Source organism: Trinickia mobilis (genome assembly GCF_017315705.1).
GTDB classification, from domain to species: domain Bacteria; phylum Pseudomonadota; class Gammaproteobacteria; order Burkholderiales; family Burkholderiaceae; genus Trinickia_A; species Trinickia_A mobilis.
Genome location: NZ_JAFLRF010000006.1, coordinates 1 through 50,606, shown reverse-complemented (window position 1 = coordinate 50,606; position 50,606 = coordinate 1). Strand labels below are relative to the sequence as shown.

51 protein-coding genes and 4 pseudogenes are annotated in these 50,606 nt (G+C 61.6%); 26 read left to right on the top strand and 29 right to left on the bottom strand.

The features are described from left to right. The 3 genes and pseudogenes from J3489_RS37530 to J3489_RS10355 form a co-directional block, all read left to right on the top strand. Positions 1-158 (top strand): annotated as a pseudogene (locus tag J3489_RS37530) (metallophosphoesterase); the annotation flags it as partial. An 86-nt stretch (positions 159-244) separates the two neighbouring features. Next, positions 245-541 carry a cupredoxin domain-containing protein gene (locus J3489_RS10360; RefSeq protein ID WP_374193445.1) on the top strand — a complete coding sequence of 99 codons (297 nt, stop codon included), beginning with the start codon at positions 245-247 and terminating at the stop codon, positions 539-541. A 732-nt stretch (positions 542-1,273) separates the two neighbouring features. Then, entirely contained in the window at positions 1,274-1,522 is a 249-nt protein-coding gene (locus J3489_RS10355; protein ID WP_206997637.1) for a hypothetical protein, read from the top strand. A gap of 1,541 nt (positions 1,523-3,063) precedes the next feature. On the opposite strand, the gene J3489_RS10350 is transcribed toward J3489_RS10355, so the two are convergent. Beyond that, on the bottom strand, positions 3,064-3,408 hold the full coding sequence (locus J3489_RS10350) for a DUF4148 domain-containing protein (protein ID WP_206997636.1): 345 nt from the start codon (positions 3,406-3,408) through the stop codon (positions 3,064-3,066). Between the two features lie 275 nt (positions 3,409-3,683). Further along, the gene (locus J3489_RS10345; RefSeq protein ID WP_206997635.1) at positions 3,684-3,950 is read right to left on the bottom strand and encodes a hypothetical protein; all 267 of its coding nucleotides are present in this window, start codon (positions 3,948-3,950) and stop codon (positions 3,684-3,686) included. Between the two features lie 1,651 nt (positions 3,951-5,601). On the opposite strand from J3489_RS10345, the gene J3489_RS38325 reads away from it, so the two are divergent. Beyond that, a complete protein-coding gene (locus J3489_RS38325) occupies positions 5,602-5,988 on the top strand; it encodes a DUF4148 domain-containing protein (protein ID WP_309491356.1) in 387 nt (128 codons plus the stop codon). A gap of 355 nt (positions 5,989-6,343) precedes the next feature. Then, on the top strand, positions 6,344-6,664 hold the full coding sequence (locus J3489_RS10335) for a hypothetical protein (protein WP_206997634.1): 321 nt from the start codon (positions 6,344-6,346) through the stop codon (positions 6,662-6,664). A 119-nt stretch (positions 6,665-6,783) separates the two neighbouring features. Here J3489_RS10335 and J3489_RS10330 read toward each other — a convergent pair whose 3' ends face one another. The 4 genes from J3489_RS10330 to J3489_RS10315 form a co-directional block, all read right to left on the bottom strand. Beyond that, on the bottom strand, positions 6,784-6,984 hold the full coding sequence (locus tag J3489_RS10330; protein WP_206997633.1) for a hypothetical protein: 201 nt from the start codon (positions 6,982-6,984) through the stop codon (positions 6,784-6,786). 46 nt (positions 6,985-7,030) lie between these two features. Further along, complete coding sequence (locus J3489_RS10325; RefSeq protein ID WP_206997632.1) at positions 7,031-8,047, bottom strand: zinc-dependent alcohol dehydrogenase family protein; 1,017 nt, start codon at positions 8,045-8,047, stop codon at positions 7,031-7,033. Between the two features lie 979 nt (positions 8,048-9,026). Further along, a complete protein-coding gene (locus J3489_RS10320) occupies positions 9,027-9,173 on the bottom strand; it encodes a hypothetical protein (RefSeq protein WP_206997631.1) in 147 nt (48 codons plus the stop codon). A 625-nt stretch (positions 9,174-9,798) separates the two neighbouring features. Then, positions 9,799-10,971 carry a TIGR03118 family protein gene (locus J3489_RS10315; RefSeq protein ID WP_206997630.1) on the bottom strand — a complete coding sequence of 391 codons (1,173 nt, stop codon included), beginning with the start codon at positions 10,969-10,971 and terminating at the stop codon, positions 9,799-9,801. 366 nt (positions 10,972-11,337) lie between these two features. Between J3489_RS10315 and J3489_RS10310 the strand changes: the two are divergent. Both J3489_RS10310 and J3489_RS10305 read left to right on the top strand, forming a co-directional pair. Then, a pseudogene (locus J3489_RS10310) lies at positions 11,338-11,526 on the top strand (IS30 family transposase); the annotation flags it as partial. Between the two features lie 382 nt (positions 11,527-11,908). Next, positions 11,909-12,091: a TIR domain-containing protein gene (locus J3489_RS10305; RefSeq protein ID WP_309491355.1), complete on the top strand. Its 183-nt coding sequence runs from the start codon at positions 11,909-11,911 to the stop codon at positions 12,089-12,091. A 255-nt stretch (positions 12,092-12,346) separates the two neighbouring features. On the opposite strand, the gene J3489_RS10300 is transcribed toward J3489_RS10305, so the two are convergent. Further along, positions 12,347-13,141: an SDR family NAD(P)-dependent oxidoreductase gene (locus J3489_RS10300; protein WP_206997629.1), complete on the bottom strand. Its 795-nt coding sequence runs from the start codon at positions 13,139-13,141 to the stop codon at positions 12,347-12,349. A gap of 259 nt (positions 13,142-13,400) precedes the next feature. Between J3489_RS10300 and J3489_RS10295 the strand changes: the two genes are divergently transcribed. Then, positions 13,401-13,577, top strand: coding sequence for a hypothetical protein (locus J3489_RS10295; protein ID WP_206997628.1), 177 nt, complete (start codon positions 13,401-13,403; stop codon positions 13,575-13,577). Between the two features lie 292 nt (positions 13,578-13,869). Here the strand turns inward: J3489_RS10295 and J3489_RS10290 are convergent, their stop codons facing one another. The 3 genes from J3489_RS10290 to J3489_RS10280 form a co-directional block, all read right to left on the bottom strand. Further along, a complete protein-coding gene (locus J3489_RS10290; protein ID WP_206997627.1) occupies positions 13,870-14,550 on the bottom strand; it encodes a glutathione S-transferase family protein in 681 nt (226 codons plus the stop codon). 74 nt (positions 14,551-14,624) lie between these two features. Next, on the bottom strand, positions 14,625-15,311 hold the full coding sequence (locus J3489_RS10285) for a glutathione binding-like protein (RefSeq protein WP_206998023.1): 687 nt from the start codon (positions 15,309-15,311) through the stop codon (positions 14,625-14,627). Between the two features lie 342 nt (positions 15,312-15,653). After that, complete coding sequence (locus tag J3489_RS10280) at positions 15,654-16,961, bottom strand: alkene reductase (RefSeq protein ID WP_242539924.1); 1,308 nt, start codon at positions 16,959-16,961, stop codon at positions 15,654-15,656. On the opposite strand from J3489_RS10280, the gene J3489_RS10275 reads away from it, so the two are divergent. From J3489_RS10275 to J3489_RS10250, 6 genes are all read left to right on the top strand, one after another. Beyond that, the gene (locus J3489_RS10275; protein ID WP_206997625.1) at positions 16,849-17,736 is read left to right on the top strand and encodes a LysR family transcriptional regulator; all 888 of its coding nucleotides are present in this window, start codon (positions 16,849-16,851) and stop codon (positions 17,734-17,736) included. The two genes, J3489_RS10280 and J3489_RS10275, sit on opposite strands and share 113 nt — an antisense overlap. Positions 17,737-18,333: 597 nt before the next feature. Beyond that, entirely contained in the window at positions 18,334-19,803 is a 1,470-nt protein-coding gene (locus J3489_RS10270) for an aldehyde dehydrogenase family protein (RefSeq protein ID WP_206997624.1), read from the top strand. A 159-nt stretch (positions 19,804-19,962) separates the two neighbouring features. Then, the gene (locus tag J3489_RS10265; RefSeq protein WP_206997623.1) at positions 19,963-20,718 is read left to right on the top strand and encodes an SDR family NAD(P)-dependent oxidoreductase; all 756 of its coding nucleotides are present in this window, start codon (positions 19,963-19,965) and stop codon (positions 20,716-20,718) included. A gap of 163 nt (positions 20,719-20,881) precedes the next feature. Further along, entirely contained in the window at positions 20,882-21,439 is a 558-nt protein-coding gene (locus J3489_RS10260) for a cytochrome b (protein ID WP_206998021.1), read from the top strand. Between the two features lie 38 nt (positions 21,440-21,477). Beyond that, a complete protein-coding gene (locus tag J3489_RS10255; protein ID WP_206997622.1) occupies positions 21,478-22,047 on the top strand; it encodes a YceI family protein in 570 nt (189 codons plus the stop codon). A 38-nt stretch (positions 22,048-22,085) separates the two neighbouring features. Continuing rightward, a complete protein-coding gene (locus J3489_RS10250; RefSeq protein ID WP_206998019.1) occupies positions 22,086-22,667 on the top strand; it encodes a YceI family protein in 582 nt (193 codons plus the stop codon). 203 nt (positions 22,668-22,870) lie between these two features. On the opposite strand, the gene J3489_RS10245 is transcribed toward J3489_RS10250, so the two are convergent. From J3489_RS10245 to J3489_RS10235, 3 genes are all read right to left on the bottom strand, one after another. Further along, on the bottom strand, positions 22,871-23,317 hold the full coding sequence (locus tag J3489_RS10245) for a hypothetical protein (protein WP_206997621.1): 447 nt from the start codon (positions 23,315-23,317) through the stop codon (positions 22,871-22,873). Positions 23,318-23,472: 155 nt separating this feature from the next. Next, positions 23,473-23,679: a hypothetical protein gene (locus J3489_RS10240; protein ID WP_206997620.1), complete on the bottom strand. Its 207-nt coding sequence runs from the start codon at positions 23,677-23,679 to the stop codon at positions 23,473-23,475. 38 nt (positions 23,680-23,717) lie between these two features. Beyond that, complete coding sequence (locus J3489_RS10235; protein WP_242539922.1) at positions 23,718-23,999, bottom strand: hypothetical protein; 282 nt, start codon at positions 23,997-23,999, stop codon at positions 23,718-23,720. Between the two features lie 396 nt (positions 24,000-24,395). Here J3489_RS10235 and J3489_RS38785 point away from each other — a divergent pair, with 396 nt between their 5' ends. Further along, on the top strand, positions 24,396-25,049 hold the full coding sequence (locus tag J3489_RS38785; RefSeq protein WP_206997619.1) for a TetR/AcrR family transcriptional regulator: 654 nt from the start codon (positions 24,396-24,398) through the stop codon (positions 25,047-25,049). 54 nt (positions 25,050-25,103) lie between these two features. Here the strand turns inward: J3489_RS38785 and J3489_RS38780 are convergent. Next, positions 25,104-25,304, bottom strand: a pseudogene (locus J3489_RS38780) (aspartate 1-decarboxylase); the annotation flags it as partial. A 982-nt stretch (positions 25,305-26,286) separates the two neighbouring features. On the opposite strand from J3489_RS38780, the gene J3489_RS10220 reads away from it, so the two are divergent. The 4 genes from J3489_RS10220 to J3489_RS10205 all read left to right on the top strand — a co-directional run bounded on the left by J3489_RS10220 (position 26,287) and on the right by J3489_RS10205 (position 30,378). After that, positions 26,287-27,147 carry a MurR/RpiR family transcriptional regulator gene (locus J3489_RS10220; protein WP_206997618.1) on the top strand — a complete coding sequence of 287 codons (861 nt, stop codon included), beginning with the start codon at positions 26,287-26,289 and terminating at the stop codon, positions 27,145-27,147. Between the two features lie 154 nt (positions 27,148-27,301). Beyond that, a complete protein-coding gene (locus tag J3489_RS10215; protein ID WP_206997617.1) occupies positions 27,302-28,639 on the top strand; it encodes an aspartate aminotransferase family protein in 1,338 nt (445 codons plus the stop codon). Positions 28,640-28,702: 63 nt separating this feature from the next. Beyond that, positions 28,703-29,272 carry a carboxymuconolactone decarboxylase family protein gene (locus J3489_RS10210; protein WP_206997616.1) on the top strand — a complete coding sequence of 190 codons (570 nt, stop codon included), beginning with the start codon at positions 28,703-28,705 and terminating at the stop codon, positions 29,270-29,272. A 257-nt stretch (positions 29,273-29,529) separates the two neighbouring features. Beyond that, entirely contained in the window at positions 29,530-30,378 is an 849-nt protein-coding gene (locus J3489_RS10205) for an isocitrate lyase/PEP mutase family protein (RefSeq protein WP_206997615.1), read from the top strand. On the opposite strand, the gene J3489_RS10200 is transcribed toward J3489_RS10205, so the two are convergent. The 5 genes from J3489_RS10200 to J3489_RS10180 form a co-directional block, all read right to left on the bottom strand. Further along, positions 30,375-30,659, bottom strand: a complete 285-nt coding sequence (locus tag J3489_RS10200) for a hypothetical protein (RefSeq protein WP_206997614.1) — start codon at positions 30,657-30,659, stop codon at positions 30,375-30,377. The genes J3489_RS10205 and J3489_RS10200 overlap by 4 nt on opposite strands. A gap of 42 nt (positions 30,660-30,701) precedes the next feature. After that, complete coding sequence (locus tag J3489_RS10195; protein ID WP_206997613.1) at positions 30,702-30,896, bottom strand: hypothetical protein; 195 nt, start codon at positions 30,894-30,896, stop codon at positions 30,702-30,704. 77 nt (positions 30,897-30,973) lie between these two features. Next, entirely contained in the window at positions 30,974-31,456 is a 483-nt protein-coding gene (locus J3489_RS10190) for a carboxypeptidase-like regulatory domain-containing protein (RefSeq protein ID WP_242539921.1), read from the bottom strand. Positions 31,457-31,717: 261 nt separating this feature from the next. Beyond that, positions 31,718-32,728 carry a DUF2891 domain-containing protein gene (locus tag J3489_RS10185; RefSeq protein WP_206997612.1) on the bottom strand — a complete coding sequence of 337 codons (1,011 nt, stop codon included), beginning with the start codon at positions 32,726-32,728 and terminating at the stop codon, positions 31,718-31,720. Between the two features lie 69 nt (positions 32,729-32,797). Further along, positions 32,798-33,526, bottom strand: coding sequence for a TetR/AcrR family transcriptional regulator (locus tag J3489_RS10180; RefSeq protein ID WP_206998012.1), 729 nt, complete (start codon positions 33,524-33,526; stop codon positions 32,798-32,800). 364 nt (positions 33,527-33,890) lie between these two features. Here J3489_RS10180 and J3489_RS10175 point away from each other — a divergent pair, with 364 nt between their 5' ends. The 4 genes from J3489_RS10175 to J3489_RS10160 all read left to right on the top strand — a co-directional run bounded on the left by J3489_RS10175 (position 33,891) and on the right by J3489_RS10160 (position 39,738). Further along, a complete protein-coding gene (locus J3489_RS10175; protein WP_206997611.1) occupies positions 33,891-35,072 on the top strand; it encodes an isovaleryl-CoA dehydrogenase in 1,182 nt (393 codons plus the stop codon). Between the two features lie 31 nt (positions 35,073-35,103). Continuing rightward, positions 35,104-36,711, top strand: coding sequence for a carboxyl transferase domain-containing protein (locus tag J3489_RS10170; protein WP_206997610.1), 1,608 nt, complete (start codon positions 35,104-35,106; stop codon positions 36,709-36,711). Between the two features lie 175 nt (positions 36,712-36,886). Further along, a complete protein-coding gene (locus tag J3489_RS10165; protein WP_206997609.1) occupies positions 36,887-37,672 on the top strand; it encodes an enoyl-CoA hydratase/isomerase family protein in 786 nt (261 codons plus the stop codon). A 59-nt stretch (positions 37,673-37,731) separates the two neighbouring features. Continuing rightward, on the top strand, positions 37,732-39,738 hold the full coding sequence (locus tag J3489_RS10160) for an acetyl/propionyl/methylcrotonyl-CoA carboxylase subunit alpha (RefSeq protein ID WP_206997608.1): 2,007 nt from the start codon (positions 37,732-37,734) through the stop codon (positions 39,736-39,738). A 55-nt stretch (positions 39,739-39,793) separates the two neighbouring features. On the opposite strand, the gene J3489_RS10155 is transcribed toward J3489_RS10160, so the two are convergent. From J3489_RS10155 to J3489_RS10130, 6 genes are all read right to left on the bottom strand, one after another. After that, positions 39,794-40,594 carry a phosphate/phosphite/phosphonate ABC transporter substrate-binding protein gene (locus J3489_RS10155; protein ID WP_206997607.1) on the bottom strand — a complete coding sequence of 267 codons (801 nt, stop codon included), beginning with the start codon at positions 40,592-40,594 and terminating at the stop codon, positions 39,794-39,796. A gap of 115 nt (positions 40,595-40,709) precedes the next feature. Further along, positions 40,710-42,308: an alkyl hydroperoxide reductase subunit F gene (gene ahpF, locus J3489_RS10150; RefSeq protein ID WP_206997606.1), complete on the bottom strand. Its 1,599-nt coding sequence runs from the start codon at positions 42,306-42,308 to the stop codon at positions 40,710-40,712. 88 nt (positions 42,309-42,396) lie between these two features. Next, positions 42,397-42,960, bottom strand: coding sequence for an alkyl hydroperoxide reductase subunit C (ahpC, locus tag J3489_RS10145; RefSeq protein WP_206997605.1), 564 nt, complete (start codon positions 42,958-42,960; stop codon positions 42,397-42,399). A 145-nt stretch (positions 42,961-43,105) separates the two neighbouring features. Then, the gene (locus J3489_RS10140; protein ID WP_206997604.1) at positions 43,106-43,861 is read right to left on the bottom strand and encodes a CDP-diacylglycerol diphosphatase; all 756 of its coding nucleotides are present in this window, start codon (positions 43,859-43,861) and stop codon (positions 43,106-43,108) included. Between the two features lie 19 nt (positions 43,862-43,880). After that, on the bottom strand, positions 43,881-44,780 hold the full coding sequence (locus J3489_RS10135) for a ferritin-like domain-containing protein (protein ID WP_206997603.1): 900 nt from the start codon (positions 44,778-44,780) through the stop codon (positions 43,881-43,883). A gap of 144 nt (positions 44,781-44,924) precedes the next feature. Next, positions 44,925-45,833: a hypothetical protein gene (locus J3489_RS10130; RefSeq protein ID WP_206997602.1), complete on the bottom strand. Its 909-nt coding sequence runs from the start codon at positions 45,831-45,833 to the stop codon at positions 44,925-44,927. Positions 45,834-45,917: 84 nt separating this feature from the next. Between J3489_RS10130 and J3489_RS10125 the strand changes: the two genes are divergently transcribed. Together J3489_RS10125 and J3489_RS10120 are read left to right on the top strand one after the other, a co-directional pair. After that, positions 45,918-46,160: a sugar phosphate isomerase family gene (locus J3489_RS10125; RefSeq protein ID WP_206997601.1), complete on the top strand. Its 243-nt coding sequence runs from the start codon at positions 45,918-45,920 to the stop codon at positions 46,158-46,160. Between the two features lie 31 nt (positions 46,161-46,191). Next, a complete protein-coding gene (locus tag J3489_RS10120; protein ID WP_206997600.1) occupies positions 46,192-46,869 on the top strand; it encodes an alpha/beta hydrolase in 678 nt (225 codons plus the stop codon). Here J3489_RS10120 and J3489_RS10115 read toward each other — a convergent pair. From J3489_RS10115 to J3489_RS10100, 4 genes are all read right to left on the bottom strand, one after another. Next, positions 46,866-47,006: a hypothetical protein gene (locus J3489_RS10115; protein WP_206997599.1), complete on the bottom strand. Its 141-nt coding sequence runs from the start codon at positions 47,004-47,006 to the stop codon at positions 46,866-46,868. The genes J3489_RS10120 and J3489_RS10115 overlap by 4 nt on opposite strands. Further along, positions 47,003-47,965 carry a CPBP family intramembrane glutamic endopeptidase gene (locus J3489_RS10110; RefSeq protein WP_206997598.1) on the bottom strand — a complete coding sequence of 321 codons (963 nt, stop codon included), beginning with the start codon at positions 47,963-47,965 and terminating at the stop codon, positions 47,003-47,005. Before J3489_RS10110 ends, J3489_RS10115 begins: the two co-directional genes overlap by 4 nt. A gap of 56 nt (positions 47,966-48,021) precedes the next feature. Next, positions 48,022-49,530 carry a carbohydrate porin gene (locus tag J3489_RS10105; RefSeq protein WP_206997597.1) on the bottom strand — a complete coding sequence of 503 codons (1,509 nt, stop codon included), beginning with the start codon at positions 49,528-49,530 and terminating at the stop codon, positions 48,022-48,024. A gap of 92 nt (positions 49,531-49,622) precedes the next feature. After that, positions 49,623-49,847, bottom strand: a complete 225-nt coding sequence (locus J3489_RS10100; protein ID WP_206997596.1) for a hypothetical protein — start codon at positions 49,845-49,847, stop codon at positions 49,623-49,625. A 595-nt stretch (positions 49,848-50,442) separates the two neighbouring features. On the opposite strand from J3489_RS10100, the pseudogene J3489_RS10095 reads away from it, so the two are divergent. After that, positions 50,443-50,606 (top strand): annotated as a pseudogene (locus J3489_RS10095) (ABC transporter permease); the annotation flags it as partial.

Genomic DNA, 50,606 nt, shown 5'->3' with positions numbered 1-50,606 from the left:
GCTCGACGGCCTATCCGCAACCGACCGCAGGCAACGGGCCCGGACCTGGGCCACTGACGGTGGCGAGCGATCAGCTCCCCAGGATGCTTGGCGTGACCAGCATCAAGATCTCGCGCCACCCCCACGCGGCGATGCTTTCCGACACGACCCTCGCCTGACTTCGAATATCGCTCACTGAACAAGGATCCAACCCATGCTATCCAGTCTCTTTCGTCGCGCGTTTGTCCTCTCCGTTGGCAGCGGGATGCTCATCGCGGCATTGGTCACCGGGTTGCCTGCTGCGCAAGCGCAGGAGCCCAATGAAATCGTTATCAAGAATTTCATGTTTTCGCCGATGTCCCTCACGGTTAAGGTTGGCACGACCGTGACCTGGAAAAATATGGACGGCGAACCGCATACGGTCGTCAACGATGCCGGCATATTCCACTCCGCCGCGCTCGATCAGAACGATACATATCAGTTCAAGTTCGACAAGCCGGGGATATACAAAGTGCTCTGCGGCATACATCCGTATATGAAGGCCACCATCACTGTCCAGTAGGTGCGCTCTGCGGGAGCATGTGCCGCCAGAAGTTGAGGCGCCGTCCGGAAGAAGGCTCGATGACGCGGTGTTCACGACATCGACCGCGAGATCCTGACGGCGCTCACCCACCATTCCAGGTGTGCTTAGCTTGACGGATGGACATTGGATGGTCTTGGGAAGGTGACGGAAATCAGCCGAGAGCGGCTGTTGACGCTGGCCGGCACCGCCCTGACTACAGCGCCGCCGACATCGTCAGCTCGTCGCGGATCGAATGACGGCGGTGGGAGTGGACCGGGTCGCGACGCGTTTTACGACAGGAGCGGTTTCGAAGAACACGTGCTCAGCGTTGACGACTCGTTTCTGGTTTAGGGAGCTGCGGGGTGCCAAACCGGCCTAAGAGTGGGAAGCAATCCAAATCGCGATTTGTGCTTGCCGCAGATTGCTGCGGGTCCCCAAAATAGCGCCGCTCAGCGCCATCCTGGTTAAACCGAGGTCAGGCATGAATGATCGTGTCCGTGAGTGCGCGGTTTGACCGCGGCTCAGCGGTAGTCGCCGGAGCGCGGCTTCCTTTCCTTTGCGTCGACGTCGGCCATTTCGGTGCGCGGCAATTCGAGCTTACATGCGTGCCTTCGGAATAAAACGGACGCTGGCGTGGTTAGCTCAGTGTACGCAGCACGATCCACAGGTCGCAGGGTTCTGCTACCAATCGCCGATCGGCGTGAGCTGCGGAAGAAATGGAAGGAGGCGGACATGAACATCGCCGAGAAGTCCCTGCGGTTCCTGGTAGAAAAATGGCTTACGCCAACTCCGACGACGCGGCTCCGCGTAGTTCAATTCGGCCGCACCGGTTGCGAGAGGAGACGCTATGTGCGCATCGAGGCCTTGGCCCCGAGCGGTTCGCGTGCGATTTTCTTCTTTCGCCACGATGACGGCTGCTGGTGCGTCTTTCCGCCCGCGATTGCACGCCCGGCATTCGCGGGTCACCGGCTTGCAGCATAGGAGAGCGTCATACGGATCGAAGGAGCTTCAAACTAAAACAGAAACCGCCGTATTCGTGAGCCACCAGGAAATCTTTGACTGTGCCGCCATTCACCCGTCGCAGCAGGGCAGAGCCGGACTTTTACAATGTGGGGGCGACGCATACTGCGGTCACGCTGGCGGGTACCCGCTGGGCAGACTGATCCGGCCGTGCGATGACAGCACGACAATCGAAGGGGTACCTGTTCGCCTGTTCGTGTTCTCGCAAAGGCATCAAACGAAATCCCCGGAGCCGGTGGCCAGCATGCCCGCGTCGTCCCGTGTCGTGCAGGTGAGGGCGGTGGGTAGGCCGTCGCCACGGCGGGGTTATTCACATCCATTTTTTCAGTTCGAAGCTGGAATAAATTGCGAGCGATTTCGGTAAAGGCCAAGAGAGCATGCCAGCGATCAAGCAGGCGGTCCGCCTGCAAATTCGCGGTGCATAAACGATATGCGCCGACCCGGCGCGCGCGGGGCGTCAGGGATGCCGAGGATTTGGTCCGGGACGCCTATCCGCGCGGGCGGTAACGGATTGATTCACTTTAGATGACTCGGCGTCTGGGCAAACATTGGGAATGACCATGTGTCAACCGGAAGGCATCCAATCCCGTGCGGCAGGACGTCGTGTTGTATTGCCTGAACGACCCAAAGCCGACCTTCTCTGGTGGCTTCAATAACGTAATTAGACGGGTTCCGTGAAGTCGATCAACAGAGGTCTGACGGGGATAACGTTGGATTCGCCGCAACATTCAAATCATTCGAAACTCAAGTTGTTTGTCGCTGCCGATGCGCCCCCTGCCCCAGACCCGAGGTCGATGATGAGATCGCTGCTAAGTCACCATGAAATCGCCATTCTGTTTCTACTGCTTGATGCACCCAGCCAGGTCGCGCCTGGTGATCCAGATGCGATCGCTCTTCAAGAAGCGAGCCTCGTCGAAATCGTGCCCACGGCTTTCGACGAGGGCAGATTTCGGCTAACCCCAGCCGGTGCGGAACTACTCCATCGTCTAGGCATGACAGCGGGTTGAAGTACAAATTGGTTCGCGCCGCGATCGACGATCGCGCACGTGGAGGTCGGTACAGCAAATCAGCCTGCTGCGTTTGTCTGCGACGCAGGTTGCCCACAAGGGGCCGATGTCGTGTCCTCCGATTCCTGGATACCTGTAGGCCCACTCGAATCGAACCTTGATCACCCCATTTGGAGTCAATATGACGGCGGATACTCGCAATCTTCCCTTGCGCGTGGTCTTTTGCTGCGGCGTGGGATGCGTGTCCGTTTTCCGACAAGCGCGTCTTGTCGGTGTCGCCGCCGGCATTGCTTGACTTCGTAGCGTCCTCTAGAGTGGGCAGCGTCGCTGCGAATGGCGGCTGCCGTCAGCGGGCCAGCCGACGTTCAGATACGCTGTTCTGAGCGCTTTGCTATCGAAGTGCCCGCCGAAATCCCAGCGCGATAAATCAAGCCACATGCGCGGTCGATCCAGGCCACCCCCTCCTGGAGCGGCTGGTAGCCCTTTCAATGAATATTAGTTTTGCATCGGCGAGAACAGGGCACTGCTCGATTCAATCCGTGTCGTGGGCACCTTCACATTCTCTCCGAGACAATCGGCACGGTATTTCAACCTGAGCCGCGCTTGCGCCAACAGGACGTCCGATGGATAGTAGCTATCATCGTAGGCCGATGGATCGTAGCCGACCGATTCCAGTTCTCTGAGTTCTTGCATCAGTTGAGCATGCGTGACCGGTTTGCTCAATCGCTTGAAAGGATAGTCGTTGCATTCGGCCGGCGTCAGCTTGCTGGCTGCCGACGCCGCACCGCTTGCCAGCAGCACACAAAGCGCCACCGCAGTTTTGCTCCAGAAAAGTTTCATGTCGTCCGCTCCTTGTGCGGTGTTGTGACGAAGCAATGTTGGGCTGCGCAACGTGTCGAACTGCAATGAAACAGATGAACGTTTTGCTAGCCCGCGGCGCGCCGCTTCGATAAAACAAGTTTCAGCATTTCATTGTCGCCATCTGTCGATCGAGATAAATTAGTAATCCTTTACGAATCTAACACCGAGAGTGAGGCATAGACATCGAACCTCGATCTTGAGGGCAGCGCTCGCGCTCGCCGGCCGGGCCGACAACGATTGGGAAACGTTAGGGCTTAATGTGCACCAAAGTAGATCGGTTTCGTGCCGTCATTGGGGTCGGGGCGAATCGACGAACGAATCGCATGTCCCATCGAGTGAATCGAATGATCCAGTGCTAGAAGCGGATGATGCGAACCCGACGCCGACGTGTCATCGGCCACACCGCCGTAGCCTGACACAGCGGCGTTGTTCTTGGCGGCGCTGGCGTCCGACTGAGCAAACGATACGGTCGGGACGCTGAGTACCGCGGCAACTGCAATGGCTTGAATGAGCGATTTCATGGTGAACCTCCAGTCTTGGCTTCGCTTCGAACCGTTATGTGAGTGGTCCGAAACGCGGTAGTCGTCACGAGGCCTGCTCACGCGAAGGTATACCTGGGACGGGCGCCGCTTATTCCGCCGGCTTCAATGGGCTTGTACAAAAACTTGGGGCACTGACGAATGCGTCGCGCAACGAGTTGCTGCCGCAGGACTATGGCATCGGGTCGTTCCATCACTGACGACGTATTCACCGAAGATGCATGGCGCCGCGTCGAGGATCGCCCTCAGCGACGCGGCGCTCCCCTATCAGTTCGATCCGAAGTGGCAGCGGCGGATATCCGATGCGTCAGCACGAACGACGGAAGCATGTGACCCGAACTTCGTGTGCAGCACGTGGCACATCGTTGGAACCGGAGGGTTGCTACCCGTATGTCCCAGTCACCACGCCGGAACAGAACTGCAGCCTTTGCGAGGCCCGTCGCATCCCGGCACGCCCCGGCCCCGGTCTTCCGGCCTCGTGGTTGTTCATCAGCAGAATTCCGGCGGCTTCAGTCGTTCTTCAGAAATTACTGAAATTCATCGTCGCCTTGCGTGTGCGGGCTTGAGTCGGTCGGCGGTTTGGTGTCTGACGAAGCGTTGCTGTTCCCGATCCCATTGCGATACTATCGCCCGAGCCGCCCGTACGGCATAAGCATTTCACCCGGCTCCGCGCTGCCCAAGCTTTTCCGTCGACGAGCCCGCTCGATGACGTCGGCGTCAGTCTGTGTTGCTGCCCTTCTGGGGTGACCCTCAGCAATCCACGGCTCCAGCAGATCAGTTGCCTCCAGCAGCGGCTCTCAAACCATGGGGCGCGGCGCGCGCCTGTGCAGTGGCCAAAGCATGCTCGCGCCAGCCAAAGCAGGGATGGCCATGGTTCCTCACCCGACTTGCGATGGTCTGCGAGATCCCGTTGCAGCTGGCTTGGAACGTCCTGTGCTCGCCTCTTTTCGTTGTCCATCTGCGTATCCTCCGCACTCCCGCGTCTGATCGGAATACCGGAGAATGGGCCGGTTTATTCCCACGATGTGCCGCGTGCAGCGCATGAAGTTCGGGTCACATGCTTCCGTTGCTCGTGCTGACGCATTGGATAGCCGCCGCTGCCACTTCGGATCGAACCGATTGGGGAGCGCCGCGTCGTTGGGGGCGATGCTCGGCGCGGCGCCGTGCAGCTGCGGTGAATATGTCGTCAGTGATGGAACGACCCGATGCCGCCATGGTCCTGCGGCAGCAACTCGCTGCGCAACGCGTTCGTCAGTGCCTCACGTTTTTGTACAAGCCCATAGAAGCCGCGGGAATAAGCGGCGCCCGTCCCAGGTATACATTCGCGTGAGCAAGCCTCGTGACGACTACAGCGTTTCGGTCCACTCACATTGAAGCGCGCGGAGAAAAGGAGACTGCCGTAACCAACGTTCTGCCCCACTGGATTCTGGTCGATTGCAACGCATACGACGAGTATGTGTTTGTGGCGTGGCTCAATAAATCCCTATACCGGAGAACGGTGGCATCGCGACGAGTCTGCCTTCTATAGGCCAAGCCACTACGATGCGTGTGGCCAGATAGAAATAAAACGAGTCGTCCGCGCGATTCTTATTGCAACACAATTTCATTATAATCATCTACTTAGGAATCTAAAGTGATCAAGCGAATCGTGATTTTCTCCCTGATGTTCTGCGCCGGAGCGGTCATTGCCGCCAACACGCCAGCTCAAGAAAAGACCCGAGAGCAAGTGCGTCAGGAATTGATCGAAGCCGAAAGCAACGGTCTGAATTCTGTCACCGACGCATCATCCCCCGACGCCGCCCCGATCTCTGAAGAGCAAGCCCCCGGGCTCAAGCAGCAAAAAGACGACGGCGGTACGGGTGCCGAAATGACAGACAGGAGCGACGCCGGTCACATCGAGCGCAAGACGTCTCCATCCGCCCCACCGGCCTGCGTCGGACCGGTTAGCTTCTGCAATATTCATTTCGGCGGCTACAATCCGTCGGCTGTCAAGGATTCGAATTGCCCTGCCTACATTTAGGATGCGGGGGCGAGGTTAGCCGCCCAAAGCGCTGCCCAAAGCGCTGCCCAAAGCGACCAGCAAAGTGCTGGCAAAGGAATGCCGCATTGCGTCGCCTCGCATGCTCCGCACCTGGCGCAAGCTGCCTGTATGACGCGGGAATAAACATCGACCAGGAACGGTTTTCCTCGGTAAGCCTGCCGACAGACGAGCCCAAACGAGCGGCTGTCTCAGTGCCGGCCTGACCCGAGAATTATGTAGTAATCCTAGATGAATCGGTGCTTTGCCCGTGCCGTCGATTCGAAGTACGCCTCTGTAAGAAGCACAGGGGGCGTGACGAACGCCCCTCGTGCAACGGCCGTGCCGGGAGATCGCGATGAAAAACTCTCTGTTGCTTGCCAGTCTGATTTCAGGATCGGTTTTGTTCTCCATCGGCTCGAGCGCTCATACTCGACCGCCTTCCGCACAAGACAACGTCTATTCACCGAAGAATAGCCTTGCGCTAATGCCGGATGCTCCACTCGGAAGCGAATATCCCACGCATGGAGCCAGGCAAGCGGGCGAACTCCCGCTGAACCCCGCCGATCCGCGTGCACAACTGGCAAACGGCTTGCCCAACAACGCGCAATCCGGTGGCTATGGCTCGCCGCTTGCCGGGGTGCGTCGAGCACCGGTTGTGCCGCCCGGTAATCAATGACCGTCCTCCCGAACAGGCTGTTGAAAAGCGCCTCGTCATGAAGACCAAAGCAATGGTCAGGAGTGTTTCGCGTGCGATTTCCAGTCGAAATTCTCCTCGATACGCTGCGGATGACTTGGCTAATGCGGTATCCCGCACATCAGCTTGCGTTCAATTCCCTCTACCTCAGCTTTCGGATCGCTGCCCCGGTGCGCTGACGGTTCGGCGGCTTCGACCGGTGCGGACGCAGCGACTGCGCCTTGAATGAGATGGCGGCGGCTCAGCTTCGCATCAGACAGCTGCTCGTCGGCTTGGTGCGGTTTAACGCCTGACTTCTTCATTGGACCACTCCTCATGACGGCACGATGGGCTCGAATTGAATCGCGCTCAGTCGCCGACCTTGATCACGACCTTGCCGAAGTGGTTGGCCGATTCCAGGTACGCGTAGGCCTCGCGCGCCTGATCGAAGCTGAAGACCCGATCGATCGTCGGCCGAATCTTTGCGGCCGTGACGAACCGACTCAGATCCTCGAACATCGCGCGGCTGCCGACTAAAATGCCCATCAGGCGCGCGGCTCGCATCAGGACCGGCTGAATCTCGATCTCAGTTGCCCAGCCGCCGACGCCGCCAACGATGGAAACCGTGCCGCCGGGGCGTATGGAGGCGACCGAACGACCCAGAGTTCCGTCGCCGCCGACTTCGACGACGACATCGACACCCCGTCCGCCGGTGATCCGCCGCACCTCCTCCTGCCATTCGGGATTGCGGCGATAGTTGATTGTGTGATCCGCTCCGAGGGAGCGCGCGCGCTCGAGCTTTTCATCACGGGAGGAGGTGATAATGGTGCGTAGTCCCGCGGCTTTGCCCAGTTGTAGTGCCCATATCGAGACTCCCCCGGTTCCAAGAAGGAGCACGGTGTTCCCGGGTTTAGCGGCACCCCCGACGAAGAGAGCGTTCCACGCCGTGACGCCCGCACACGGGAGTGTCGCCGCCTCGGTGAACTCCAGCCAGGAGGGAACCGAAATCAGCACGTCCTCCGGGACGACGATTTCCTCCGCCAACATGCCGTCGATGGTGGCGCCCGGCACCCTATGAACACTTTCGGGCGTCGGCTCGCCATCAATCCAATCGGGGTAGTAGGGGATGGCCACGTGGTCGCCGACTTTGAAGCGAGTCACTTGCGGGCCGATCGCGATCACCTCGCCCGCACCATCAGCAACGGCGATGGGAGGTGGATCGCTCGGGATCGGGTATTGGCCCCAGGCAATCAATAGGTCGCGATAGCTGAGGGATACGGCGCGCACGCGCACTCGGACTTCGCGCGCTGTGGGGTTTGAAACAGTGTGCTCGATGAGCTCGAGCGCATCCTGCTTTCTGCCGGAATAAATGCGATACGCTTTCATCCAAGATTCTCCTGTTTTTGGAGCCGTTTTGCATGGGGGCGACCAGCTGGGAAATTTCCCTGAAGGCATGGAATCTCATGGTGGGCAACGACACCGATCCGGGAGCTGTACCAGTCCGCCCATGGTAGCCGGAGGTAGATTCGCCTGTGCGTCCACATGCAGGATTAGGCACAACTCTCGGGGGATTGATGCAACTGATGCGTCCCGCTACAGATCGCTTTCGATTAATTACGCAACAGCTTCTAGGTGAGCAGGCTCATGAAGAGTATTGTGATCCGGTGTGGCAAAACTCTCGCGGGATTGATGTAACCGATGCGTTGGTATCCGTGGCATCGTTCGCATGGGGTCGTGGCAACGGGCGGGTAGAGCGTAATGAATCCGTCCCCCCCTTGCTCGTGACGACAACGCGAAGCGCGACCGCGTTTGACACATCTATTTCGCACGCGAGCTTTGCCCAGTAAGACTCTCCGGTGGTCATTGGGCCGTTCGGACGGCCCGTTGACTCTTGCGCGTCGCTTGGGATGTACAAGCAGGTCCGGCAGCTCGGTTGAGAGGAATAAAGCGAACGCTCCATACGTTTTTCTGTCCGAAGGATAGGGAGCACAAAAGCAGTGAAACACTGGGGCGCCAGGCTGAAGCGGCTACGCCGCGCACGGTGCGCGCTCCTGGCAGATGAATCATGTGCAACGTAGTTCGACTTGGACCGGCGCTACTCGCCGGTCTGGTCTGCGTCGCCCCCGTGGCGGCCGAGACTTACGAAGGGCAGCCGATCGATACTTCCACGTGCCGTGACGTGTCAGGTCAAGCAGAAATCGATGGCGTCATGCAGCCGTTCACCGCGCGGGCCTGCCAGCAGCCTGACGGCACCTGGGTGTTCGTGCCCGTCGATGACCAGTCATGGGCCGTGCCGGGCTACGCGAACTCTTATGAGCCGTACTCTTACGAGCCTTGGTACTGGGGGCCGGTCGGGTTCGGCGGGTCATTCGTTTTCTTTGACGAATTCCACCGCCACCACCACCATCACCATCACTTCGACCACGACTTCGATCACGATCGCTTCGACCACGATCGCTTCGGCCAACATCTGAATCACATCGTAGGCACGCCTTCGGGGTTCCGTGATCATCCGGGGCGCGGCGTAGACATGCCGTCCAGCGTCCCCCCCGCTCAACGGTCGCACAGCGTAGCCATGCCGCCAAGCGTCTCCGCTCAACCGGGGCACATGGTAGCGATGCCGCCAAGCGTCCCCGCTCAAGCGCGGCAGGTGGTAGGAATGCCGCCAAGCGTCCCCGCTCAAGCGCCGCACGTGGTAGTGATGCCGTCCGGCGTGCCCGCGCAAGCGGGGCACATGTCGACCGGCGGATATGGTGGCGGCGAAGGCGGACATGTTTCGAGTGGCGGCGGTGGTCGTATGGGAGGCGGCGCAGGCGGACATGCCTCGAGTGGCGGAGGTGGTCGTATGGGGAGCGGCGCAGGTGGACACTTCGTGGGAGGAGGCTTTGGCGGCGGTATGCACGGGCATTGATCGAGCTGGAGACCACCACATAATCCCTCGAACATCGGATCCTCCCCCGGACGAGGCCGCGGTCTCCGGTGAGTACGACGATCAAAGTGGGGGAGGTCTACGCTCATCTTGTCGGCGATGTTCGTGAGGGGCACCTCCAGCCCCATCGCGCTGCACGCTTGCCACTTCCTGACGGTGACGAGGTCACCGCCAGGAAGCTGCGCAGGGAGCCACGCGCGATTTTCGGCTATTGGCTGTGCTCTTTTGCCTTCGAGACGCTCGTCGGTGCTATGGTACCGAACAGTCCATTGGTCTCCTGGTTAGGACCCGCCGAGAAGTACAGCGTGTCCGAGCTCGAGTGGCTGCCGCCACCTCGCGTCAGGGTCCACAAGCCGTCGATAGCCAGTGGATTGCCGTACGGGTCCTCCAGCTGATCAACGAACGTGCCGTCATCGTTGAAGACATTGATTCGGCCATTGCCGAAGTTGCCAATCAAGATCTTGCCGCTGAAGCGGCCGAACGCAAACGATGCCCGCGTCATTCCCCAAGGCGAGTTGAGCGCCCCTCGGCTGGCGAAGCGGCGCAGCAGGTGGCCGTCTGTATCGAATACATCGACGAATCCATGACCGTTGCCAGCAACGTCGTCGTGCTTCTGAGCGTTCTGCAGCGCATAGGTGACGAAAAGGTCGCCATCGATGTTCGCGATACCAAACGGCGCGTATCCGGCTGGAATTTGTGGATCGATGAAGCCGCCGTCTGTCGTCGCGGGCGTGAACAAGCCGTTCGCACCGTTCGGGCCGAATACATCAAGCCGACCCGCGCGAAAGTTCGTTGCAAACAGGAATACTCCGTTCGCGTTCACACCGAAGACAAGACCCTTGTAGACGGCGCCGCTGGCGGCGGAGGGATTGGACGAGTTATCGACCGCGATCACGGCGTTGGTTGCCGGATTCAACCCACCGGCCCAAGCGGAAATCGTACCGTCCTCGGTCGCGAAGATGAATACGGCCGGGATCTTGGTACCTGGCACGAGAAACGTCGGCGAGGAATTCCACACCATTCCGGTCGGCGCCGCAGGCGTGGGATTCGTGTTGGGAAAGACGGGGTGACACGCGCTGGCCGGTATGACATTGCCTGGCAGCGGGATGGAAACCTGCAGCGGCACCTTTGTCCCCTCGCCGTCATACAGCGTGGCGCAGCCGGTAGCATTGTCGTTGATCCAGAATGGACTTGCTGCCGGACTAAAGGCAATACCCCACGCGTTCTGTAGTACCGTGTCGACCTTCGGAGCAGCGCCCGCCAAGTTGGACACGAGTGGTGTGACGACGTAAGCATCATCGTCAGCGGCATGCCCGATTGTGAATCCGGCGGCGAGAATGAGCACGGCCGCCGCTTTGAGACCCCAAGAGACCTGAGACATGACTGCCCTCCCTACGCTGCCTGGTGAGAAATTGCTCCGCGAGTTAGCGCCAATGAGGTTAAACGACGGCTGTAGCTCAAATATTCCCGCTGTAATTCAAAAATTCCCATTGCCAGCCGGTCGAATGGCGCAGTTGGACCGCGGCCCTACGACTTGATTCATAGATCAGGACGTGCTTTAAGCAAGTTTCTTTGAGTGAGTCACGATAAATTCACGGCACTGTCATAGAACTCGAGCGGTGAATTTCCCGGCGCCGCCCGGCCGTTCAGTTCGGTCGCACAAAGTAAGGCTATCCCCAGCAACCGTGTACCAATTCGGCGCTGAGTTTGGATACCTTGGCGCCCAACAGACAGCCAGAAAACGTTAATGTGGGAACGCTGGCGGAACGGCGAATCGCTTCAGAAGATCGCCCAGCTGTTTGACCGGAATCACTCGTCGGTACAGCGGATTCTGGCGGAAACAGGCGGAAGACAACCGGCACGACGACTCCGCTCCGGACTTGCGTTGACGCTTGCCGAGCGAGAGGAAATATCGCGCTCAGTGGTTGCTGGTAATCAACATATAAAACCTGATCTAGGGTGATGAATTAAGTCGTTGATTTACATTGAATTGTTATCTTTGGCAACTTTGGGCGGAACAATAAAATTCGACTGGCGCCCATTGGGCTCGCCGCCAGTAATGACAAACGAAATCTGATCCGATGTAGGTCGCAGCCGCGATCAACATAGCGGCGGAATGAGCGCCACCCCATTGGTAAAACCGGGGTTGTGCCGAGCCGCCCAAACTAGAAGAGTGAATGTCTGTCGGATGTTGCCGGTAAATCGCAGGCAGCTACGAAGGGCATTATGTTCCATTTTTTCGACCAGCATGAACTGGCACCATAGCGCGCCCGCGAGGTGAGTGTCAGCCTGGAGAACGAGATTGCGGTACCTGCGTCGTGGTATTGGTCGGAACGAACACGGCGAATAGAAAGTGGATCAACTACGAGATCGTCAAGGCCTGGGACGACGGCCTGGGGGTCGTGGGAATCCATATTCATGGCCTGAAGGATTCGGCGCAGACGATCTCCACCAAGGGCAGTAATCCGTTCGACTACATCGGCTACGGCAACACCGGCTAGGCCGCTTGGCCTGTCGCCCGCAGAGACCCGAGAACGACTGCCATACCGAGCGTCGATTCCCGGGGCACATTCAGCGAATGGCGGCTTGCACAGTGCGGAGCCGCCAGCCACTACGTGCGCCACAGACATACAGGTCTCGTTGATTGCCACTGAGCGGCGCGTGCGTGACTCAAAGACTGTCAGACTTGCCACAGCACATTCGCGCTTGCGCAGTCTCAGTAGCTCGCATATTCGTTCGACAGGCTGACGATATCCTCAGGCGATCGTTTCGACGACGCCGCCATCCACGCGCAATGCCGCGCCCGTCGTCGCCGATGCTTGCTGCGAGCAGACATAGACGATCATGTTCGCCACTTCATCCACGCTCGCGGCGCGTTGAATGATGGACGAGCCGCGATGCGTGCGCACGAACGCGGCAGCCACTTCTTCGACGGTCTTCCCTGTCGCGGCGACTTCACCCTTGAGCATGTCAGCGACGCCGTCGGATAGCGTCGGCCCGGGCAGCACCGAATTGACCGTCACGCCGGTTCCGGCGAGCCGCTTGGCGAGGCCACGGGCCACCGCCAGTTGCGCGGTTTTCGTCATGCCGTAGTGAACCATATCGGACGGAATATTCAAGCTCGACTCCGACGAAACGAACACGATGCGTCCCCAGCCCTGCTGCGCCATCGCGGGGGCGTAAGCGCGTGCGAGGCGCACGCCCGACATCACGTTTGTTTCGAAGAAACGCATCCATTCCGAGTCCGGGATCTCGAAGAAGTCCTGCAACTGAAACACGCCGAGGTTGTTCACGAGGATATCCACCTTCGGGAACGCCTCTACCAGCGCGCCGCTGCCAGCGGCCGTCGAAAGATCACCGACGAAACCCTGCACGTCGGCGCCGGGCGCGATCGACCGGACGGCAGCTTCTGCCACACGCACGTGTTCGGCGTGGCGACTGCTGACAATGACCGCCGCTCCGGAGGCGGCGAGGCCTTTGGCCGTGGCGAGACCGATGCCCGCGGCCGAGCCGGTTACGAGCGCAAGTTTTCCTGTGAGATCGATATGCATTGTTGCTCCTGGCAGTGGAGGCCCGTGCCCGTGCCGCGTCAGCAGAGGCGATGTACGGACGCAGCAGGTGGGGATCGGGGGAGGAGAAAGTGTACTGCGGAAGTTGGTGCCTCGCTCCATCAAACCAAATTTATCAACCGTACCAGACGGCGAAGTACATAAAGCGTCTGCACGAGCTTTCCCGTGGCACATGTGCCATGGACCATCGAGGTATCCGGGGAACCCGGCTTTTTTATCCAACCAGTAATGGAGTGATGTCGTGAAGAAATTGACCGTTGCAGGTTTGGCTACGATGTTCTTGTCGGTCGGTAGGATTGCGCTCGCACAGGATCAGGGCACGATGTCCAACGACGACATGGCCAAGCACGCCATGGACAAGGATGCGATGTTGGACGACACGATGCGCTGTCCCTATTCGGCGAAGGGACAGGGGTGACTGGCGGTCGCGAGAACCCGGGCTATCGCTTCGACGGACGCACGCCTCCAACGTATCGGCCGGCAACGGTCATGCGCCAGAATTCGGCGGCTGGGGTTCTCTGTCCGCTATGTGAGCCGATTTTCGGGAAGGCATCAATCTCGAGCGAGTGGATGACTTCCTCCGCTTAGATGTCCCTCTATCCCGCGCGCTGGGGGTGAACCACTCGCGCAGCTGGCCTTGGAAGGACGGTTGCGCGGTCGGATGGGGAGTGCTTTCCCGCTCGACGGGCGGGCACGCGGATAAAAGTGACTTACTTATGCAGGTCGCCCACGCCCACGGTCGCCTTGATGAAGCCTTCGAACTGCTTCTCCGGCGGGAACGGCTCGGGAATGGCGACGCCCTTCTGGACCGCCGGCCGCGCCAGCACCCGCTCCAGCCAAGCCTTGAGATTAGGGTTCTCCGCGAGGGGAAGGTCGGCCGTGAACGGGACGTTCGCGGCGAACCGAATCCAGGGCAGGAAGGCGATATCGGCGATGCTGAATTCGTCGCCGGCGAAATAGGGCTGGCCTTCGAGACGCTTGTTCAACACGCCATAGATGCGGCTGACTTCCTTGAAGTAGCGGTTCGTCACCTCCGGCGCCTTGTTCTGCCATGGACCACGGAACACGACCAACTGCCCGATCATCGGCCCGAGCGATGACATCTGGTTGAACAGCATTTCGATGGCCTTGATGCGCGCCTTGGGGTTCTTCGGCAGGAGCTTGCCTGTCTTCTCCGCCAGATAGAACAGGATGGCGCCGGACTCGGTCACCACCACGTCGTCGTCGACCAGCACCGGGATCTTCTGGTTCGGGTTCAGCGCCGTGAATTCCGGCGTCATCTGTTCACCGCCGAGGAAGACGCGGCGAACCTTGTATAGCAGTCCCAGCTCCTCAAGGGCGATGGAAACCTTCAGGCCGTTGGGCGTGGCGTCGGTGTAAACTTCGATCAAGGTCTTACTCCTGTGGGGTGGTGGAAAGTTACGACGTGCGCATCCAAGCCGGCTGCGCGCACGCCAACCGGTGGTCAGCTCGCCGCCCTGGCGATTTCACGTTCAGCCCGCCGCACCGGCTGCGGCGCCTGCGGATTCATTTCTTTCGCGATCGCGTAGGCACGCTCGGTCGCCGGGCGCGATGCGACCGCCTCCAGCCAGCGCTCCAGCGCCGGGTAGGTGTCGAGGCTGAGGCCGAAGAGGTTGTACGGAGCCGCCCAGGCATATGTCGCGATGTCGGCGATCGAATAGGCATCACCGGCGAGCCATTCCCGGCCTTCGAGCCGCTTGTTGAGCACGCCGAATAGACGCTCGGTCTCCTTCGTGTAGCGCTCGATGCCGAAGGGATGCTTCTCGGCGTTGCGAAGGAAGAAGATGAGCTGGCCGGGCATCGGCCCGAGCCCTGCCACCTGCCAGAACAGCCACTGATTCACCTCGACGCGGCCGCGGAGGTCCTTCGGTAAGAGCTGCCCAGTCTTCTCGGCCGGATATTGAAGGATCGCGCCGGACTCGAAGATGCTGATCGGCTTGCCGCAATCGACTGGGTTGTGATCCACGATCGCCGGCATCTTGTTGTTCGGAGCGATCTCAAGGAACGCCGGCTCGAACTGCTCATTCTTGACCAGGTTGACCGGCACTAGCTTGTAGGCTAAGCCGGTTTCCTCAAGGAACATCGTGATCTTGTGCCCATTCGGCGTGGTCCAGTAGTGCAGGTCAATCATCATTTTCTCCGTCAGATTCAGAAATTGACGGCGTCCAGGTCACTCCGACTGCCCATCGCTGATCACGCCCGATTGCCAGCATCGAGGCACAGGACATACTGGATGTTGTCCACGCGATCCAAGCGCGCGGCGATCCGTCTATCAGACTACTTCGAACGTACCGGTAGAGAAGTCTGCGGAGATAGTTATTTTCCCTTCGTTGAGAATCCACGGTCTGATTTGGCTTGCAATCGTGGGAACGATTGACCGCTAGTAATCTTGCTCCCCATTTTGGGTTCCTAATTTGTTGCCCCACAAGTGCCGCCGTTACGCCAGCTTCGCTGACCGTTCGCCTAGATAGCGTCAGTCTGCCGGAGCGTAGTCGACGTATCCTTGCGCGCCGCCTTGATAGAACGTTTCGACCATTGGCGACGTCAGCGGTAGATCACGCTCCATTCGCCGCACGAAGTCGGGATTGCCGATGAAGGGCTTGCCAAACGAAATCAGATCCGCTGCGCCCCTCTCGATCTCGGCGGCACCCGAGGCCTTGTCGAATCCCAGGTTGGCGATGAGCGTTCCCTCGTAGCGCTCGCGATAGTAGCCAACCGTGTCTTGCAACGTTGCAATAGGGGAGTCGCTCAAGTCGCCTGCGGCACGAACGACATGTAGATAGGCCAGTGACAGACGATTGAGCCCGTTGATAAGGTGGTCATACGTTTCGACGGTTGCCTCAGTCGAGCGAAAGCCACCCTGACTCAAAGTGGGACTGATCTTTAGCCCCACCCGTCCCGGCCCCCAAGCGGAAATCAGGGCTTCAAGGATCTCGATGACGATACGGCAGCGCTTCTCGGCGTTGCCGCCGTAACCATCTTCGCGTCTGTTCAGTTCGCTGTTCAGAAACTGCGGAAGAAGGTAAGTGGTCGCGCAGTGCAGTTCGACGCCATCGAAGCCAGCATCACGAGCATGGATCCCCGCTGCGCGGTAATCGGCGATCGTTCGTCGAATGTCGTCCAACGTCATCGCGCGGGGCGTTACGGTGTCCTTGAACCCCTCCGGTGTGAATGCGCGCAGACCTGGATTGATCGCTGATGGAGCGAGCGGCGGTTGTCCGTTGAAGAAAGCAGGGTGCGAGACGGCACCCGAATGAGCGAGCTGGGCGAAGATAGCACCGCCCTGCTGGTGAACAGCGTCAGTGACCTTGCGCCAGCCATCGACCTGCGCGGGCGTGAATATCCCTGGCACATTGATGAAACCCATCGCATCGCGACTGACCCACGTGCCCTCAGTCAGGATCAGGCCGGCACTCGCGCGTTGCCGGTAGTACTCGACTTGAAGTTCGTTTGGAACCTGTCCCGGGTTTGTCGTGCGTCCTCGCGTCATGGAGGCCATGACGATGCGATTCTTGAGATCAATCTGACCAAATTTGAAGGGAGTGAAGAGAGTCACGGCGTGCAGTCCTATCTCGCTGACTGTTAGAAATTTGACCAGATGCCATTCTTCACTTATACGAATTTTGGCGGTAGTATGAAAACGTGTATTTGTTAAATACGGTTTTTGTATGAATGACAGATTCACCGCCATGCGGATTTTCGTCCGCGTCGCTCGCAACGGCAGCTTCTCGAGTGCCGCTCGGGAGTTGGGCATGACGCAGCCGACGGCATCGCGGATCATAGCGGCGCTCGAAGAGCAAGTGGGCGTGGTCCTGCTCTTACGCAGCACCCGGGCCGTGACGCTCACCGAGGCCGGCGCTGACTACCTCGCTCGCTCCGAGATGATTCTCGCGGCTCTTGACGAGGCGGATCACGCCGCGCGCGGCACTGGCGAATTGCGGGGCACGTTGCGGGTGGCGACATCTCCCACCTTTGCAAGCAGGAGCATCATGCCCCGACTCTCGCGCTTCACCGACCAACATCCGAAGCTGTGCATCGAGTTCGCGTTGAACGATGCGAGGCATGACCTCATTGGAGATTCGGTTGACGTCGCGGTGCGTATCGGAACGTTGAGCGACAGCACCGCAGTTGCCCGCAAGATTGGGACGGTCCGCCGTGTTATCGTCGCATCCCCGTCCTACCTTTCCAAGGCAGGGACGCCGCTCACCCCTTCCGATCTGGCGGATCACACGATGATCGTCGGACCGGCGGGCCAAAGTTCCGAAGGCTGGTCATTCCATAAAAACGGCAAGACAAAGTCAGTCCGGATTCAAGGGCGCTTCATCATCAATGCGACCGAGGCGGCTAACGCAGCTGCAATTGCAGGACTCGGTATCTGCTCAACCGGAGAAAGAAGCGTTCAGGCCGAGTTGCAATCGGGGACCCTCGTCCGGCTTCTACCAGACTGGGAGATCGGTTCATCGGATATCAACGTGATTCTGCCCGCAGGTCGCGCCGCAACGACCGCGGCGCGCGCATTTGCAGACTTCATCGCTGCGCAGTTTCACGAAGGCTAGAGCGACTCCGACGCTCCACCGTCCGGGTCACGTGACGGATGCGTGATGCCAGCGATCATCAGGCGAAGCAACTGGACACGTGCACTGACAGCGCAGACACGGACTGACGCGGCACGTACGGCAGCGAGGCACAGACTCGCCATTCGCTGAGGTTCAGCCCAAATGGTTTCGTGCCTTCGCGAACGCGTTTCCTATCCTGCTTCGGGCGCGTGTCAACAGGAAGGGAATCGCCTGCTCGAGCTCTTGTGGTCGCTTGGGAGTCTTCATGATTTTTGGTGTGTCGAGGGTTTACGTGAGTTCTTGTATTTGAAAAATCAAATATACTCCGCTTGCATAGTGTTTGAATAATCAAATAACTCGGCTGGTCAGACGAACCCGGGTAGCTGGCCTCAGCCTGATATGGGCAAGGCGTCACACGTTGAACCGGAGCAGATTGATGAGAATCATGTATTCGGTCGATTACCCGTTTGAACGCATGAGAGGCATCTTGGCGGTTCGAAACGTGCGCGATCAGCAAGCCCGGCCGCGTAAAGATTGGACGGGAAAACGCGCGACGTCTTTTCTGTTTTGAATGATGCGAGGAACAGGAGGAATCGGATGTCCGTAACCGAGTTGGCGCCCGCAGACATGTGGCGCAACAAAATCTACAGCGGCGGCTGGAAAGCCGCCGGCGCCGGTACGATCCCGGTGACCGAGAAGGCGACCGGCGAGGAAATGGGATCGATTGGTTGTGCGTCGGCCGCCGACGTATCCGCCGCCGCCGCCATCGCGACTGATGCGCAACGCGCGTGGGCCGCGACGCCGGGGCCTCAGCGAGGCGATGTTTTGCGCGAGGTCGTTCGTTTGCTGCAGGTCCACGGAGACGAGATCGCCCGTCAGATCATTCGCGAGACCGGGTCGATACGGCCGAAGGGGCAGCTTGAGGTGAAGCTGGCGGTCCGGGAGATTCTCGAAGCTGCGGCGTTGGCCAGCCAGCCAACGGGCTTCATCACGACAAGCGACATGAAGGGGCGGCACAGCGAGGCGCGGAGAATTCCGATGGGCGTGGTCGGCGTCATTACCCCGTGGAATTCCCCGTTCATACTCGCGGCGCGAGCCATCGCACCGGCGCTGGCCACCGGCAATGCGGTGTTGCTCAAACCCGATCCTCAATCGTCGATCAGTGGGGGCGTCCTGTATGCGCGGCTGTTCGAGGCCGCGGGGCTGCCCGAGGGGCTGTTCCATGTTCTTCCCGGCGGCGCGGAGACAGGCGATGCGCTGGTCCGGGATCCGCTCGTCAATATGATCAGCTTCACGGGATCCACGCGAGTCGGGCAACAGATCGGCGCCGTAGCGGGTGGGTTGCTCAAGCGCGCGAACCTCGAGCTCGGCGGGAAGAATCCCTACATCGTGCTTGACGACGTCGATGTCGAAGCGGCGGCGAGCGCGGGCGCGTGGGGATCGTTTTTGCATCAGGGCCAAGTCTGCATGGCCGCTGGCCGGCACCTCGTACAAGAAAGCATTGCCGACGCGTACCTTGAAAGCCTCGTCCGGCGAACCAAGGCGCTAACGGTCGGTGATCCTTTCAAGGGCGATTTCCACCTTGGCCCTATCGTCAACGAACGGCAGGCCGCCAACGTCGATCGCATCGTTGCAGACTCGGCAAGCAAGGGCGCGAGGATTCTCGCCGGCGGCTCGCGCGACGGGCTGTTCTTCAAGCCGACTGTCATGGTGGACGTCGCACCTGGCATGGCTGCATTCGACGAAGAGATCTTCGGTCCCGTCGCCGCGGTAACCGTGTTCAAGGACGATGACGAAGCGGTTTCGTTGGCTAATCAAAACCGGTACGGGCTGGTAGCGGCAGTCGCCTCTTCCGATTTGCGCCGGGCCCAGCGGATTGCAGACCGACTTCACGCCGGCATCATCCACATCAACGACCAGACAGTCATGCACGAGGTGTTCGGGCCGATGGGCGGTTTAGGCTTGTCCGGCAATGGGCATAACTACAGCACGCTGACCAACGCCGACCAGTTCACGGAATGGCAGTGGGTGACGAGCCGCGAACACCTTCCTGTCTACCCATTCTGAAAAAGGGTGGAGCCGGACTCCCTCGCTGCATACGGTCAGGGATCCGGCGTCGCCCGGTAGCTATGGCGAGCAGGTGGACACGACCCAGTGACGGATGATGTCATGATCAGCTCCCTCCACCGATGGCCCCAAAATCCTGATTTTAGTAAGGACTACGTCATGAATAAAGTCGCTTTGATCACGGGTGCAGCGCGAGGTATCGGCCAGGCGTTTGCGCAAAGACTTGCCCAAGACGGTTTCACTGTTGCTCTCCTCGACCGTCTCGACTGCCAGGCCACTGCGAAGCTCGTCCACGAAGCCGGATCGGAAGCACATATTTTCCGCGCCGAGCTCAGCGAGAAGGCAGAAATAGACCGTGTAGTGGCGGAGGTGCTCAGTCAATTCGGCGCCGTCGACGTGCTGGTCAATAACGCCGGGATTCTCCCCAACAAATCCTTCGATGAAGTTACCATGGAAGACTATCGATTGCTAATGTCCATTAACCTGGATGCGCCATTCTGGCTGGCACATGCACTCGTGGGAAATATGCGCAAAAAAGGATGGGGGCGCATCATTAACATCACGTCCAATACGTTCGGCGCGCCGATAAGGGATTTCACCCATTACATTGCCAGCAAGATGGGGTTGATCGGCTTGACGCGCGCATTGGCAAGCGAGCTGGGTGTCTCCGGCATCACGGTCAATGCCGTGGCGCCTGGATTGACGAGAACACCCTGGATGCTCGAGCCCGGACGCAAGGGTCCGGGCGGGATGAGCTACGAGGAGGAGTCGAAACTCATTGTTTCCATGCAGTCCATCCCGCGCGCGCAAACGCCGGAGGATCTGGCCGGAATCGTTTCGTTCCTGTCTTCGAAGGATGCTGACTTCATCACGGGCCAAACCATTGTTGTTGATGGAGGATTGGTTCGCGTTTAGTGCAGAGGCACCCGCACAAGACGTTTTCAAGTCGTCACCGGCAGTTGCACAGAGGCGATTGCTACGAATCGCTTCGTGTGCAACAGCGAAGCTCGCATGATCGATGCGCGACAGCTCAAAGGACTTGCATTTCGGCGGATCGCTTTACAACGGTATGGAGTCAATGGAATTTCCTTTTGCAGAAAACCGTTCAGGCTACAACGGTGTCGCCGTGCTATTTCATTGGCTGATCGCGTTGTTTATGCTCTGCGGCTTCTATCTCGGCTGGGTTATGACCGACATCCCAGGCTTCACTCCGACGAAGCTCAGGTACGTGTCGTGGCACAAGTGGATCGGCGTTACCGTGTTTGCGCTCGCGTTGCTTCGCCTCCTGTGGCGCGCAATGCACGGAACACCGCCGATGCCCGCCGCGATGCCGAAATGGCAAAGGGCCGCCGCGCACGCAACGCACTCGCTGCTCTATGCGCTGATGCTCGTCGTACCCGTTACAGGCTACTTGTTCAGTTCGGCAGCGGGCGTGCAAGTCATCTATCTCGGCATACTGCCGCTGCCGACCATCATCGGCCCTGACCAGGCGCTAAAGGCGCTGCTGCGCACAACGCATCTTGCGCTGAACTACACGCTGCTCGTCCTGTTTGCCACGCACGTGCTGGCGGCACTCAAACATCATTTTGTGGAACGTGACGGGCTTCTCGCACGCATGATTCCTTTCCTTAAATGAGAGCGCCATCTCAGCGCGCGTTCACTCTGGATCTTCGAATGACTTTCGGAAATAGCTCTTCTCGCCGGCTTCTGGCGAGTGCCGCGGCCGTTCTGTTCGCAGTCGCCTTGCCCGGATTCGCGCAAGTCGACGCAAGCAAGAGCACGGTTATCGCTACGTTGAAGCAAATGAACGTGCCGGTCGACGGTGCGTTCAAGAAGTTCACCGCGCAAGTGGCGTTCGACCCCGCGAAGCCCACTGCGGGCAGCACGAACCTGTCGGTCGATATGAGCAGCTACGACCTCGGCGACGCTGAGTACAACAAGCAGGTGCGCGACAAGGAATGGTTTGACAGCGCGACGTTGCCGAAAGCGACGTTTGTCTCGACGGCCATCTCGCCCGCCGGCGGCAACCAGTACAAAGTGACCGGCAAGCTGACGATCAAGGGCAAATCGCAGGTCGTCACGGTACCCGTCGCGATCACGCAGCAGGGTGCGACGCAGACGTTCGACGGTTCACTTCCGATCAAGCGCACGCTGTACGACATCGGCACGGGCGAATGGAAAGACACCTCAGTCGTGGCGGACGACGTCGTCATCAAGTTTCACATCGTTGCCGCGCAGCACTGAAGGCGTGCGAGGCACACTCGTCAATCAAGGAGAGCAGCGTGAAGAAGCAACTATTGATCGTAGCGGGGGCGCTGGTCGCGGGTGTGTCGTCTGCTGCCGTGGCGGCCGCCGAGACGTACCAACTCGATCCGACTCACACCTACCCAAGCTTCGAAGCGGATCACTTCGGCGGGATTTCAGTGTGGCGAGGCAAGTTCAAGAAGTCGAGCGGCATGGTGACGCTTGACCGTGCCGCGAAGACGGGCATGGTCAACGTGACGATCGATACTGCGTCGATCGACACGGGCAATGACATACTCGACAAGCGCCTGCAGACCCCGGAGTTTTTCGACGCATCAAAATACCCGACGGCGACTTACGCGGGCACAAGAATTCGCTTCGACGGCGACACGCCTGTCGAAGTGATTGGAACGCTGACAATGCACGGTGTTACCAAGCCGCTGAATTTGAAGATTGAATCGTTCAAATGCTTCATGAATCCGCTCCTCAAGCGCGAAGTGTGCGGGACTGAGTCGACGGCCACGTTCGACCGAGCCGACTTCGGGATGGACTCGGGCAAATCATACGGATTTGGTATGAAGACCGTACTGCATATCCAGACGGAAGGTGTTAAACAATAAAACCACTTATTGCGGCAACCGGCGTGCTGACTTAAGGCGGGTAGGAGGCCGTCGGTTTGCCCAATTCTGTTCCCGCTCGGCTGCCGACGCCCGACGGGCGGCCGTCCGGGTGGGAACAAAATTGTGCATACCGACGGGGAGAGGCAAGGCGCCAGGAAGAAGGACCGTGTGTGCACTGAATACACGACTGCATCGGTGACGCGTCACGGACCGCAGAAAATGGCCGTTAGCAAGAGAGGGACGACTTCGTGAATGACAGCGCTGCTGCCGGCCTGGCGAGCGTGTGCTTCTACTGAGTCGGCGGCGCCGATTACTACCGCCCCATAGGCTGAGTTCGTAATAGGCTGACCATCTCCGCGTTTGAAAAGTGCGTCTCCGTGTTCATACCCGAGGACGGCGAATACGCGAAATCCAAATGCCGTCAAGTTGCCGACTTGCGCCGGCCGAAATGCGTTGACTGAGTTCGCTTCGACGCGCATTGGTTTCGGATCGATATACCGATCCTTTAGCAGCGGGGCGATGAACGCATGTGCGTTCGATCTACAGTCGAGTTGCGGATCGAGCGCGTAGGCAAAGGACGAGATCGGCAGCAGACCGGGGGCGACCGCAGCAAGCACCGTTGCCCAGGCATAGATTGCAAAAACCTTCATCAGCCTCTCCGCTTAACCGAGCTTGTTCCCCAGTGTGGGCAAACACAATCTGGCACCAGTATGTCCTGTACCCGTTTCAATTTCATGGCCAGCGGCCAGATGAGCATTCCGGGTGCGAGCGAGGGCCTACTTAGAAGTGCTCTCGCGCTATTTCTTCAAGATGACGAAGACTCCGCGCGTAGGTCACCCCGACGCCGAGGTTTATCGGACCCGTCGGCATTCGCCAATGCCGATTCCAATGCCTGAACAAATCGCTGAAATGCATCCAGGGTGCCATGGACACTTCGGTACTCGGTGCGACCGATTTTGCCGTCAAGTACTACTAGCATTCCAGCATCCCCTGCTAATTTCAGGATGTTCATTGCGTTCTCCTCAGATTGCATGACTATCGCCCCATTGCTCACGCCGCAAGCGGGTAAGTGCGCATCGCCGGCACATTCGCCTTTGCCGGGAACACGTTCCAGGAGCCGTCATCGTGCCGGAAAAAGACGATGGTCAAACCTCCGTCAGCCAGCACCGCGCCGATGCGCACGTAGCGCCTTCGATCCGTTCGTGTGCGACTGAACTCCATCACGCGTATCGTCACCACCGCAGAAGGGCCAAACCACTTGCCGACCAGCGTTCGCAAGCACTTCTCGCCGGAACCCATCTCGCTCTCCTTTGACTGCCGCGCGACCACCATGCCTCGCCACCTCGTGGCTAGAACATCGCAAGGTCTTGTCGGTTACCTTACCGACAAATATAGGTTAGAAAACCTATAAGTCAACAACGAAGTTTGGGTCGTCCGGGTAAACGATGTTGACCGTGAAAGCCGTATTTCATTGGAGGTTTGTCGTGTCGGTGCCTGGAAATTATCGGTTATTCAACCTATACTTAAGTACGGTTTGGCAACCTATTGCGTTGCGCGCTTCCGGAGGCAGCGGTAGCATCCGCGCAGCCGCAAATCGCGATGTCCAAGAGGTTCCGACCTGCAACGTTGACTGTTGTCCCACAGGGCAAGCGCGACCCCACGGTCCGCCGCCGGACGCTAACTTTGCGCTGAACTGCGAGACAGGCAGCGCCTCAGAACGGAGTGCACGTGAAAAAACTGACCCTCACTTCCGCAGCGATATTTGATCCGCAAGCCGCAGCATCGGTGAGACGGCGTGGCAATCGGGAGAGCCGGGTGCCCGAGATCATCGATGTATCGATTAACGTGCTAATTGCGGCGGGTTACGCAGGGTACACGATCAACCGCGTGGCTAACGATGCGGGCATTCGTCTGAGCACGTTGCAGCACTATTTTTCGACCCGCGAAGCACTTTTGCGCGCGACAATCGAGGAAATCGCAAGACGGTATTTCGAGCGCTTTCGAGCGTTTGTCGAAAACAAAAGCCGATCCCCGCAGGCACGGCTCGAAGCACTCATCGACGACGCTTTCGCCGAGTTTGTCAGACCTGGAATGCCCGCGGGGATCCTCGAAAGTTGGGGATTGGCGCTGCATGAGTCCTTCGCGCGCGATGTCGTTGTAGAGGTACAGAAACGGTTCACAGCACTCTTTGGAAAGCTCGTCGGAGAAATCAACCCAGCTCTATCGATGGAAGAGCGCGAATTACGAGGTGCTTTGATCGTGTCCAGCTGTCAGGGCCTGGTTATTTTCCTTCGCTGGAGTGAAGACGACGCTTCGCGAATGAATGCCTTCCGAAGGGCTATCAAAGTCGTATGGACTGGCCTCGGCAAAGCTGACGAATGAGCAAGCGGCGGCAGGGTTTTGTCGCCGTAAGGTGCGTGGAGGAACTGCAGTTGCTTTGCCGAGCATTGCTTTTGTTGGCATCGCCAGCACCAACGTATTGTTCCAGATGTCTATCCGCTCGTTCTCGACGATGTTCGCCGCTTCGAGCAGGTCTTCGTCGATCGCGCACGAGCCTTCGTAGTGCAGTTTGCAGTGCGTGACTGCGGCACGGTGATCAGCGCATCTGGCGACGAGTTCGCTGATGCTAGATTGCATAGCACCTGGTGCTCCCATCCGTGCGTGGATTCGCGGACCAACTGGATGCACAGGCATCGCGATCGGAGAATCTCTAGCACGAACAGCATTTCAGCTTCGGGCGCGCCTGCATATTTACCGGGCCACTTGGTGACAAACCATGCCCGGCTGTCATTATGAAGAGTAGAAGAGTCCCATTGCCGCAGCGGATCTTTGGGCATAATTGTCCTCTGGAGACTGATCTTGCTGCACCGCGCACTTGCCACGGGTCGCCAAAGGGTCCGGGAGGCGTCCCGGGGCGTCTATCTCGCATGTTAGTAAATGCTATCGAGCATGTGCGGTATCTTGCCCACAGCCATCGTAAGCAAGTCGAGGTCCGCAGGTTCACGAGGCGGCGGTTGTTTCGGTCTGTCGGCCATCAATTCTCCTAGCGTATATACGTAGCATCCTACGACACTGTATCCCCGTACCCAGGCCGTTCGAGCACACGAGGGCCTGCGTTGTCACGTGTGACAAGGCAGCGGCGACTACGTCCCGCTTGGGGTGGTTTGGGAGAAATCCCATAAAATCAAAGGTGTGGAGGAAAAATCGCCAGGCCAGAAATCGATTGCTAGCGTCGTTTCATAGGCCAGTTTTGTTTGCGATGCTGCGAGTTAAGCTTTTGATATTGCGATGGTCTCACTCGACAGAGTTCCAACTCTCAAAGACCTGTCGGCCTTTGTAAATATTGCAACGGCGAAACAGACACCGTCGACGCGGTGTGTCGTTGTCGAGCTAAGTCTGGTCTACGCGCTTTCGAATCAATAGGTTACGACGAAAAGAGTGGTCTGGGTCGACGACTCTCCTTTGTGCTGGGCCAATTTTATTTGCGAGAAACGGCGGGAACAGATTTGTTTGCGAGAGGACAGGTTTCGTTTGCGAGCCACCATTGCCTGGCCGCGGCCGGTCGCGGCACATGGGCGGTGATAACATTTGTTGTCAAAATCCACTTGCGATTCACCCCATGCCCGAGAGCTTCGATCAGCTTGCCTCCCTGATCCGCGCGCAGTTTTCCGAAATGAGCCCGCAGTTCCAGGCGGGCGCAGCCTTCTTGCTCGACCATCCCGACGAAATCGCCGTGTCGTCGATGCGCAAGATCGCCGAGCGCGCGCTGGTGCAACCGGCGGCGCTCGTGCGGCTGTCCCAGCAACTCGGCTTTCCCGGCTGGAACGAACTGCGCGAATTGTTCGTCGCGCGCGTGCGTACGCGGCCCGAGGCCTTGACCGACCGCGCGCGCTCACTCGTCAAATCGCCCGTCAAGGAGGCGCTCGCGCACGACCTGCTCGCGGCGCAGCAGCTCAATCTCGAAGTCACCGGCGCGCGCAACGCGCGCTTGATCATCGACGCCGCGAAGCTGTTGCGCAAGGCAACGCACGTCCATGTCGCCGGATTTCGTTCGTGCTATCCCGTGGCGTTCGGGTTCGTCTACGGCTACCGGCTGTTTCGTTCATCCGTGTCGCTGCTGACGGGCGAAGCAGGCACGCTCGAAATGCAATTGCGCGGCATCGAGAAAAACAGTGCCACGGTAGTCGTGGGCTTTGCACCCTATTCGGTCGAATCGGCGCGCGTCGCGGCCGCAGCCCAGGAGCGCGGCAGTCAGCTCGTGGCGATCACCGATAGCGCCGTGGCTCCGATCGCGCTCAATGCCGACAAGGTGCTGATCTTCTCGCACGAAAGTCCATCGTTCTTTCCGTCGCTCGTGGCCGCGTCGGCGATTGCGGAATCGCTCGTCGCGCACTTGCTCGCGCTCGAAGGGGACGAGGCCGTCGCGGCGCTCGAGAAAGCGGAAACCGAGCTGCATGGAAAGGGCGCGTACGTGCCTTGAAGGCGGGGGGGCAACCTCGCGCCGGGAGTTTTTTGCTTTGTTGTGTTTTGTGTTGAGTGCGACAACATTTGTTGTTGTACAATGACCGAGCAGCGTCATTTGAAGTGAAGTGCGTGCAGGCCACGTCATCTCGCAGAACAGCAAAGGAAACAGCATGACTACCGTCTTTCACCGCGCCCCCAAGCGGACGCTGCCGGTCGCCGTCGCGGGCGACGGCATCGAGATCATCGATTCGACCGGCAAGCGCTATATCGACGCCTCGGGCGGCGCCGCGGTTTCGTGTCTCGGGCACAGCAACCAGCGCGTGATCGACGCGATCAAGCGGCAAGCGCAGCAGCTCGCGTACGCGCATTCGTCGTTCTTCACGACGCAGCCGGCCGAGGAACTGGCCGACTGGCTCGTCGAGCGCGCGCCGCGGGGGCTGGGTCACGCGTATTTCGTGTCGGGCGGATCGGAGGCGGTGGAGGCGGCGCTCAAGCTCGCGCGTCAATATTTCGTCGAAAAAGGGGAGCCCGAGCGGCGCCATTTCATCGCGCGTCGGCAGAGCTATCACGGCAATACGCTCGGTGCGCTCGCGATCGGCGGCAACGCCTGGCGGCGCGAACCGTTCCTGCCGATGCTGATCGAGGCGCATCACGTGAGCCCTTGCTACGCGTATCGCGAGCAGCGCGAAGGCGAGTCCGACGCTGCGTTCACGCAGCGCTTGGCCGACGAGCTCGAAAGCAAGATTCTCGAACTCGGGCCGCAGACGGTGGCGGCGTTCATCGCGGAGACGGTGGTCGGCGCGACGGCGGGCGCGGTGCCTCCGGTGCGCGACTATTTCCGCAAGATCCGCGCGGTCTGCGACAAATACGGCGTGCTGTTGATCCTCGATGAAATCATGTCGGGCATGGGGCGCACGGGCTACCTGTACGCGTGCGAAGAGGAGGGCGTGGCGCCCGACTTGCTCACGATCGCCAAGGGCCTCGGCGCCGGTTATCAGCCGATCGGCGCGACGCTCGTCAGCGACAAGATCTACGACACGATCGTCGGCGGCTCGGGGTTCTTCCAGCACGGGCACACATATATCGGGCACGCCACTGCTTGCGCCGCGGCGCTCGAGGTGCAGCATGCGATCGCCGAAGAGAACCTGCTCGACAACGTCAAGGCGCGCGGCGAACAGTTGCGTGCGCTTTTGCGGGAGCATTACGCGCAGCACGAATTCATCGGCGACGTGCGCGGCCGCGGGCTCTTCGTCGGTGTCGAACTCGTGCAGGACCGCGCAAGCAAGTCGCCGTTTGCGAGCGAGCTCGCGTTGAATGCCGCGATCAAGCGCGAAGCGATGCAGCTCGGGCTGATGGTCTATCCGATGGGCGGCACCATCGACGGTGCGACGGGCGACCACGTGCTGCTGGCGCCGCCGTTCATCTGCACCGCGCGCGATATCGAAAACATTGTCAGCCGCTTGACCGATGCGATCGAAAGCGCGCTGCGTGCCGCCGGCGTGCGATAAGCGCGGCGCCTTTTAACGGTATCGATCGCAACCCTTGCAACCCAGCCCACTCACGACACGACCATGACCGAACGCTCATCCGCTGCGCGTCTGCCCGCATTCGACAGGGCGCATGCCACGCCCGCACAGCAAGCGGTGCTCACCGAAATCCTGTCGGGCCCGCGCGGCAATCTGAACGGCCCGTTCCTCGGCTGGATACAGAGCCCCGAACTCGCGCAGCACGCGCAGCGTCTCGGCGCCTTCTGCCGCTATCGGACGGGGCTGCCGCTGCGTTTGTCGGAGCTGGCGATTCTCGTCACGGCCGCGCGCTGGCAGGCGCAGGCCGAGTGGCACATCCACTATCCGATCGCGCTGCAAGCAGGCGTGCCGGCCGCGACGGCGCAGGCGCTTCGCACGGGGCAGCGTCCCGTTTTCGAAGACGCCGACGACGCGCTGATCTTCGATTTCGCCACCGAGCTTTATGAGGCGAAGCGCGTGTCCGATGCGACGTTTCAAAAGACCGTCGAGCGTTTCGGGCATCCGGTGACGATCAACCTGGTCGGTCTGCTCGGTTATTACGCGCTGGTGGCGATGACGCTGAATGTCTTCGACATGCGCGCGGACGGGCAAACGGAGCTGCCGTTTCCCGAGTGACGCGGCGCTCGCCCGGGGTTCGAGCGACGTTTCGAGACATGCACGACAATGAAGGCCCGCTGGCTTCTTCGGAGGAGTCGGCGGGCCGTTGCTGTTTGTCAGGGCGGCGCGGCGTGTCTCTCGCGATGCCGGCGAGTCGTGCATCGACATTTCATCGCAAGGCGTAACGTCGATAGCGGCGCTTGGCCTAGAGTTCAGCAGGGACGCCGCACGCGGCTGCCGATTTTCGAGTCCCATCCATCGAGGCGGAGCAGGCAATGAACATTCTGAGCAAGCAAAACGAAAGGGCGCGCGCGTTTCGCGCGTATCACGAGGCACCGGGCGCTTTCATCATCCCGAATCCGTGGGACATCGGCACCGCGCGGCTGCTCGCGCAAGCGGGCTTCAAGGCGCTCGCGACGAGCAGCGCGGGCTACGCGTTTTCGCGCGGCCTGCCCGATGGCGCGGTAGGACGCGAGCAGATGCTCGTCCATCTTGCCGAGATCGCCGGCGCAACCGATCTGCCGGTGAGCGCCGATCTCGAGAACGGCTTTGGCGATGCGCCCGAGGATTGCGCGGAAACGATCCGGCTCGCGGCCCAGGCGGGCGTGGCCGGCGGTTCGATCGAAGACGCCACGACGCGCACCGACGATCCCATCTACGCGCATGACGCGGCCGTGGAGCGCGTGCGCGCCGCAGCCGAGGCGGCGCGCGCACAGCCGTTTCCGTTTACGCTGACGGCGCGCTGCGAGAACTATCTTTGGGGCCGTCCGGATCTGGACGATACGATCCGCCGCTTGCAGGCCTACCAGGAAGCGGGCGCCGACGTGCTCTATGCACCGGGCCTCAAGACGCGCGAAGAGATCGCGACGCTCGTGCGTTCGGTCGACCGGCCGGTCAACGTGCTAATGGGCTTGCAGGGCGTGCGCCTGAGTCTCGACGAACTGGCTGAGCTTGGCGTGAAGCGCGTGAGCGTCGGCGGTTCGCTCGCGCGCGCGGCGTTCGGCGCGTTCTTGCGCGCCGCGCGCGAGATGAGCGAGCACGGCACCTTCGGCTATGCGGACGAGGCGATTCCCAGCAAGGAGATCAACGCGTTGTTTGCGCGCGCAGCGCCGCTTTGCAGCTAGCGAAAGTGAAAGCGATCGCTTTCGAGCGGCGCGCCTTTGCCGTCGCGCAAAGCGTTGCCGTCGTTCCACATCGGGTAGTACGACGGCCCGTGGATGACGGGCCAATTTCGCGTTCCCGCCGTATTCCCCTTGACGCGCAGCATGCCGTTATCGGGGCGTGTGTGGCTGATCGTAAATGGATCGAGCATCGCCAGCTTGGTGCTGCCTGCCTGCGCATGAACAGGAAGACTGACAACGAGCGTGGCCGCTGCGGCGAGTGAGGCAATCAGCTTGGGCAACATGGCTTCCTCATCAACGTTGGCGTTAGCGAATCGCGGCAGGTGTCACCGCGAGAACAATCGCACGAGGAGACCGAATACGCCTAACGTGATGAACAGCGCGGCGATCATGACGGGAAGCACCAGCACGATGACGGTATAAGGCCCATGGCCCTTGGACGGTGCGCGCTCGCGCGCCGATGCCGACGTGGAGTCGGCGCGTGCGCTTTCTGGAGTGACATCTTCGCTGGTTGGCTTCACCCGATCTCCTTTTCGTTCCCGGACGATCCGGGCATTCCGGGCGTCGAGCATTTGATTCAGTGGCGCCCGGCTCGGTGCTACATCGCCCAGATGAACATCTCGTGCGCACGCGTGCTGGACGCAATATTCACGGTACGGCGTTGCATTTTCCCGTCGTGACGCGCCGTCACAGTGTAGCGCCCGTCAGGCAGCGATAACAACATAAACGGCCCCTGTGCGTCGGTCTTGAGGACCGTCGTTCCATGCGCGTCTGCGATTTGAACGGGGACGTCGGCCAGATATTCGTTGCCGCTGTTCGTCTTGCCGACGAATTCCAAGGTGAGCGGATATTGGTGCATCACGTTCTTGATCGCCGCGGATTGGTCGCTGCCTACGCCTCCGGACAAATAGCTGATGCTGCCGCTGTGCTGAAGAGGAGGCAAAGCCGGCGTTGCGGCCGTTGCGATCTGAGACGTACCGGCCGCGAGAATCGCGGCCGCGCTAATTAACGAAAGCAGACGTAGCTTCATTTCTTTCTCCATCGAACACCAACAACGATGCTTGTTTCCCTTGCGCGGCAACAGAAAAGCCCTTCCGCTGCGCTTTCCGAAGCGGAGCCGTTATTGCCGAGCCCAAACGAGGACCGGTAAGCGTTTTCCGGTCATCTTTGCTCGCCCTGTTCACGTCCGCTTTTGACGGCGCAGACCTGCATAGGGATGTCCTTGAGCGTAGGAACGGAACCTTAAAAATGCCTTAATTCATAGGGGTATTCGCGTGCTGGGGCGCTGCTCGTTGCCCCTGATCGACGAACGGTTGGGCGCGGCCGAAGCTTCGGCGACGGGTCAAGCCTCCAGCGCAAGCAGCGCGAACGTGGCGAGCCAATGTTCGCCCATATAGTCGCCTGCAACGTGTTCGAGCGCGCTGCGCAGATGCAGCTCGGCCGCGTCGTTCAAGAGCGTCGCGCGGATATCGCCGGCCGGCAGTGCGCGCGCCAGCGAACGCTGGCACCACGCGCGGCTGAGATTGAGGCCGTCGAGGTGCGCGATCTTGCCGTCGGTCCGGTCGGTGACGGTGGCCGGGGCGAACAGCGTTTCGGGCCTGCGTGCGGCCAGATCAGGGAGGAAACGATCGAACCAGCCGGCGAACTCGCCGGCTGGAAGCACGCGCCGCATCAATTCCGCCTCCATCAACGCGGGCGACAGGAACTCGTCGCCGCTCGGCTCCCACGCCTGGCAGCCCGCATCGTTCGAATGCCAGCGCTCCGCCGTCAATACAATCAGCGTTTCGAGCGCGCCGTGCGACGTGCGGCGCGCGAAGTCGAGCGCAAGCGACAGCGCGAACGCCGTGTTGAAATGCGTGCCGACGCGCAGCGGATAGGTCGATTTCGGCAGGAACTCGGTGAAGCGTTCGACGAACGCTTCCGTGAGCGGGGCGAGTGTCTTGCTCCATCGCGCGGCATCGGGCAACGTCATCGAATGGAGTTGGCCCGCCAACGCAAGGAGCCATGCCCAGCCATAGGGCCGTTCGAAGCCGCGATGGTGGGCGAGGTTCAGGTAAGCGAGTTCGCCCGCGACGTTTTCATCGGTGAAGTGCGCGTCGGCGACGGCGACGATACGCGACGCTTCCGGCAGATCGGGGTAACGGTCGATGAGGCGCAGCACCAGCCAGTAACCGTGCACGCACGAGTGCCAATCGTAGCTGCCGTAGAAGATCGGATGCAGGGAGCGAGGGCTTTGCACATCCTCGGGGCCGGCCAGCGAATGCGTGAGCTTGTTCGGATATTCGCGAGTGAGGTGGGCGAGCGCCAGCGCGGCGAACTTCGACGCAATGGCGGGTGTGAGTCGAGCGGTCATCGGCGTGTCGTCAGAAGTGAAGTGGGGCGGGCAGACAGGCGGTGCCTTGCACGAGGCGCAGCCCTGCCGTCAGACCATTCTGCCACGCGTCGCTGCCTCGTAACGCCGCGTTGCTTCGTCGACGTCGTTTTTCAATTGCACGAGCGCGGCAAGCTCCGCTTGCGGCGGCTGCAGCGCGGCCCACAGCACGTCGACCAGACGGTCGGCGGTCGCATCGATATCGGTGCGGCGGTGCGCGAGCGTCGCGTCCCACAGCACGTGCTCCATCGGGCCGAACACCATCGAGCGCAAGAGGCGCAGCGGCATGTCGGCGCGAATTTGGCCGGTTTCCTGGCCGTGCGCGAGCACGCGCATCAGCGGCGCGGTGTAGCGGCGCTGGAGTTCGGTCAGCTCGTCGCTGAGTTCATGGTGCTTCGTGCGCCCCTCGGACAACACCAGCGCACAGAGCCCGGTGCCGTTCAGCAGCATGAGCCGCAAATGCGTGCGGACGATGAACGCGAACTGCTGGCGCGTGCCGCCGTCGCGCGGCAGGCCGATTTCGATTGCAGCAATGATTTCGTCGTACCAATCCGCGATGACGCGCGCGCACAAGTCACGCTTGCCGCGGAAGTAGCTGAAGACGGTGGCCTCGGAAATGCCGAGGCGCTGCGCGATTTCGGCGGTGGTCGCGCGGTCGTAGCCTTTCTCCGAGAACACGTCGCGGCCCGCCTGAAGAATTTCCTTCACGCGTTGCTGCGATTTGCGCCCGGCTGGCCGGCGGCGCGCGTTTGCGGGCTCGGCCTTGGTTTCCGGCAGCATATGAGTCGAGTTCAGATTTAGGGGTTTGTGCGGGGTGGTTGGCGCCGATATTAGCACGCACGGGCGGGCTTTCAAGCCGGTTTCAAGAAAATTGAGCTTTGCTCATAAAAACCTATTGACGTTTACGTCAATGTAGCGTGAAATTCGCGCTGATCGAGCGAAATCGAGCGCAACATAGGCGGCGGGCCGCGAGTCTGCCAATGCCGCGGTGCCGCATTGCGCTTTCAAACTTCGGCCGTTCGCCCGGCCGCCTTAGGAATTTGAGGATTCGAGGAGAAGACATGAACCACCCCAACGCTCACATTTGTTCGCTGCCCCCCGAGGGGGCCGATGCCTCCCTTGGGGCGGCCCAGCGGGAGGCATCATGAGCAACTTGCCTGGACTGCAATTCCCGCTTGGCGAAGACATCGAAATGCTGCGCGACACGCTCGCCAACTTCGCGGCGAAGGAAATCGCACCGCGCGCGGGCGAAATCGACCGCAGCGACCAGTTCCCGATGGACCTGTGGCGCAAGTTCGGCGAGCTCGGCGTGCTCGGCATGACGGTCGCGGAGGAGTACGGCGGCGCGAACATGGGCTATACGGCGCACATGGTCGCGATGGAGGAGATCTCGCGCGCGTCGGCGTCGGTCGGCCTTTCTTACGGCGCGCATTCGAACCTGTGCGTGAATCAGATTCACCGCAACGGCACCGAAGCGCAGAAGCGCAAATACCTGCCGAAGCTCGTCTCCGGCGAGCACGTCGGCGCGCTCGCGATGAGCGAGCCGAACGCCGGCTCGGACGTCGTCAGCATGAAGCTGCGCGCGGACAAGCGCGCCGGCCATTACGTGCTGAACGGCACGAAGATGTGGATCACCAACGGCCTGGATTGCGACACGCTCGTGGTCTACGCGAAGACCGACGTCGATGCCGGCCCGAAGGGCATCACCGCGTTCATCGTCGAAAAGGGCATGAAGGGCTTTTCGGCCGCCCAGAAGCTCGACAAGCTCGGCATGCGCGGCTCGCACACCGGCGAGCTCGTGTTCGAAAACGTCGAAGTGCCGGAAGAGAACATCCTCGGCCAGCTCAACGGCGGCGTGAAGGTGCTGATGAGCGGTCTCGACTACGAGCGCGCCGTGCTCGCGGGCGGCCCGACGGGCATCATGCTCGCGTGCATGGATGCGGTCGTGCCGTACATTCACGAGCGCAAGCAGTTCGGTCAATCGATCGGCGAATTCCAGCTCATTCAAGGCAAGCTCGCCGATATGTACACGACGCTGCAAGCGTGCCGCGCGTATTTGTATGCGGTGGGCCGCCAGCTCGATTCGCTCGGCCGCGATCACGTGCGCCAGGTTCGCAAGGATTGCGCGGGCGTGATTCTCTACACGGCCGAGAAGGCGACCTGGATGGCCGGCGAGGCGATTCAGATCCTCGGCGGCAACGGCTACATCAACGAATACCCGGTGGGTCGCCTATGGCGCGATGCGAAGCTCTATGAAATCGGTGCGGGCACGAGCGAAGTGCGCCGCATGCTGATCGGCCGCGAGCTGTTCGCCGAAACGCTTTGACTTGGTCCAGAGACGCACGGAGCTGACCCACATGCCGATCATCGAAACCAAGCTGAACCCGCGCTCGGACGACTTCCGGGCCAACACCGCCGCGCTCGAAGCGCTCGTCGCCGATCTGCGCGCGAAGATCGAGCATGTCGCACTCGGCGGCGGCCAGGCTGCGCGCGACAAGCACGTCTCGCGCGGCAAGCTGCTGCCGCGCGAGCGCATCGCGCAACTGCTCGACCCCGGCACGCCGTTTCTCGAGTTCTCGCAGCTCGCCGCGTTCGGGATGTATCACGATGCCGCGCCGGGTGCGGGCGTGATCACAGGCATCGGCCGCATCGCGGGGCAGGAGTGCGTGATCGTCTGTAACGACGCGACGGTCAAGGGCGGCACGTACTATCCGGTCACGGTGAAGAAGCACGTGCGCGCGCAGGAGATTGCGCAGGAGAACCGGCTGCCGTGCGTATACCTCGTCGATTCGGGCGGCGCGAACCTGCCTAACCAGGACGAGGTGTTTCCCGATCGCGACCACTTCGGGCGCATCTTCTACAACCAGGCGAATCTGTCGTCGCAAGGCATTGCGCAGATCGCGGTGGTGATGGGCTCGTGCACGGCGGGCGGTGCGTACGTGCCTGCGATGAGCGACGAATCGATCATCGTCAAGAATCAAGGGACGATTTTTCTGGGCGGCCCGCCGCTCGTGAAGGCGGCGACCGGCGAAGAAGTGAGCGCCGAAGACCTCGGCGGCGGCGACGTGCACACGCGCTTGTCGGGCGTGGTCGACCATCTCGCGCAGAACGATGCCCATGCGCTCGCGATTGCACGCAACATCGTCGGCAAGCTCAATCGCGTGAAGCAGCCGAGCGTTGCATTGCAGGAACCGAAACCGCCGCGCTATGACGCCCAAAGCATTTACGGCGTGATTCCGGTCGATACGCGCAAGCCGTTCGACGTGCGCGAAGTCATCGCACGCATCGTCGACGATTCCGCCTTCGACGAATTCAAGGCCCGCTACGGCACGACGCTCGTCACGGGCTTCGCGCATATCTGGGGGCACCCCGTCGGGATCGTCGCGAACAACGGCATTCTGTTTTCCGAATCGGCGTTGAAGGGCGCGCACTTTATTGAACTGTGCTGCCAGCGCAAGATTCCGCTCGTGTTCCTGCAGAACATCACGGGCTTCATGGTGGGCCGCAAGTACGAGAACGAAGGCATCGCCCGCAACGGCGCAAAGATGGTGACGGCGGTGGCCACGGCGAAGGTGCCGAAGTTCACGGTGATCATCGGCGGCTCGTTCGGCGCCGGCAATTACGGCATGTGCGGCCGCGCGTATTCCCCGCGTTTCATGTGGATGTGGCCGAACGCGCGCATCTCGGTGATGGGCGGCGAGCAGGCCGCGTCCGTGCTCGCGACGGTCAAGCGCGACGGCATCGAAGCGAAAGGGGGCACGTGGCCGGCCGAAGAGGAAGAGGCGTTCAAGAAGCCGATCCGCGATCAATACGAACACCAGGGGCATCCGTACTACGCGAGCGCGCGGCTGTGGGACGACGGCGTGATCGATCCGGCGCAGACGCGCGACGTGCTCGGGCTCGGCTTGTCGGCGGCGATGAACGCGCCGATCGAAGACACGCGCTTCGGCGTGTTCCGGATGTGACGAGCGTGGCTTCCGACCGCGAAGCATGGGGCCTGAGTAAGCGCTAAAGCGCTAACTCAGGCCGACCGCAAAGCATGGGGCCTGAGTAAGCGCTAAAGCGCCAACTCAGGCCGACCGCAAAGCATGGGGCCTGAGTAAGCGCTAAAGCGCTAACTCAGGCCGACAGGAGATAAACATGCAATACGAAACGCTGAACGTCGAGTTTGCCGAGCGCGTCGCGACGGTGACGCTCAACCGCCCCGACGTCCGCAACGCGTTCAACGAAGCGATGATCGCGGAGCTGACCGACGTCTTCACCGCGCTCGACACGCGCGACGACATTCGCGCGGCGGTGCTCGCGGCGAACGGCGCCGCGTTTTGCGCGGGCGCGGACCTGAACTGGATGAAGAAAATGGCGACGTTCTCCGATGCGGAGAACCGTGCCGATGCGAAGCGTCTAGCGAACATGCTGGCCGCGATCTACCGCTGCACGAAGCCCGTCATCGCGCGCGTGTCCGGCGATGTTTACGCGGGCGGCATGGGCCTGATCGCGGCGAGCGACATCGTCGTTTCGGTCGATACGGCGCGCTTCTGTCTTTCGGAGGCGCGGCTCGGCCTCATTCCGGCGACCATCGCGCCGTACGTGATTCGCGCGCTCGGCGAGCGCGCGTCGCGCCGCTACTTCACGACAGCCGAGCAGTTCGATTGCGCGACGGCGCTGCGGCTCGGCCTGGTCCACGAGGCCGTAAGCGCGGACGATCTCGATGCGGCCGTGCAAAAACTCGCGCAGACCCTGTGTTCGAATGGTCCGAGCGCGGTGCGCGAATCGAAGCAGCTCGTGCAGGACGTCGCGGGCCGCGTGCTCGACGAAGCGCTGCTCGACGATACCGCGCAACGCATCGCACGCGTGCGTGCCGGTGTCGAAGGGCGCGAAGGTGTCGCGTCGTTCCTCGAAAAGCGCCCGCCCGTGTGGCGCGATTGACCCGGTACGACCTTTCCTTACGTCATTAGCCGAAATTCAGCCTCTTTACGAGATTTTTCATGTTCAACAAGATTCTGATTGCGAACCGCGGCGAGATAGCATGCCGCGTCGCCGCAACCTGCAAGCGGCTCGGCATCGCGAGCGTCGCCGTCTATTCGGATGCGGACGCGAACGCGAAGCACGTCGCCGCATGCGACGAGGCCGTGCATATCGGCGGATCGACGGCGGCGGAAAGCTATCTGCGGATCGAACGCATCATCGAAGCCGCCAAGAAGACGGGCGCGCAAGCGGTGCATCCGGGCTACGGCTTCCTTTCGGAGAACGAAGATTTCGCGCACGCGTGCGAAGCGGCGGGCATCGTGTTCATCGGTCCGCCGGTCAGCGCAATTGCCGCGATGGGCTCGAAGGCGGCGGCGAAGGCGCTCATGCACGCGGCGGCAGTGCCGCTCGTGCCGGGCTACCACGGCGATGACCAAGACCCGCAACTGCTGCAACGCGAAGCCGATGCGATCGGCTACCCCGTGCTGCTGAAAGCGAGCGCGGGCGGCGGCGGCAAGGGCATGCGCGTCGTCGAGAAAAGCGCGGACTTTGCGGCGGCGCTCGCGTCGTGCAAGCGCGAGGCGGCGTCGAGCTTCGGCAACGATCGCGTGCTGATCGAGAAGTACCTGACGCGTCCGCGTCACGTCGAAGTGCAAGTGTTCGCGGACCGGCATGGCGGCGCAGTCTATCTGTTCGACCGCGATTGCTCCGTGCAGCGCCGTCACCAGAAGGTGCTCGAGGAAGCCCCCGCGCCGGGGCTCTCCGCCGAACTGCGCCGCGAGATGGGCGAGGCGGCGGTGGCGGCGGCGCGTGCAGTCGAGTACGTCGGCGCAGGTACGGTCGAATTCATCATGACGGGCGACGCGTTCTACTTCATGGAGATGAACACGCGCTTGCAGGTCGAGCACCCGGTCACCGAGATGGTGACGGGGCAGGATCTCGTCGAATGGCAGGTGCGCGTCGCCGCGGGCGAACGGCTGCCGTTGACTCAGGCGCAGCTGAAGCTCGACGGGCACGCGATCGAAGCGCGCATCTACGCGGAAAACCCGGCGCGCGGCTTCCTGCCGTCGACCGGCGCGCTCAAGCATGTGCGGATGCCGGCGGGCGTCGAGTTCACGATCGGCGAGAGTGCGCGCGCGCCGGTCCGGATCGATAGCGGCGTGCGCGAAGGCGACACGATCACGCCGTTCTACGACCCGATGATCGCCAAGCTGATCGTGCACGGCGCGGACCGCGACGAGGCGCTCGCTCGCATGAATCGCGCGCTGCGCGCGTGCGAGGTGGTTGGGCCGCATACGAACGTCGAATTTCTGCAGCGCATCGTCACGAGCGAGCCGTTCGCGACGGCGGATCTGGATACGGGTCTTATCGAACGTCACCACGACGCGCTGTTCGCGCCGGCGAACAAGCCGTTCAAGGAAGCGCTCGCGCTCGCATGTGCCGCGTTGATGACGCGCGAAGGCGGCGGCGCGCACGGCGCGTCGCCGTGGGATGCGCTGTCGCACTGGCGGCTGAACGGCACCTACCGGCAGAAGATCGAATGGCGCGATACGGAAACGGACACCGCTTTCGCGGCAACGTACGTGCGCGACAGTGCAACGCGCTCGCTCGACTATGCGGGCAACAGCGAGCCTTTCGAATGGCAGGCGGGTGAGGGCGCGCACGAGTTCCGCGCGACGATCGGCGATGCACGTGTGAAGGGGCGCGTTTTCATCGATGGCGACGTCTTTCACGTGTTCTGCCAGGGCGCTGCATTGGCGTTCGAATGGAAGAACCTGCTCGCACATGCAGCCGACGCCGAGCACGGCGAAGGACGCTTGACCGCGCCGATGCCGGGCAAGGTGATCGCGGTGCTGGTCGAGCCGGGTGCGGTAGTCGAGAAGGGCGCGCCGCTGATCGTGATGGAAGCGATGAAGATGGAGCACACGATCGGCGCGCCGGCGGCGGGGACGGTGGCGGAGGTGCTGTATGCGGTCGGCGATCAGGTTGCCGACGGCGCGCAGTTGCTGGTGATGGAAGTGGAGTGACGCCGGCGGTCGCTTGAACGAGGTTGCCGAGTTCGACGCGCGCGTTCGGCATGCGTCATCCGAGGCGCGGATAGCCGGCTGCCCGCGCCTCGTCTTCCCATTGCTCGATCCGCGCGTAGTCGGCGAGTGACAGCGTCGAAAAGCCTTTGAGGCGCAGGCGTCGCGCGAGCGACGTATCCGAGTCGATTGCGTCGCGCAAAGCCGCGCGTATCTGCTCGACGAGCGCTTCGGGGGCGGCGCGCGAGGCGATCAACGGCAAGCCCGGCGAGGCTGCCGAGAAGCCTATCTCTCGTACTGACCGAGCCAGATCCGGAAGATGGTCGCGCACGAAGGCCATCGTCACGCAGTCGATCGATGCGATATCTGCGTTTCCGTGCGCGAGCGCGCGCAGCGAACCGATGTGCGAGCCCGTGCGCAATACGCTGCCGAAGAACGCGCCGTCGCGGGAAAGCGGTGTCGCCGCGTGCCGCAGCACATTCATGCCGCTATTCGAATCGTCCTGGTTATACGCGGCGCGCAGACCGCGGCAGGCTTCGAGCGTTTGCGCGCTCACATGGCCGCCTGTTACGAGCACGCTGCGGTAGTTCGTGCCTTCGCATCCGGGTGCATCGAAGTGCGGTGTCGCAATCAGTTGCACGTGCTCGCGCAAGCCGTGCATGAGCGGGTAGCCGCACGTCTGCGAAATGGCGAGATCGGCGCGGCGCCAGAACGCATGCAGATCGTCGCCGGGCTCGGTGATGTGGATATCGATTCCGTTTGCGCCCAGCACGCGTGAGACGCGGCGCAGCAGCGTACGCCAGTCTGCCGCGAGTGCGGCACTGACGTTGTACATCGGGAGGGCGGCGATCCAGGTCATGGGCGCGATTGTCGCGTATTTCGGTTGCGCGGACGATCGGGCTCAGCCCGCGAGCGGTGCGGCGTCGCCGTCGCCGGGCGTCGAATGACGTACAGCTGGCGACCTCTTCCGAGACTCAGGCCTCGACCGCGCCCAAAACCCGAGCGGGCTCCTCGACCGAGGGCGTTCGAATCAGGTAGTCGAAGGCGCTCAGCGCCGCCTTCGCGCCTTCGCCTGCGGCGATCACGATCTGCTTGTACGGCACAGTCGTGCAGTCGCCCGCGGCAAAGACACCCGGCACGTTCGTCTGCCCTTTGGCATCGACGGCGATCTCGCCGAACCGGCTCAATTCCACCGTGCCCTTGAGCCACTCGGTGTTCGGCACCAAGCCGATCTGCACGAACACGCCTTCAAGCGCGACCCGTTGCTCGGCGCCGCTTGCGCGGTCCTTGAAGCGCAGGCCGTCGACCTTGTTGCCGTCGCCCGTGATCTCGGTCGTTTGCGCGTTCACTTGCACCGTCACGTTGGGCAGGCTATTGAGCTTTGCCACCAGAACCGCATCGGCTTTGAGCTGGTCGTTGTACTCGATCAGCGTGACGTGCGAAACGACGCCCGCCAGATCGATCGCCGCTTCGACGCCCGAATTGCCTCCGCCGATCACCGCCACGCGCTTGCCCTTGAAGAGCGGCCCGTCGCAGTGCGGGCAGTAGGCGACGCCCTTGTTCTTGTATTCCTGTTCGCCCGGCACGTTGATGTTGCGCCAGCGCGCGCCGGTCGAGACGATGACGCTGCGGCTCTGCAAAACACCGCCGTTTTCCATGCGAACCCCGATCATGCCGCCCGGCACCGCTGGTGCAACGAGCCCGACGGCACGCTGCTGCGACATGATGTCGACGCCGTAATGACGCACTTGCGCATCGAGTGCTGCACCGAACTTCGGGCCGTCGGTCTCGAGCACCGAGATGTAGTTCTCGATCGACAACGTATCGTTGACCTGGCCGCCCATGCGCTCGACCGCGATGCCGGTGTCGATGCCCTTGCGCGCGGCGTAGACCGCCGCCGCCGCTCCGGCCGGTCCGCCGCCGATGATCAATACGTCGAAAGCGTCCTTGGCGTCGAGCTTGGCCGCCTCGCGCTTTGCGGAACCCGTGTCGAGCTTGGCGACGATTTCTTCAAGGTCCATGCGTCCCGCGCCGAACATCTCGCCGTTGAGATAGACGCTCGGCACGGCCATGATCTGGCGTGCGTCCACTTCGCCCTGGAACAGCGCGCCATCGATCACCACCGTCTTGACGCGCGGGTTGAGCACCGCCATCAAGCTCAGTGCCTGCACGACGTCCGGACAGTTGTGGCAGGACAGCGACATGTAGACCTCGAAGCGGTAGTCGCCGTCGAGTGCCTTGATCTGATCGATCATCTCGGCTTCGACCTTGGGCGGATGGCCGCCGGTCCACAAGAGCGCCAGCACGAGCGAAGTGAACTCGTGGCCCAGCGGGATGGCGGCAAAACGCAGGCTCTGTTCGCTGCCCTTGCGGCTCAAGCTGAAAGACGGTTTTCTCGCATCGTTGCCGTCGGTGCGCAGCGTGATCTTGTCCGACAGCCCGGCGATGGTCTGCAGCAGTTGCTCGAGCTCGCGCGAGCTCGGTTGCTCGTCCAGCGACGCCACGATTTCGAGCGGCTGGCTGACGCGCTCCAGATAGGCTTGCAATTGGGCTTTGAGGCTGTCGTCCAACATGAGGGTCCCCGGGACTTGAGAGGTTGCGTGCTTGCTAGGTCAATTCCGGCCGGGCTGTCCCGGCCGGTCCGTCAACGGCGGTTCAACTTCAGATGCGGCCGACCAGGTCGAGCGACGGCGTCAGCGTCTTCGCGCCTTCGCGCCACTTGGCCGGGCAAACCTGACCCGGGTTGGCGGCGACGAACTGCGCTGCCTTGAGCTTGCGCAGGGTTTCCTGAACGTCGCGGGCGATGGCGTTGTCATGGACTTCCATCGTCTTGACCACACCTTCGGGGTTGATGATGAAGGTGCCGCGCAGCGCCAGGCCCTCTTCGGGGATGTGCACGCCGAAGGCGTTGGTCAACTGGTGTGTCGGATCGCCAACCAGCGGGAACTTGGCCTTGCCGACGGCATCGGACGTCTCATGCCACACCTTGTGGGAGAAGTGCGTGTCGGTCGTGACGATGTAAACCTCGGCGCCGGCCTTCTGGAACTCGCCGTAGTTCTCGGCGGCGTCTTCGACCTCTGTCGGGCAGTTGAACGTGAAAGCGGCCGGCATGAAAATCACGACCGACCATTTGCCCAAGAGAGCCTGTTCGGTGACTTCAACGAACTTGCCGTTGTGGAAAGCCTGTGCTTTGAACGGTTGGACTTGGGTGTTGATGAGCGACATAAAGTTTCCTTGAGCAGTGGTGTTGGTAGGACGTTCGTCGTGTGACCGGGGTCGATATTGAAGGAAACTTATAAATTTCTCCATTCGATAGTTTCTATCTAAGCGATAGGGAAAATCTACTCGAGCCATAGCGTGTTGCCTGGCCTCAGCGCTGAGCGACCGCGCAGGCGTGATCGAGCAGCGGCTCGGCCGAACCGCTGCCGCCCGTGACATCGGTGCCGCTGTTGAGGATCAGCCAGCCGTCGCTCGCCGCGGCGGGCCCGGCGCCTGTCACGAGGATCGTCTGCATGGCCATCTCGGCCGATCCCGAACGGTCGCGCGCGACGATGTCGAACGGATCGACGTCGAACGCCGGGCCGGCGACGCGCATGATCCGATAGCGGCTGCCGCCGATCGTGTCCCAGGTCCATTGGCCCGGCGGGTCGCCGCGATGGCGCTCGAGCGCGGCGCTCGCGTCAGCGTGCATGCAGTCGACATGGATGTGCAGTTGCTCTTGCGAGCGCCGGTACTTCGAGTTGACCTCGAGCCCGATCAGGTTGTCGGGCAGCGGTTTCTTGAGCGACGCTTCGACGAAACTGCGCGCGGTCCACGCATCGGCCCAATAGTTCGGCGCGTCGGGCCCGAGCAGAAGCGGGCTTTCGATGCCGGTGACGCGTTCGGTCGGGATCAGAAGATGCTGTGCGACGCCGTTGCGGTCCTTCAGGAGTGCGTAGTGCTGCGAGAGATTGACGTTCGCGCACAAGCCCGTCTTGCCGCTGTTCTGCGCGGCGGGCACGCAGTCGAGATGGACGATGTCCCACAGCGCGTTGGGGTCGGCGGAAGCGATGGTCTCGCAGCCCGTGCTCGCCGCCGCGAGGACCAGCGCAGCGAGCACGGATTTGAGGAAAGGGTTCGAGCGCATCAGGTACGTGCCCCGCTTGTCATTTCTTCAAGAACCGCAGCACGAATTTCGCGATGCGCGGGACCGTGGCCGGGCGCAGCAGACGTCCGTCGTAGCCGCTCATGCGCCGGTCGTTCTCGGACAGGCAGAGTTCGATCATCGCACGCGGGCTGAGCGCTTCGCCGACGCTGGCCGCGCCCGTCGCCGCGAACGTGGCGTCGTGCATGACGCCGTCGGTGTCGATGCCCTTCGCGATGCCGATCCGTTCCCAAATCAGGAACGCCCACACTGCGCACACGCGCAGCGAGAACCACGGGCGCCGCCACCGCGGCAGGTTCTTGCGGTACCACGCGGCCCAGTTCACGAAGAACAGGATGTGGCGCGCTTCCTCTTGGATAACGGGCTCGAAGGTCTCGACGAGTTCTTCCGGGAAATAGCCCGACTTCTGTGCCGAGCGAAAGAGGCCGAACGCGAAGAAGCTGTCGATGCACTCGCTATAGCCCGTCACGAGCCACGCCCACTCGGGATCTTTGGGGGCGGGATAGTCAGGCTCCGGCGCGAGCTCGATGCCGTACGCTTCTACGAGCTTCGACAAGACGACTTTGTGGCGCGCTTCCTCTCCTCCGTTCATGTCGAGTGCTTTGCGCAGCAGCGCGTCCTGCACGGTGGAGGCGAAGGTCGCGACGCGGATGGAGGCGCGGCCTTCCGTTTGTACGGCGATGTCCCAGATCGGCAGGGACGTGATGCGAGGCAGCTCGGCGGGTGCGAGCGGTGGCCAATCGATGACGACGGGCTTGTACGGATTGTGCGTTTCGAGCAGCATCCGGCAGAACATTTGCTTGTGCTCGTCGGAACCGATCCGCACGGGCGTGCGGCCGGGGGATTTCCAATGGCGCATTGCGTGGTCTGCCGCTGCGTGTTGAGGCAGCGTTTCGGACATAGCGTTTGCTGATGTAGGGCAGGAGCAAAGTGCGGCCATTTTGGCACAGTTCACCCTGCATTGCCGCGAACTGCGACGTCCGCGCCGGCGCCGTGGCTATCCTGCGGCGCGCACGATCGGCAACGCAGCACCCGGCGTCTTGCGTCATTGCGCCGTTTGCTGCCGCTGATACTCGTTGTTCTTCATCTGCAGATAGTCCTGCCGGTCCACTTCGTGCAGTTGCCGCGGATATTGCTCGGTGGCGTCGAACCAGGCCGCGAAGCGCTGCGCGAGTTGCTTGTCCGGCGGGCTCGCCAGCGCGCCGAGATACGCATCGATCGCGAGGTAGTAGCGCATCGTGTTGCGCTCCACGAGCCCGCGCACGCCGCCGATGTAGTGAAGCTGTCCGCTCGACTGATCGCGCGTCGAAGTAAAGCCGACCTTGCCGGCGCCCAGGGTCGCCAGATAGGTTTTCATCGCGAGCCGTCCGGCGAGGCCGTAGCCGTACGAGTAGGTCAGATGCAGGAAGGTGCGGCCGCCGCCGATCGACACGGTTTCGAGCACGATGCGGTAGTCCTTGGTGCTGAGCGGGCCGCTATCCGCGCTGAGCTCCACTTTGAAGTAGTCAGGCGCGCTCTCGACGGGGCGGTAGTCGAACTGCACACGATAAGTGGACGACAGCGCTTCTTCGACTTTCCTGCCGAGGTTCACGGTCAGCACGCTCGCATTGCCGTTGCTCGATGCGTGGCAATACTTGATGTTCAAGTGCAGGATCAGCACGTCGCACCAGTTGCCGGGGCCGCGCACCGGATCGTCGAGTGCGCCGTTGACGGTCGCAAACGGGTAGTCCATCACCGCGTAGATGTCCCCCTTGAGCGTCGACGACGTCTCCTCGGAAACGAGGTACAGCTCGCGCTGAAACGGATTGTGGGCGAGCTGCTGCGTGAGACTCCGGTAGGTGTCGCGCAGGCTCCGGGCGTCGTCGGCCGCCGCCGCATGCGCGGCGAGGCCGTGCCAGCAAAGACACAACACCAGCAGCGTAGTCAGCACCGCTGTCAGCTTGTTGGGCTTCATTTGTCAGCTCCAGTTGCGGTGACGCTGGCTCGACGATATCGTGCAAATTCGTGCAAAAACAAGATCTTTCGTGCAACCGCCTTCATGCTTACCCGTGAATCGGCGACCCAGCGTGCGGTCGCCAAGGCGGCCGCCGGCATGATCGGGGACGGGCGGGTCGTGATCGTCGACGGCGGCACCACGGCGGTCGAGCTGGTGCGGCAGTTGCCGCGAGCGCTGTCGGCAACGGTGGTCACGCACGGTCCGAACGTCGCGGTGGAGCTGGCCGAGCACCCCGGGGTCGTGTCGCTTGCAGGTATCCTGCTCGTGCTGACTGCACTCATCTGAAGACACCTTTGACAACCCGGAGCCGTACGTCATGACCGATCAGACTTCGACCATCGAAATCGAAACCGCACCGAACCCCGAATTCGCCGTGATCCTGATGCACGGTCTCGGCGCCGATGCGAACGACTTCGTGTCGCTCGTCCCCGAACTTCGCATCGCGGACGCGCCGGCGGTGCGCTTCGTGTTTCCGAACGCGCCGGAGATCGCGGTCACCGCGAACGGCGGCTATGTGATGCGCGCGTGGTACGACATCTACGAGTTCGGCGGCGTCAGCCGCAAAGTCGACGAAGCGGGCATCGAGGCGTCCTGTGCAACGGTGCGGCGCTTGATCGGCGAGCAGAACCAGCGCGGGATTCCGGCTTCGAAGATTTTTCTCGCGGGCTTTTCGCAGGGCGGGGCGATGACCTATTCGGCGGGACTCACGCATCCGGAGGCGCTCGCCGGCTTGATCGTATTGTCGGGGTACGTGCCGTCGATAGGCTTCATCGACAGCCGGTTCGAGGCGGCGAACCGCGAGGTCCCGATCTTCGCCGCTCACGGCACGCAAGACGACATCTTGCCGATCCGGCTAGGCGAAACCGCGCGTGACTTCGCGCTTGCGCGCGGCTGCAAGGTGGAGTGGCACGCGTATCCGATGCCGCACTCCGTGTGTCTCGAAGAAGTGGAAGCGTTGCGCACGTGGCTCGCCGCGCGCCTCGCGCAACGCTAGCGGTGTTCCTTGCCGATGCGCCGATCCTGATCCTCGATGAAGCGACGTCGAGCCTGGACGGCGAAAGCGAGGTGCTGATTCAGCAGGCGATGGAGTTGACGAAGGGGCACGATGATCGTCGTGTCATCGTCGCTCAATTCGTATGCCTTGCGAGCGGCGCTTTGACCTTCCGCCGTCCCCACCACGCCCACATCAAAGCCGCGACCACGATCAGCACGGGAAAAATCAGCACGCTTCCCTCGGGGCCGGTGGCGCCGCCGCTGAGCAGGACGTTCCCGACCGGATGTGCCGTAAACAGCGAGCCTTGCGATATCTCGCCGCTATCCGGCGTCCCGTAGAAATACGACTCGCCCCAATCCCACGCCGCGTGAAAGCCGATCGCCCACCAGAGCGATCCGGTGTACCAGAGCGACAGGCAAAAAACCAGGCCGGCGAGCACCGCCGTCACGAGGCCCACCGGGGTCTCGCCGGGATTCCAGCCATGTAATGCGCCGAACAGGACCGACAGCAGGATCGCCGCCCACCCAAATCCAATGCTGCGTGCGAGCGTGTATTGCAGATAGCCGCGCAGCACCGACTCCTCGAAGAGACCTGCCATGACGAAGACCGCGGCCCACATCGCCGCGTACTTCCAGGCCTCGCCGGCCTGCAGCGTCGAGGCATTCAACTGCAGCAGGCCGGCTTTGCGCAGCGTCAGCACCAGCACGGAAATCGCCGCGAAGCCGCAGACCGCGCCCGACGCGAAGCGCAGCCCGCGTGCCACGCCTTGCAGGCCGAACGCCAAGAACGACTTGCGTTCTATTGCCGCAAGCACGGCCGTCGCCATGGCCGCGGCAGCGACTTGAATGCCCTCGCTCAGCAAGGCCGCGCCCGGCGGAACCGCATGGAAATTGGCTGGCCGCGGCACGACATGCCGTGCGGCGAAGGACAGGCCGAAGGCGACGCCCGCGACGATCGCGATAAACAGCAAAGCGAGCCATCCGCCGCGAATGCCGTCGCGTCCGACAACAATCCGGCGCAGCCTGCCGCCGCGCCGGGTCGAGGTTGCGGTTGACGTTGCGCCCGCGGGTGCCGGCCGATGTTCGAGGTCGTCCAACTTGCCTCCGTACCATGTGCGTTGTTCCAAACCCCGCCACCAGCGTCGTCTCGCCGTCAGAACGCGATGGTCGTCCGCACGCCGACGATCGCTTCGTCGCCGACCCGTTGCGACGGGTTGTCCGGATTCGGAATGCCGCCTGCCGGACGGAACGCGTACTGGAAGTCGCCCTGCACCTGCCACCACGGCGTGACCTGGTACAGATAGGTCGCCTCCAGAATCGTCTCGGCGCTGCGCGACGGATAGCCCGGCGTGATCGTGCCTTGCGCGTTGGCGAGGTCCTGGGCGTGCGAGCCGATGTGCGCGTAGCCGACTGCAAGTCCGACCACGTCGTTGTCGCGGCCCTTGAACGGCGCCTTGAGCGTGACACCCGCGTTCACGCCGAGGTCGACGAGATTGCGGTCGCCGGGCGCGCCCATGATGCGCGCGAACACGCCCACGGCTTGCGGGCTGTCCGCGCTCGGGCGCCACACCATCTGGTCGGCGACGGCGTAGATGCTGTAGTTGCCGCTGTGGCTCGCCGGGATGCCCGTGCTGTTCGGGTTCGCGAGCGACAAGCCCGTGTTGTCGAAGCCTTGGTCCGCAAAGTGGTTGCTGTTGTACCAGAAGCCGAGCTTGTAGGTGCCCGGCAGGCCGCTGGGCTTCGGGGCCGACGGGTCCGACGGCGGCTGGTTGATCGCGTACTGCACTTCGCCGATGACGAGCGCGCCGTTGTGCAAGTTGAAGTTGGTGCCGCTCGAATTGAGCTTTTGCGGATCGCCGTTGCCCGGCGCCGGATTGCCGTCGAATATGCCGCCGAGCACGGTGATCGCGTCGGTCGGCTGGGCGCGCAGGCGCACGCCGAGCGACGAGAGCGGATACGCCGGGCCGCCCCCCGGCAGGTCGGCGGAGGGCACGATCTCCCAGCCGAACGTCGCGTTCATGAAGGTGCCCGCGTACTGGCTCGTCATGAACTCCTGATCGAGACTTTGCTGACCGACCTTCACGTCGACCTTGCCGCCCAACAGCGACTGCTGATACCAGAGTTCCCACAGGCGCGTCGAGGCGTCGGCTTCGACGCCGGTCGCGTTCTGAATCGTCTGCAGGTTGCGCGACGTGAGGTTGGTGCCGTGAATCTGGAACGCCGACACGTTGAAGGTGCCGCCCGGCAAGCCGAACGCCTTTTGCGTATCGACGCCGAGGCCGAACTGCGTCACGCCGTCGTAAGCGCCGCCGCGCCTGGTGCCGCCCGACAGGTTGGCCATGTACTCGCTGGTTTCCTGCAGTCCGAACGTTACGCCATAGTTGCCGAGCCACGGACGCAGGCCGCCCATGTCGCCGAGCAGGTTCGAGCGATCCCAGAAGCCGGTGGGCGCGGGCGGTGTCTGGTCGGCCGCAGCGCCGGCAGCGGGCTGCGAGGACGACGGTGCCTCCGTCGCAGCGGGCGCAGGTGACGGGTTCGCAGCAGGCGCCGCCTCGCCGCTCGCCTGAGCGAAGGCGGGCGGCACGAGGCCGAGGGAAAGCAGCAGCGTGAGGCTGGCGGGTGCGCCGGAGATTCGCAGAGCGGCTTTAAGGTTCTTTTTCATGACAAGTGGGGTGGTTTTTTCTGGCGGGCAAGCCAGGATGTTAATGAATTTGACTCACGCACTGTTGCGAAGCTGTGACCAGAGGACGCCGATCAGGCGAAGTAAGCGTTCAGGCGTAACGCACCCTCCAGTTCGTTGCCGGTGGACGACGTGGCGAGCATCGCCACCATCGCGATGGCGCCGACGGTCAGCGCCAGAACCACATAGCCGGTTGGGGTCAGCGGGCTGCCGACGTAAGCAGCCCGAAGCGCTGCGGCCTGCGGACGCTGGGCGCGTCCTGCGCCCATGAACGACATGACAAACGATTTGACGAACATGATTCCCCCCGTCCGGCCCGACGACGTCAGGCGACGAATGAATACGTGACGGCGTCTCGCAAGCGCGGTTGCGAAAGGCGGTCGATCTTATTAGGGGAGCGTGCTGCGGTCGGACCGGCACGGAGCCGATCGATGATGAAGCGCGCTAACCCGACGAAAGCGAGTTAGCGGCGAAGGAGTGAACCTGTGGCAGCTATCTCGCGGCTGTGCCGGCATGGGCCGGCAACGGACTTCCACTACTTGAAGATGCGTCCACGAGGGACTCCTTTTTATGAGACCGGCGAATTGTATTCGGAGGTTGTGCAATGCGGCAAGTAAATAAAGCATAAAAACCGCGGCTGTTGTTTTCTCTGGTTAAAGTCGGCGAAGCATCGCACTGCGTAATATCGCGCGCGCTTTGGGATAGTCTCACCCGGCACCTTTCTTTTTGGTTTCAATGAAAGGGATATGTAGTGTAATGAGCGCCGCAAGCGGGTCTGTTTGCGTTTCGTAATTTTCGGTCGATCTCTTGTCATATATCGATGCCATCGTTTAGTCCTGCGGAGGTGTGCCCATTGGATTCGTTGCTTAAGAACCCGTGCCGGGGAGGCATTGAATGAATTTCAGTTTTGATCTGAATCGCACCGCCAACGCTTCAGCGTGGAGGCTGCTCCCCAATCGCTGGGATTTTGTGGCGTTCCCGTTGATCATCGGCCTCATTGCGATGGCGGCGATCGGCTTCCATCAGACGATGGCGCCGATCTCGGCGCTCAAGACCCA

Bases quoted from the DNA above. Each gene is read 5' to 3' on its own strand.
- J3489_RS10220 (WP_206997618.1), top strand. From the start codon at position 26,287: ATGCCCGAGAGCTTCGATCAGCTTGCCTCCCTGATCCGCGCGCAGTTT.
- ahpF (WP_206997606.1), bottom strand. From the start codon at position 42,308: ATGTTGGACGACAGCCTCAAAGCCCAATTGCAAGCCTATCTGGAGCGC.
- J3489_RS10125 (WP_206997601.1), top strand. From the start codon at position 45,918: ATGCTTACCCGTGAATCGGCGACCCAGCGTGCGGTCGCCAAGGCGGCC.
- J3489_RS10325 (WP_206997632.1), bottom strand. From the start codon at position 8,047: ATGAAAGCGTATCGCATTTATTCCGGCAGAAAGCAGGATGCGCTCGAG.
- J3489_RS10170 (WP_206997610.1), top strand. From the start codon at position 35,104: ATGCCGATCATCGAAACCAAGCTGAACCCGCGCTCGGACGACTTCCGG.
- J3489_RS10135 (WP_206997603.1), bottom strand. From the start codon at position 44,780: ATGTCCGAAACGCTGCCTCAACACGCAGCGGCAGACCACGCAATGCGC.
- J3489_RS10335 (WP_206997634.1), top strand. From the start codon at position 6,344: ATGAAAAACTCTCTGTTGCTTGCCAGTCTGATTTCAGGATCGGTTTTG.
- J3489_RS10175 (WP_206997611.1), top strand. From the start codon at position 33,891: ATGAGCAACTTGCCTGGACTGCAATTCCCGCTTGGCGAAGACATCGAA.
- J3489_RS10275 (WP_206997625.1), top strand. From the start codon at position 16,849: ATGAATGACAGATTCACCGCCATGCGGATTTTCGTCCGCGTCGCTCGC.
- J3489_RS10130 (WP_206997602.1), bottom strand. From the start codon at position 45,833: ATGAAGCCCAACAAGCTGACAGCGGTGCTGACTACGCTGCTGGTGTTG.
- J3489_RS10315 (WP_206997630.1), bottom strand. From the start codon at position 10,971: ATGTCTCAGGTCTCTTGGGGTCTCAAAGCGGCGGCCGTGCTCATTCTC.
- J3489_RS10215 (WP_206997617.1), top strand. From the start codon at position 27,302: ATGACTACCGTCTTTCACCGCGCCCCCAAGCGGACGCTGCCGGTCGCC.
- J3489_RS10235 (WP_242539922.1), bottom strand. From the start codon at position 23,999: ATGGTGGTCGCGCGGCAGTCAAAGGAGAGCGAGATGGGTTCCGGCGAG.
- J3489_RS10285 (WP_206998023.1), bottom strand. From the start codon at position 15,311: ATGATTGACCTGCACTACTGGACCACGCCGAATGGGCACAAGATCACG.
- J3489_RS10330 (WP_206997633.1), bottom strand. From the start codon at position 6,984: ATGAAGAAGTCAGGCGTTAAACCGCACCAAGCCGACGAGCAGCTGTCT.
- J3489_RS10265 (WP_206997623.1), top strand. From the start codon at position 19,963: ATGAATAAAGTCGCTTTGATCACGGGTGCAGCGCGAGGTATCGGCCAG.
- ahpC (WP_206997605.1), bottom strand. From the start codon at position 42,960: ATGTCGCTCATCAACACCCAAGTCCAACCGTTCAAAGCACAGGCTTTC.
- J3489_RS10185 (WP_206997612.1), bottom strand. From the start codon at position 32,728: ATGACCGCTCGACTCACACCCGCCATTGCGTCGAAGTTCGCCGCGCTG.
- J3489_RS10270 (WP_206997624.1), top strand. From the start codon at position 18,334: ATGTCCGTAACCGAGTTGGCGCCCGCAGACATGTGGCGCAACAAAATC.
- J3489_RS10100 (WP_206997596.1), bottom strand. From the start codon at position 49,847: ATGTTCGTCAAATCGTTTGTCATGTCGTTCATGGGCGCAGGACGCGCC.
- J3489_RS10160 (WP_206997608.1), top strand. From the start codon at position 37,732: ATGTTCAACAAGATTCTGATTGCGAACCGCGGCGAGATAGCATGCCGC.
- J3489_RS10200 (WP_206997614.1), bottom strand. From the start codon at position 30,659: ATGTTGCCCAAGCTGATTGCCTCACTCGCCGCAGCGGCCACGCTCGTT.
- J3489_RS10165 (WP_206997609.1), top strand. From the start codon at position 36,887: ATGCAATACGAAACGCTGAACGTCGAGTTTGCCGAGCGCGTCGCGACG.
- J3489_RS10260 (WP_206998021.1), top strand. From the start codon at position 20,882: ATGGAATTTCCTTTTGCAGAAAACCGTTCAGGCTACAACGGTGTCGCC.
- J3489_RS10320 (WP_206997631.1), bottom strand. From the start codon at position 9,173: ATGATCACGGAACCCCGAAGGCGTGCCTACGATGTGATTCAGATGTTG.
- J3489_RS10280 (WP_242539924.1), bottom strand. From the start codon at position 16,961: ATGATCCGCGATGCCGTCGGCTGCGTCATGCCCAACTCCCGAGCGGCA.
- J3489_RS10210 (WP_206997616.1), top strand. From the start codon at position 28,703: ATGACCGAACGCTCATCCGCTGCGCGTCTGCCCGCATTCGACAGGGCG.
- J3489_RS10345 (WP_206997635.1), bottom strand. From the start codon at position 3,950: ATGAAATCGCTCATTCAAGCCATTGCAGTTGCCGCGGTACTCAGCGTC.
- J3489_RS10245 (WP_206997621.1), bottom strand. From the start codon at position 23,317: ATGAAGGTTTTTGCAATCTATGCCTGGGCAACGGTGCTTGCTGCGGTC.
- J3489_RS10105 (WP_206997597.1), bottom strand. From the start codon at position 49,530: ATGAAAAAGAACCTTAAAGCCGCTCTGCGAATCTCCGGCGCACCCGCC.
- J3489_RS10140 (WP_206997604.1), bottom strand. From the start codon at position 43,861: ATGCGCTCGAACCCTTTCCTCAAATCCGTGCTCGCTGCGCTGGTCCTC.
- J3489_RS10120 (WP_206997600.1), top strand. From the start codon at position 46,192: ATGACCGATCAGACTTCGACCATCGAAATCGAAACCGCACCGAACCCC.
- J3489_RS10255 (WP_206997622.1), top strand. From the start codon at position 21,478: ATGACTTTCGGAAATAGCTCTTCTCGCCGGCTTCTGGCGAGTGCCGCG.
- J3489_RS10360 (WP_374193445.1), top strand. From the start codon at position 245: ATGCTCATCGCGGCATTGGTCACCGGGTTGCCTGCTGCGCAAGCGCAG.
- J3489_RS10300 (WP_206997629.1), bottom strand. From the start codon at position 13,141: ATGCATATCGATCTCACAGGAAAACTTGCGCTCGTAACCGGCTCGGCC.
- J3489_RS10240 (WP_206997620.1), bottom strand. From the start codon at position 23,679: ATGAACATCCTGAAATTAGCAGGGGATGCTGGAATGCTAGTAGTACTT.
- J3489_RS10355 (WP_206997637.1), top strand. From the start codon at position 1,274: ATGAACATCGCCGAGAAGTCCCTGCGGTTCCTGGTAGAAAAATGGCTT.
- J3489_RS10155 (WP_206997607.1), bottom strand. From the start codon at position 40,594: ATGACCTGGATCGCCGCCCTCCCGATGTACAACGTCAGTGCCGCACTC.
- J3489_RS10205 (WP_206997615.1), top strand. From the start codon at position 29,530: ATGAACATTCTGAGCAAGCAAAACGAAAGGGCGCGCGCGTTTCGCGCG.
- J3489_RS10180 (WP_206998012.1), bottom strand. From the start codon at position 33,526: ATGCTGCCGGAAACCAAGGCCGAGCCCGCAAACGCGCGCCGCCGGCCA.
- J3489_RS10350 (WP_206997636.1), bottom strand. From the start codon at position 3,408: ATGAAACTTTTCTGGAGCAAAACTGCGGTGGCGCTTTGTGTGCTGCTG.